Consider the following 55,684-nt stretch of genomic DNA (forward strand, 5'->3'; position numbering starts at 1 on the left):
CCTCTTTATGACACTCACTCAATGTTCAGTTTTCAAAGGGCAATTTCTTTCAACAAACGCTGCGTTGTTATGCTTTGCAGCTTTTGTTTTTTGTTGTCACCTCGTTTAGCGGCGACTTTTATAATATATCACATTCGCCTATCGAAAAGCAAGCTTTTTTTTATTTCTTTTTGTTTCCAGAGGTGAAGCTGCTTGCTTGCAAAAGGAGAACGAGTAATAAAATATCATATGATCGCACCTGAAGTCAAGTGATTTTTTCAATTTATTTTAATGGTACATCCGGTTTCTTGCGTATTTCGAGATTTCTTTGGGCGAGGCGAGGCGGGCATACATGCGGAAAATGACTTTGTACCGCGATTCAATTGCTGTTTTAATGTCCGCATCGATTCTCTTGTCATTTAAGTCGAAGAGCATTTCATCCAGTTCCTTGCGCAGGACGTAATCCAGTTCTCTGCATTCCCGTTCATTAAACAAAAAGCCAAGCATGCCGATGTGGCCCCTTTCCAAAATGAAGTGCGCAAATGCAAAAAAGATATGCAGCGTTAGCGTATCGAATCCAAACCAAGAAAGATCGGCGCTTTGTCTGCATACCTCTTTATATCGCCAAAACCGTCTTGTGTTTTACTGTTATGCACAGTTTTGGGCATTTTTATGAGTTTGCTTTTCATTTATTTTTATCCGCGGGCCAGCCATAAGGTTATTGTACTTTCGATTAACGCAGCTACGAACAGTACGGCTACAAGCATGACACTGACAGGCAGCAGCGCTTTGACAAACAGCAGAAACTGTTCTCTTGTCTTGACGGAACGGGTCGGACTAAGCGCGGAAAGCAGCATCTTCAGTACCATTACACCCAATCGCAACCCGAAGGCACAGGCCACGATAATCGCCGGAATCTCCAGGATCCCGTGGGGAAGGATTGTTTTGATCACATACAGCCAAGATTGCTTCTGGGCCGATACCATACATACGTAGCCAAGCAGCAAGCCGTTGGCAAGAAGAAAGAACAGCGGGAATACCCCGAAAAACAATCCTAAGGCAATGATCAATAACGATTTGGAAGCATTATTCCAAAAGATGAGCCAAAATAATGACCATTGCTGATTCGGCTTGCTTGCAATGGAATCCGAGATTTGTTTTAACGCATCGAGCTGGCCATTGATGAACGCATGAAACTGACTGGAATACAGAGCGCCCATTACGATACCCGCGATAAATACCAAGGTGGATGCAATAAAGTAATGTTTCATCAGCTTCATTTGCATAAATGCGTTTTTCCAATTCAAAGAGAAGTCCCTCCTTTTAAGCATAAGATAAGGGTACGAGCATACATATCTACTAATACAAGCCTTTCCGGACGAGATGGGCAAAGGAGGCCTAGCCAGTGAATTATTTTTATGTCATGAACGGCAAAAAGCTCAAACAAGCGCTAATTATTACCGTTGCTGTCCTGTTCGCCATCGGCATCATTTATTCGGAAAGGGAAAATGTTTCGGTCTTCTCCCAATACGAGCCCGCTGCGGTCTACAGCATTCCCACGGAAAGAAAGCTGATCGCTCTCACCTTCGATATCAGCTGGGGGGATACGCGAACAGAGCCGATCCTTCAAATTTTGGAAAATAAGGGGATTCGAAACGCAACTTTCTTCTTATCTTCCCCTTGGACCAAAAGCCATCCCGACATCGTGAGCAAAATTGTTAAAGGCGGGTGGGAAATCGGCAGTCACGGACATAAGCACGTGAACTACAGCAGCTTGAGCGACGAGGAAGTTCGCGCCCAAATTAAGACGGCTCACCAGATCATTCAAGAAGTTACCGGCACAAATCCGAACCTGCTGCGGCTTCCTAACGGCGATTTTGACAAACGCGTGCTGCGGATCGCGAACGAGCTGCGTTATACGGTCATTCAGTGGGATACGGATTCCCAGGATTGGATGAATAAAGGAGTCGACACGATCATCAACCGCGTCTTGGCAAAAGCGCATCCCGGCGACATCGTTCTATTTCATGCCAGCGACTCCGTTAAGCAAACTCACGAAGCGCTCCCCGTTATTATCGACAAATTACGCGAAAAAGGTTACGAGTTCGTGACCGTCAGTCAATTAATGAAGCAAACGAAGGTTGGCAATCAACCGCCTGTCGAAGATCAAACCATGAAGCCTGTACGTTAACCCGCTTCTTCATACGAAAAAACAGCAAGAGCCGTTACACCGGCTCTTTATTTGTGTTGAGCACTTTGCTGAGGATCAAAATTTGCCAAGCATTGCACAAGTACAGCGGAACCATCATAAAGATTGTAGAAGCCGCATTGTCGAGCCGCAGCGAAGGAATCGCCTCGATCGCCGTGACCGCGATCATAAAAAACAATGTCGGAATAGCGGCGCTTCGATTCGTCATTTTTACTTTCCACCAAGCTACGCCGATCGACACGATAATGAGCGAAAGCGGAAGGATCATATACACTCCCCAGCTCATTTGCTGCTCACTGCTCGCATATCGCAAATAGATCAGATCGAACAAAACGATCACCGTAATGATCACTTGAACGATATCCCAAGCCCATTTCCGAAGAATACCGCCTATGATATACCGGACAATCAAATAAGCGAAAAAGCCCATCTGGCTCAACACACTGATCGTAGCCCCGCCAAGGATCATCGTGATCATGCTGAAGCCGATTTGTTTTCCGCCGAGCTCAACCTGTTGGTCCGTCAATTGTAGTACAAGCCCGGCAATAACGGCCGTCACCGCACCGATCAGCAGCGTGGTCCAAAATAAATAAAACCATTTTCTTAACGTCACGACCGCTATACCCCCAATAAGTCATTTCAACAGTTAATTGTACCAACCTTCACAATAAAAAGCTAACAACAATTGTGTTAATCCCCGGGAGCGAAACAAATACTAACGGCAAAACAATGAAAGGAGCCCGAACTGATGATAGCGCGATGGATTCGTTTTTTACCCGCCGTCCTAATCCTCGGCTTCTTAACTTCCTGCGGTTCCGAATCTAAAGCTTCATCCGCCGGTGGCGGGAATACTTACAAAGACACCAAGTCGATGGTTCTCGATATTTTGAAGACCAAAGACGGGCGGAAAGCCATCCAAGAGGCTACCATACATGAGAACAGCAAGCTCCAATTATTATCTGCCGGCGATACGCAGCAGCTGCAGCTGGCGGTAAAAGATGTGCTTACCGATACGCAGAGCAACCAGTTTCTGCAGAAAATGATTAGCGACCCGAAATTCGCCGGCCAATTCGCAAAAGCCATTCAAAAAGACACCAAGCAGCTTCAAAAAGATTTATTAAAGGACCCGGAATATCAAAAAGCCATGATGGACGCGATGAAAAGCCCGGATTTTGAAATGATGCTGCTGGATACAATGAAAGGAAACGCCTACCGCACTCAAACGAAAGCTGTTATTCAGGAATCGCTCCAAAGTCCAATTTTCCGCTTGGAAATGATGGATCTAATGAAGAAGGTGCTGCAAGAAGAATCGATGCCGAAAGCGAAGGAAGAAGGACAAAAAGGAAAAGGCGGCGAAGGCAAGGGGCAGAAACAAGGAGGAGGAAAAGGAAAGCAAGGCGGCGGATCTAAGCAAGGTGGCGGAGGAGGCGGAGGTGGAGGTTAAGCATCCACCTTATAAAAAGAAGGATCGGCCTCATCAGGCCGATCCTTTTTCCTCTAGCTGTTGAATAACTTGCTCCGCCATATCGCGGTAAATGAGCCCTGTTTCGGTATCGGCTTTGTAAACCGAAGGAGAATAATCCGGTTCGGCCACATGGTTTTCCGGAACGCCCAGAGGAATTTGCGCCAGCAGCTTCGTATGCAGCTCCTCAGCCAGCTTGCCGCCTCCTCCGCGGCCGAACACATATTCCTTATTGCCGCATTTGCCACAGGCGTAGTACGACATATTTTCGACGACACCGATAATCTCATGCTCCGTATGGATGGCCATCGCTCCGGCCCGGGCCGCCACAAAAGCGGCTGTGGCATGAGGCGTGGTAACGATAATTTCTTTGCTGTGCGGAATCATCTGATGGACGTCAAGGGCCACATCTCCCGTCCCCGGGGGCAGATCCAGCAAAATGTAGTCAAGCTCGCCCCACTCCACTTCGTTGAAGAAGTTGCGGAGCATTTTCCCCAGCATCGGACCGCGCCAAATGACCGGCGTATTTTCTTCGACAAAAAAGCCCATGGAAATCACTTTAACGCCGAACCGCTCAACCGGAATAATACGGTTGTCCACGAGCTGCGGCCGTTCTTCGATTCCCATCATGTCGGGAACGCTAAATCCGTAAATGTCGGCATCGACCAAGCCGACTTTTTTCCCTAATCTTGCTAACGCTACGGCCAAGTTGACAGTGACTGTCGATTTCCCGACGCCGCCTTTTCCGCTCGCGATGGCAATGAAGCGCACTCCCGATTGGGGGTCAAGCACGTTGACGGAAGGCTCGGAAGGTTGTTCGCTTTTATCACGAACAGAAGCGGATTCTTGAGCCTTACGCGCCGCTTCGTTGCGCTCGAATTCGGATAGCAACCGAAAGCGCAGGTGAACGTCGGTCGCGCCCGCTTGCTTGAACGCCTCAGCAACCTGATTTTGCAGTTGCTGCTTGTACGATTCGTTATCACTGGACAGCAATACGGTAGCCGACACATGCTGTTCTTTGATCATGATATCGCGGATAAAATTTAAATCGGTTAAGCTTAAGCTGAATTCCAGATCCTTCAGCATGCTTACGGAAGCCAGCAATTGTTCTTTGGTTAGCACGATGTCACCTCGGCGATCCAAGTTTAAATTCTACTGCGGTATATTATACCACAAAATCATCAGAAGCCCACTTTTTCACCCGAGTAGTACCGGAGAATACCTTGATAAATGGAAGTCGCTATCTTTTTCTGATAAGACGGATCTCGAAGGAGCTGAGCTTCCCCCGGATTGGATAAAAATCCGACTTCGACGAGAGCGCTTGGAATCGTCATCGCTTTAAGCAAATAGATTTCTTTGTCGGCCTGCTTCGCGACCCGATCCGTATTTTTCAAATTTCTTTTTATTTCCTCCTGAATCAATGTTGCCAAGGTCGAATTGTCGGCATGATTCGGATAAAAAAACGTCTGTGCACCCGACCAGCGAGGGGACGGAATGCTGTTCAGATGGATGCTGACGAATAGATTGGACTTTTGCTTGGTAACAAACTCAGCCCGTTTCAGCAGATCTTCGGTCTTGCGTTTACTGTACCCTTTCGTTTCCGGAGAGGCTAGGTCCCGGTCGTCCTCCCGGGTCATAACCACCAATGCTCCCGACTGCTGCAAATAATCCCGAAGGTGCAAGGCAATCGCCAAATTGACATCCTTCTCCTCCAGCCCGTCCTTACTTCGAGCACCTCCGTCCGGCCCGCCATGCCCGGCATCCAATGCGATGATTTTACCGGACAACGGCATCGTCCAATATGTCCATGTTTTGGTGGATGGGAGCTCGTACGTGAACATAAACAGCATGAGCGCCACCAACAAGGCTGACATAACGATTTTGATCCCGCTATGCATGGTCAGCCAAACGACGACCCTCTTTCTTTTTCCGAACATGAAAAAATCCACCTCACATCCCTAGACTCTCTTTCATCTTATGGGACGAGGTGGACAAATATACCTTGCTTATACCTGATATTCAGGTTCTTTCATACCTTCGATCAACACTTCCGCCACTTCCGGCCGTGTGAACTGAGGCGGCGGACATTGGCCGTCACGCAGCAGCGCACGAACCTTTGTTCCGGACAGATGTAAATGGTCCTCTTTGCTATGTGGACACGTCTTGCTGGAGGCCATGTTACCGCATTTGGTGCAAAAGAAGCTGTGCTCGAAGAACAGCGGCGTGATCCCAAGCTCTTCGGGGGTGAAATTGCCGAAGATCTCCTGCGCTTCATACGTTCCGTAATAGTCGCCCACGCCCGCATGATCGCGCCCTACAATAAAATGCGTGCAGCCGTAATTTTTCCGGACCATGGCATGGAAGATCGCTTCACGCGGCCCGGCATAGCGCATCGCCGCTGGGAATACGCCCAAAAATACGCGTTCCTTCGGATAGTAATTTTCCAGCAAAACCAAGTAGCTGCGCATCCGGACGTCCGCTGAAATATCGTCCGACTTGGTCTCGCCCACGAGCGGATTCAAAAAGAGCGCATCGACGATCTCCATAGCACTTTTTTGAATATATTCGTGCGCCCGGTGAACCGGATTCCGCGTTTGAAAGCCGACTACGGTCTTCCAGCCCTTTTCGGAAAAAAGCCGCCGTGTAACGGCCGGGTCATAGTAAAACTCCTCGAATTTATCCGGCTTCGGACGGTTTAATACCTGGATCGGCCCGCCCACATAGGTAGATGGCCTAGAGAACAGCTTCTGGACGCCGGGATGCGCTTCGTCGTCGGTTTTAAACACGTTCAGCGCTTCTTTGTGCTGGTCGACATGATAAATGCTTTGGACCTCAATAATGCCGTAGACGATGCCATCTTGCGCCCCTATAAGCGCTACTTCCTGTCCGATGGCAAGCTCATTGGCGGTCTGCGGCTCGACGGCTAACGTAATCGGAATGCTCCAGACCGTTCCGTCTTTCAAGCGCATACGTTCCACAACCGAATGATAATCCTGTTCGCCCAAAAAACCAGTAAGCGGCGAAAAAGCGCCGACACCGATCAAATCGAGATCGGAGATCGTCCAGGCGTCAATCTTAAGCGGATATAACGTCGCGGCATGTTCCAGCAGACTTGTTCTTTTCTCGCCCTCAATCACCCGATTAATGAGCGTTCCGCCATGCGGTCGAATGGTTTCTCCCATCGCTATTGCTCCTCCTAATGCCCTCTTTGCTTATTTATGAAGTCCGCATTCCGTCTTCTCGAAGCCGGCCCAACGGCCCGCTCTCGGGTCCTCACCCGCCGCTACCTGACGAGTACAATGCTCACAGCCGATACTTGGGTAGTTTCGATCATGAAGCGGGTTGTAAATAATGTTGTTGCTTCGAATATAATTCCATACGTCTTCCGATGTCCAGTCGGCGAGCGGATTGAATTTGACAAGACCGAACTTGACGTCGTACTCGACCTTCTTGGAATTGGCGCGTGTCGGCGCTTGGTCACGGCGAATTCCTGTGATCCAAGCATCGTAATTCTTGAGAATATCCGTTAACGGATCGACTTTGCGGATGTTACAGCATTGGTTCGGAGCACTCTTCCACAGTTCTTCGCCAAACTGCTGTGTCTGCTCCTCCAGCGTCAGCTTCGGGAGCACTTGAACGAATTGGACTCCGTAGTGCTGCTGCAGGCGGTCGCGGGTTTCATAGGTTTCCTGAAAATGCACGTTCGTATCCAGATAAAAGATATCCGTTTTGGGACTAATTTTCTGAAGCAGATCGACCAATACGACGTCCTCTGCTCCAAAACTACAGGCTAAAGTGATATTGGGGAATCTTTCTACCGCCCAGGATAAAAGTGCCTCCGGGCTTTGAGCTTCAAAATCCTCCGCAGCTTGGCGGATTAACTCTTCTTTTTCGAATAAATTCATGATTTTACGCACCTCCGTCAGTTTAATTCCGAGTATAGTTATGTGTTTTATTTTATTTAGTTTTATTATAAACGATGGACCCTTTTTGTCAATTTAAAATTTTGTCTAGGCTTCTGCCTTATTTTATTGTTTTCCGGGCTGTTTGGTGAAAATAAAAAAACCTTTCCGACGTGAATCGGAAAGGTTCGTTGAGTCGATATTAACGTTTGGAGAATTGAGGAGCGCGACGAGCAGCTTTCAAGCCGTACTTTTTACGCTCTTTCATCCGCGGGTCACGAGTCAGGAAGCCCGCTTTTTTCAGGGCGCCGCGGAATTCCGGATCTGCTTTCAGCAGAGCGCGGGAAATCCCGTGACGGATCGCGCCGGCTTGTCCGGAGATCCCGCCGCCATGAGCCAGAACCAATACATCGTACTTGGACAATGTTTCAGTCAGGTTCAGCGGTTGTTTTACGATCAATTTCAGCGTTTCTAGACCAAAGTATTCGTCCAGCTCGCGTTTATTAATAACGATACGGCCTTCGCCCGGTACCAAACGTACACGTGCTACCGAATGCTTACGACGACCGGTGCCATAATATTGTACTTGTGCCACAAGACAATCCTCCCTTTATTAACCGCGAAGTTCCCAAACTTCAGGTTGTTGTGCTTGATGCGGATGTTCCGAACCTGCATACACTTTAAGCTTCGTTTTCAGGCGGTTGCCCAAGCGGTTTTTCGGAAGCATACCGTGAATCGCCAGTTCCAACATACGCTCAGGCTTGTTGTTCAGCATATCTTGAGCCGAAGTCACTTTCAGACCGCCCGGATGCAGGGAGTGACGATAGTACATTTTGTTTTGCAGTTTTTTACCTGTCAAAACAATTTTCTCAGCATTGATGACGACAACGAAATCGCCAGTGTCTACATGCGGAGTAAATTGAGGCTTATGTTTGCCGCGCAGAATGCTTGCCGCTTCGCTGGCCAGACGTCCGAGCGTCTTGTCGGTAGCATCGATGATGTACCATTTGCGTTCAACTTCATTAGGCTTCGCCATATATGTGGTACGCATGTTAATGTTCCTCCTAAATCTATCTTCATCACAGGTCATTCATAGTCATGGTTATAGGTTAAAACAAGTTGGTTGGCCGTTTCATTGACCCGGGGCCGTGGGGTAGCCAGTCATAAGAAACACCATTTGTTATTTTACTACATTGGCGTGCAGTAATCAAGCATTTAGCGCATCTTTTCCATAAAAAACTTCCCACAACATAAGCCCGTGCGCCATTGCCGTCGGGCCTGCCATAGCCCTGTCTTTCGCCGCCAAGACGTCGCGAATACTAGACGAGCTCCGCTTCCCTTCGCCAACCTCAATCAAGGTACCTACAATGATACGCACCATATTATATAAGAACCCGCTGCCAGTCAAATAAATGTGGATAGCATAGGACTGCAAGTGCGGCTCCATCGGTTCGCACTCCAAGCGAGCTTCGAAGATCGTCCGAACATGGCTATCCGCCGACGATCGGCTCGAACAAAACGAAGTGAAGTCGTGCTCGCCAACGAAGCAGCTCAGCGCGTCCTGCATGGCCGTTATATCAAGGGAAGTCGGATGGTGAAACTCCGTCTGCTGCTTAAACAGATCCGGATATTTCCCGCATCGCATCGTATATCGGTACGTCTTGCGCTTAGCAGACCTTCGGGCATGAAAATCATCCGGCACCACCATAGCATCCCATACCACAATATCATCCGGCAATCGTGAGTTCATCGCCATGCACCAGCGTTCGATGGGGATTTGGGAACCGGTCTGAAAATTGAAGACCTGTCCCCTCGCATGAACCCCCGCATCGGTCCGCCCCGAAGCCGTCACTTTGATCTCCTCGAGGGTGAGCTGACACAAAGCCTGCTCCAGCTGCTGCTGAATCGTAATCTTCTGAGGCTGCGTCTGGAAGCCATGGTAGCTCGCCCCGTTATAGGATACCGTCATGCAGATGTTTCTCACGGCAGTCCTCCGTGCTTGGAAAAACGAAATTTTCGATCCTACAAAAAAAAGGGTTTCATCAGAATCGTAAGATCCCGTCCACCCTTTCCCATCCTTTTTCTCTTAAGCCCGGTCTACAAGCTCCAAGTAAACCATTGGAGCAGCATCGCCGCGACGAGGTCCGAGCTTCAAAATGCGGGTATAGCCGCCTTGACGCTCAGCGTAGCGAGGAGCCAGATCGGAGAAAAGCTTTTGAATCGCATCTTGGTTTTCGTTTGCCGCTTCGCGACGAACGAAGGAAGCTACTTGCCGACGTGCATGCAAGTCACCACGTTTTGCCAAGGTGATCAATTTTTCTGCGATGGAACGAAGTTCTTTGGCTTTCGCTTCCGTCGTTTGAATGCGCTCATGTATGAACAAGTCGGTTACCAGATCGCGAAACAAAGCTTTACGCGCGCTGGAGTCACGACCCAACTTTTGGTATGCCATGTGAGCAACCTCCTTCTGCTTGATTGGTCAGAGGTGCGCGACTTAAGACTTAATCTTCCATTCTCAGGCCAAGACCAAGCTCTTCGAGCTTCTCTTGAACTTCCTCCAGAGATTTGCGACCCAAGTTGCGGACCTTCATCATGTCTTCTTCCGTTTTCGTAATCAATTCCTGCACCGTATTGATGCCGGCGCGCTTCAGGCAGTTGTAGGAACGAACCGAGAGATCGAGTTCTTCGATAGTCATCTCCAGAACTTTCTCCTTCTTGTCCTCTTCCTTCTCCACCATAATCTCGGCGTCCTTGGCTTCGTCGGTCAGACCGACGAACAGCATCAAATGCTCCGTCAAAATTTTGGCGCCCAAGCTTACGGCTTCTTCCGGGCGGATGCTTCCATCCGTCCAAACTTCAAGGGTCAACTTATCATAGTTGGTAACTTGACCGACGCGAGTGTTTTCTACGCTATAATTGACACGAGTAATCGGAGTGTAGATCGAATCGATCGGAATCACGCCGATCGGCTGATCCTCTTTTTTGTTCTTGTCTGCCGATACGTATCCCCGGCCGCGGCTCGCATGAATTCTCATATGCAGCCTTGCATCGGAGGACAGCGTAGCAATGTGCAAATCCGGGTTTAAGATTTCCACATCGCTATCGCCGCGAATATCGCCAGCCACAACAGCCCCTTCACCTTCGGCATCAATCTCGAGCACTTTCTCCTCATCGGAGTGAATCTTGAGCGATAGCCCTTTCAGGTTCAGGATAATCTCCGTAACATCTTCCATGACACCCGGAATGGTGGAGAACTCATGCAGCACGCCGTCGATTTGCACGGACGTCACAGCGGCGCCCGGCAAAGACGAAAGCAAAATTCTGCGAAGCGAGTTCCCAAGAGTCGTTCCGTAGCCTCGTTCCAATGGCTCTACGACAAACTTGCCGTAGGTGCCGTCTTCGCTCAATGATACGGTTTCTATTTTCGGCTTTTCGATTTCGATCATGGTTACACCCTCCTTCAAAACGTCGTTTCCCTTTGGATAACTTAAGACGTATAAACGCGCAGTATGCCTATCCAAATAGTATTCACAACTTTTGGAAATTTATACCGCCTGGCTTAGCAATCCTAATTAGACACGACGACGTTTCGGAGGACGGCAACCGTTGTGAGGAATCGGTGTAACGTCTTTAATCAGGTTAACTTCCAAACCTGCAGCTTGCAGCGAACGAATCGCAGCTTCGCGACCTGCACCCGGTCCTTTAACCATAACCTCAACTGCTCTCATGCCATGCTCCATAGCAGCTTTTGCCGCAGATTCGGCAGCCATTTGCGCAGCAAACGGAGTGCTTTTACGCGAGCCTTTGAAGCCGAGGTTACCGGCGCTTGCCCAGGAGATTGCATTCCCGTGCGGGTCGGTAATGGTTACGATAGTGTTGTTGAACGTAGAGCGGATATGAGCCACTCCGGAGTCGATATTTTTCCGATCACGACGTTTTGTACGAACGACTTTTTTAGGTTTAGCCATTTAAAGGTTACCCCCCTTTACTATTTTTTCTTATTAGCTACCGTACGACGAGGACCTTTGCGCGTACGAGCATTTGTTTTAGTACGTTGACCGCGAACAGGCAGGCCGCGGCGGTGACGAACGCCACGATAGCAGCCGATCTCGATCAGGCGCTTAATGTTCAGCGAGATTTCACGACGCAGGTCGCCTTCCACTTTCAGCGTTTTGTCGATGACGTCGCGGATTTTGCTCACTTCGTCTTCCGTCAAATCGCGAACGCGAGTATCGGCATTGATACCGGTTTGAGCGACGATTTTCTGAGCAGTCGTGTTACCGATCCCGAAAATGTAGGTCAGCGCGATTACTACTCGTTTGTCACGAGGCAAGTCTACACCAGCAATACGTGCCATTTAACACAGCACCTCCTTAACCTTGTTTTTGTTTGTGTTTCGGATTTTCGCAGATTACCATAACGTTCCCTTTGCGGCGAATGACTTTGCATTTTTCGCAAATCGGCTTGACCGACGGTCTAACCTTCATGGTGTTAACCTCCTAAGAGTTTTCGATAGAAAACTTTCTTCGTAAGCGTTGCTTAGTTTTCAAGAGAAAACTTACTTCGTAAGCGTTAGCTGAGCTTTGTGAGAAAACTGACTTCGTACATTTATTTAAAACGATAGGTTATACGGCCTCTGGTCAAATCATAGGGCGAGAGCTCGACCGTCACTTTATCGCCGGGCAGGATCCGGATAAAGTGCATTCTGATTTTACCGGATACGTGAGCAAGTATCTTATGACCGTTCTCCAGTTCAACCTTAAACATTGCATTCGGAAGAGGTTCAATCACTGTACCTTCAACTTCAATCACATCTTCTTTGGCCACAGTCATTCTCCTTTCTCTTGCGCTTTCGCTGATTCATGGTCCGCATACTTCGTCAATGCAAACCGCAGCTTTCCGTTGGTGACTCGACCGGTAGTCATAATACTATCAGCCACTTCGCTGCTGATCGCCGGCAGAAGCTCAAGATGAATCACGTTTTTCTTTTTGGGTGCGTCTGATTTCCGTTTTCCGCCGTCTGCAATCCACACGTACCGTTGGTCTACGACGCCGATTATGACAGCGTACGATCCGGATTCCCGTCCCCGATTCACCCTTACGATTTGTCCGATCTGGGGCATGTTCGATGTTGCCATCGTGCTTTACTTACCGGGCAGCGTAAAAATCTCGTAGCCGTCCGGCGTAATCGCTATGGTATGCTCAAAATGCGCGCACAGTGTGCCATCCACCGTCACAACCGTCCAATTGTCTGCGAGGGTCTTCACATAACTTTCCCCCACGTTGACCATCGGCTCGATTGCAAGTACCATACCGGGCTTCAGCCGCGGACCGCGCCCTGGAATGCCGTAGTTCGGAATCTGCGGCTCCTCGTGGAGCTTCGTTCCGATGCCATGTCCTACGTATTCCCGAACAACCGAAAAACCTTCATCTTCAATCACTTTTTGAATGGCGTGGGATATCGTGTACAGTCTGGCGTCCGGCTTGGCTTCGGCAAGTCCTGCATAAAGCGACCTTTCGGTTACTTCGAGCAGCTTGCGGGCCGTATCGGAAATCTCGCCAACACCGTAGGTCCATGCGGAATCTCCATGATATCCTTTGTACTCTGCACCGATGTCGATACTGATGATGTCACCGTCTTTAAGCTTTCGTTGACTGGGTATGCCGTGAACCAGTTCGTCGTTGACCGAAGCGCAAATACTGCCAGGAAAACCATTGTAGCCTTTAAAAGACGGAATTGCGCCCTGACTGCGAATAAAATCTTCTGCGATCTGGTCGAGCTGTTTCGTTGTAATATCGGGCTGAATGGCTTGCCGCAGCACCCGATGCGTTTCGGCGACAATCCGTCCCGCCTCCCGCATCAATTCCAATTCAGCAGCTGACTTACAGATGATCATTACGCAAGCCCCCGCAATTGTGAACTGATTTGTGCAGTAACCGTATTAATCTCTTGCTCACCGTTAACCTCACGCAATATTCCCTTGTTACGATAATACTCCAAAAGCGGAGCGGTTTTATTGGTATACTCGTCCAAACGAGTCCCTACTTTTTCTTCGGTGTCATCCGAACGTTGATACAACTCACCAGAACATTTGTCGCAAACATGCTCACGTGCAGGAGGGTTAAACAAGACATGATACGTAGCACCGCAGGATTTACAGATCCGGCGACCTGTCAAACGGGCAAGCAGCAAATCCCGATCTACTTTCAGATTGATCACGTGCTCGATGGTTTTACCCAGCGATGCCGCAATCTCATCCAAAGCTTCGGCTTGGGAGATGGTTCTTGGAAAACCGTCCAGCAAAAAGCCTTTGCTGCAGTCCGGCTGCTGAAGGCGTTCGCGAACGATCCCGATCGTAATTTCATCCGGTACGAGCAAACCTTGATCCACATACTTCTTCGCTTCGAGCCCGAGCGGCGTTTCCTGCTTCATCGCCAGCCGAAAGGCGTCTCCCGTAGAAATATGCGGAATTTGAAACTCATCAACGATTCGTTCCGCCTGAGTACCTTTTCCTGCACCCGGGGGCCCCATAAAGATGACGTTCATCAGACTTCCTCCCCACTGGCATCTATCGATACTAACAGCACAATAGGTGCCGATAGCTAAAAGCTCACTATCAGTACCTATTTGCTATTTATTAATGAAGCCTTTGTAGTGGCGTTTGATCAGTTGGCTCTCGATTTGTTTCATCGTCTCAAGTCCTACACCGATAACGATCAGCAAAGACGTTCCGCCAATGGTAACCGAGTTCGGCAGTCCAGCTACAGAACCGATAATCATAGGAAGGATCGAGATGGCAGCCAAGAAGAACGCACCGGACAATGTAATTCGGCTCATGACTCGCGTCAGGTAGACCGAAGTCGTTTTGCCGGGACGGATGCCTGGAACATATCCACCGTTTTTCTTCATCTGATCCGCCATTTGCACAGGATTCATCTGTACAAACGTGTAGAAATACGTGAAGCCGATGATCAACAAAACGTACAGCACCATACCGAGCGGATGCGTGTAGTTCAAGTTGGTGATAATCCACTCCGCCACCGCGTTGCCTCTCCAGAAGCTAGCGATCGTCGGAGGAAACATCAACAACGAAAGCGAGAAGATGACCGGAATGACGCCCGCCGCATTCACTTTAAGCGGAATGTGCGTCGACTGTCCTCCGAACATTTTACGGCCTACCACTCGTTTTGCATACTGCACCGGAATTTTACGAACGCCCTGCTGGACGAAAATCACACCGGCGATCAAAGCAATGACCACGACGGCAATAATAACGACCTTCAAGATGTTAAGGAAGAGCGCGCCGCCTGCATCTGCAAATTGCGTTTGGTATATTTGTCTGATGCCAGTCGGGATTGCCGCGACAATCCCTGCGAAGATGATAATGGAAATACCATTTCCAATGCCATTTTCGGTGATTTGTTCCCCTAACCACATCAGAAAAGCAGTCCCAGCCGTAAGCACGATCGCGATCAACGCATACGTCGTAAAGTTCGGATTGATCACAAGACCGGCATATAGACGGTTAAATCCGATCGCCAGACCAAAGGCTTGCACAATTCCCAGCACAATGGTCCCGTAACGGGTAATCTGGCTTAACTTCTTTCTGCCGACTTCTCCTTCTTTAGCCCATTGCGTGAATGTCGGAATGACATCCATGGAAAGAAGCTGCACGATGATGGATGCCGTGATATACGGCATAATCCCCATCGCGAAGATGGAGAATTGGAACAACGCGCCGCCGGAGAATGTATTCAGCAAGCCGAATACACCACCTGCGTTAGCTTGGTCTTGAAGCTTGAGAATGTCTGTGTTGATGTTAGGTACCGGAATAAAAGCACCAATTCTGTAGACGATCAGCACCAGAAGGGTGAAAAGGATCCGTCTCCTCAGATCGTCTACTTTCATAATATTGGATATGGTACGAAACATTAAATCACCTCGGTTTTACCGCCGGCAGCCTGGATTTTCTCTACCGCAGATTGGGAGAACTTGCTAGCCTTAACGTTCAGCTGAACCGTGATTTCACCGTTACCCAAGATTTTGATGCCGTCTTTAGGGTTTTTCACGATGCCGGATTCCAAAAGAACTTCAGGAGTTACTTCCGTACCTGCTGCAAACTTGTTCAAATCCTCTACGTTGATAACCGCATATTCCGTACGGAATCTGTTGTTAAATCCACGTTTTGGCAAGCGACGATAAAGCGGGTTCTGACCGCCTTCGAAGCCCGGACGGACACCGCCGCCGGAACGGGCGTTTTGACCTTTGTGACCGCGAGTAGCTGTTTTACCCATCCCACTACCGATACCACGACCTACACGCTTGCGCGTATCGCGGGAACCTGGAGCGGAAGAAAGCTCATGCAATTTCATCGTTTGCACCTCCTCTAGCTATATGTTAAAACCTTAAGCTTCAATTTCTTTAACTTCGACCAAGTGGCTTACTTGGTTAACCATGCCGCGGATTGCAGCATTGTCTTGTTGTGTAACGGATTGATGCAATTTGCGAAGTCCGAGAGCCGTAACCGTACGACGCTGAGTTTCAGGACGACCGATCAGGCTGCGCTTGAGGGTAATTTGCAGTTGCTTAGCCATGGTATCCCTCCTAACCTAAGAGTTCTTCTACGGTTTTACCGCGAAGCTTAGCAACCTCTTCCGCACGCTTCAGGCGCTGTAAGCCTTCCAGAGTAGCGTTAACCATGTTGATGGAGTTCGAAGACCCGAGGGACTTCGTCAGAATGTCGCCTACGCCTGCCAGTTCAAGAACCGCACGAACCGGGCCGCCGGCGATAACTCCGGTACCTTTCGAAGCAGGCTTAAGCAGTACGCGTCCTGCGCCGAAATGTCCGATCACCATGTGAGGAATTGTCGTTCCGACGATAGGAACGTGAATCAGGTTTTTCTTCGCATCTTCGATACCTTTGCGAATCGCATCTGGTACCTCGGAAGCTTTACCGATTCCCGCGCCTACCCAACCTTTGCCGTCGCCCACAACCACGAGCGCGCTAAAGCTGAAACGGCGACCGCCCTTTACGACTTTAGCTACGCGGTTAATATGAACGACTTTTTCAGTCAGTTCTAATGTATTGGGATCAATACGCAAGTCCTTTACCTCCTTATTGATGATTTGGATTAGAATTCAAGACCTGCTTCACGAGCAGCGTCTGCAAGTGCTTTAACACGTCCATGGTACAGGTAACCGCCGCGGTCGAAAACGACTTTCACGACACCTGCTTTTTTCGCACGCTCAGCGATCAGAGCGCCTACTTTCGAAGCTGCTTCTGCGTTACCACCGTTTCCGAGCCCTTCTTTGAGCTCTTTGTCCTGCGTAGAAGCCGCTGCGATCGTTACGCCTTTAACGTCGTCGATCAGTTGTGCGTACATATGCTTAGCGGAACGGAAAATGTTCAGACGAGGACGTTCTGCCGTTCCTTGAATTTTCTTACGAACGCGAAGATGTCTTTTCAAACGCGCTTTGTTTTTATCGCCTTTGGTAATCATTCGAGGTTCACTCCTTTCGAGTTGGATCATCCGAAGTTCGGATTATGCGATCAGCTTAAGCAGCCTTATTTCTTCTTACCGGCTTTACCTTCTTTGCGAAGGATACGCTCGCCTTCGTATTTAATACCTTTGCCTTTGTACGGCTCAGGCTCACGAACGGAACGAACTTTTGCTGCTGTTGCTCCAACCAACTCTTTGTCGATCCCTTTAACGATGATCTTAGTGTTGGAAGGAACTTCGAACTCGATACCGTTCTCCGGCTCGATTTCAACCGGGTGGGAGTAACCGACGTTCAGAACCAGCTTGTTGCCGGATTTGTTCGCACGGTAACCTACGCCGACGAGATCGAGAGATTTAGCAAAACCATCAGTTACTCCGCTAACCATGTTTTGTACGACACTGCGGGTCGTACCATGCAGAGAGCGGTGCAATTTATTGTCGGAAGGACGTTCTACGGTCAGAACATTGTCCTCAACGCTGATCTTCATATCTCTATGCAATTCACGGCTCAAAGTGCCTTTCGGACCTTTTACCGTAATGAGTGTATTGTCAATAGTCACGTTTACTCCGCTTGGGATCGTGATCGGTTTGCGACCAATACGGGACATGTTGTGCACCTCCGTTCATTCAAAATCTAGATTACCAAACGTAGCAGATTACCTCTCCGCCAGCTTTGGATTGACGAGCTTCTTTATCCGTCATCACGCCTTTGGACGTGGACAGAATTGCGATTCCCAAACCGCCAAGTACGCGAGGCACTTCTTGGCTTTTCGCGTAAACGCGAAGGCCCGGTTTGCTGATTCTTTTGAGTCCTGTAATAACGCGCTCATTGTTAGGGCCGTATTTCAGGAACAAGCGGATGATGCCTTGCTTGCTGTCTTCGATATATTCAGCGTCACGAATGAAGCCTTCCTTCTTGAGGATCTCAGCGATTTCTCTTTTGACCTTCGAAGCCGGAATTTCGACAGTTTCATGACGAACGACGTTAGCGTTGCGGATGCGTGTAAGCATATCTGCAATTGGATCGGACATAACCATGTGTTGTGAACCTCCTTCCCGAGAGCTTAAAGTTTACCAGCTTGCTTTCTTCACGCCAGGAATCTGGCCTTTGTATGCCAATTCGCGGAAGCAAATTCTGCAAATTTTGAATTTCCGTAGTACGGAATGCGGGCGACCGCAGCGTTCGCAGCGTGTGTAAGCCTGCACCTTGAATTTCGGAGGACGCTGCTGCTTAATCTTCATCGAAGTTTTTGCCACTTCAGTTTACACCTCCAAAGTCTCCATTAGGAAAACTTGCTTCGTAAGCATGTTATTTGGAAAACGGCATGCCCAATTGAGCCAACAATTCGCGGGACTCTTCGTCCGTTTTAGCCGTTGTGACGATAACGATATCCATACCGCGCACTTTATCCACTTTATCGTACTCAACCTCTGGGAAGATGAGTTGTTCTTTCAAACCGAGCGTGTAGTTACCGCGGCCGTCAAAAGCCTTGGTGGAAACGCCGCGGAAGTCGCGTACGCGAGGAAGAGCAACGTTGAACAATTTATCCAAGAAGTGATACATACGCTCGCCGCGAAGCGTAACTTTCACACCGATCGGCATATTTTCACGCAGCTTGAAGCCTGCGATCGATTTTTTCGCTCTGGTGATAACCGGCTTTTGTCCGGAGATCAACTGCAGATCGTTAACAGCGGTATCGAGCACTTTGGAGTTAGCAACTGCCTCACCAACACCCATGTTGATAACCACTTTTTCAATTTTCGGAACCTGCATCACCGTGGTGTAGTTGAATTTCTGCATCAGGCCAGGCGTAATTTCGTTCAAAAAGCGATCTTTCATTCTTGCAGCCATGAATCCGTGTACCTCCTTTCTTACTTATACGATTAGTCGATAACTTCGCCGGATTTTTTCGCAACGCGAACTTTCTTGCCGTTGTCCAGCACTTTGTAACCTACGCGAGTAGGTTGGCCGCTCTTCGGATCTACCAGCATCACGTTGGATGCGTGGATCGGAGCTTCTTGCGTGATAATGCCGCCTTGCGGATTTTGTTGGGAAGGCTTCGAATGCTTCTTGATCATGTTCACGCCTTCGACCAACACACGGTTTTCACGAGGGAAAGCTGCGATAACGCGGCCTTTCTTCCCTTTGTCTTTACCCGTGATAACAAAAACCGTATCGTCTTTTTTCACGTGCAATTTATTGTTGTGAGACTCGAGTTTCTTCGGTTGTTTTGGCACTGTGTACACCTCCTACAAACTTTCCTATGAAAGCCGACTTCGTAAGCAGCTGGTTTATTAGATAACTTCCGGAGCCAGAGAAACGATCTTCATGAAGTCTCTGTCGCGAAGTTCGCGAGCAACCGGTCCGAAGATACGTGTGCCGCGCGGGCTCTTATCTTCTTTTACAACTACGGCTGCGTTCTCGTCAAAGCTGATGTAGGATCCGTCCTTACGGCGAGCACCGCGTCTCGTACGCACGACTACTGCTTTAACAACGTCGCCCTTTTTGACAACGCCACCTGGTGTTGCTTCTTTCACGGAGCAAATGATCAGATCACCGATGTTAGCCGTACGACGACCCGTACCACCCAACACGCGGATACACATCAGTTGCTTCGCACCAGAGTTGTCAGCTACGTTCAAACGAGTAAAAGGTTGAATCATTGTGTATTCCCTCCTTCCGGAATTGATGCCCGATGCTTATATTAAACGATAACCGCTTTTTCTACGACTTCGACCAGTCTCCAACGCTTGTCTTTGGAAAGCGGACGAGTTTCCATGATTTTCACAACATCGCCGATTTTCGCTTCGTTGTTTTCGTCATGAGCTTTGAATTTCTTCGTATATTTAATGCGTTTGTGGTACAAGTCGTGTTTTTTGTAGGTTTCTACAGCCACAACGATGGTTTTGTCCATTTTGTCGCTTACGACTTTACCCAGCTGCGTTTTACGCTCGTTGCGTTCAGCCATTCTGAGATCCTCCTCTCTCATTCATTAACTAGTGATTCCCAATTCTCTTTCACGCAAAACAGTCTTTGCCCGGGCAATCTCTTTGCGGACTTTTTGAATTTGTACGGGATTATCCAGTTGACCTGTAGCCAGTTGAAAACGGAGGTTAAAGAGCTGCTCTTTAAATCCGGCAATCTTTTGTTCGATCTCAGCAGTGGTTAAGTTGCGAAATTCACTAGCTTTCATTTGCTTCACCACCTACTTCTTCTCTTTTCACAAACTTCGTTTTGATCGGCAGCTTGTGAGAGGCGAGACGCATAGCTTCACGGGCGATTTCTTCGCTTACGCCGGCAAGTTCGAACATAACTTTGCCTGGCTTAACGACAGCAACCCATTTTTCTACGTTACCTTTACCGCTACCCATCCGAACTTCAAGCGGCTTTTGGGTGATCGGTTTGGAAGGGAAAATCTTGATCCAAACTTTACCGCCCCGCTTGATGTAACGAGTCATTGCAATACGGGCAGCTTCGATTTGACGGTTGGTTACCCAAGCCGGCTCCATCGCTTGCAAGCCGTATTCACCGAAATGAACTTCCGTACCGCCTTTAGCGCGACCGCGCATATTGCCGCGGTGCTCTTTGCGGTGTTTCACACGTTTAGGAACTAACATGATTAGTTGCCTCCTTCCGTAGCAGCCTTTTTCTTAGCCGTTGGAAGAACTTCGCCACGATAGATCCATACTTTTACGCCGATCCGACCGTAAGTGGTGTGAGCTTCTGCCGTACCGTAGTCGATGTCCGCACGCAATGTATGAAGAGGAACCGTACCCTCGCTGTAACCTTCCGTTCTGGCGATTTCCGCTCCGCCCAGACGACCGCTAACCGATGTCTTAATCCCTTTTGCACCGGATCTCATCGTTCTTTGAATCGATTGTTTCAATGCACGACGGAACGATACGCGACGCTCCAATTGTTGTGCAATGCTTTCTGCAACCAAGATTGCGTCCAGCTCTGGATGTTTCACTTCAGAGATGTTGATGTGTACTTTTTTGCCGTTCGTCAGCTTAGTCAGGTAACCGCGAATCACTTCAACCTCGGAACCGCCTTTACCGATAACCATGCCTGGCTTCGCCGTATGAATCGTCACGTTCACGCGATTAGCGGCACGTTCGATTTCAATGCGGGAAACGGCAGACTCTTTCAACTTTTGTTTCAAATATTCACGGATTTTTACGTCTTCCATCAGCAAGTCGCCGAAATCTTTGCCGGCGTACCATTTGGATTCCCAATCACGGATAATACCGATGCGAAGTCCTACCGGGTTTACTTTTTGACCCACACGTTGTCCCTCCTTATTTCTCAGATACCACTAATGTAATGTGGCTGGTACGTTTATTGATGCGGCTCGCGCGACCCATCGCACGAGGGCGGAATCTTTTCAAAGTCGGGCCTTGGTCCACAAATACTTGCGAAACCACCAGACTGTTAGGATCCATGGAGTAGTTATGCTCCGCGTTGGCAATAGCCGAATTGAGCAATTTCTCAACGATCGGGGAAGCTGCCTTCGGCGTGTGACGCAGGATTGCGATCGCTTCGCCCACTTGCTTGCCGCGAATCAAGTCAACAACGAGTTGCGCTTTGCGCGGAGCAATGCGAACGTATCTTACAATAGCTTTAGCTTGTTGCATGGATGTACCTCCTCTCATTCACAAACTGATCTGTAGGTTCCGAACCTAGCGTTTACCCGTCTTCTTGTCGTCATCGTGTCCTTTGTAAGTACGGGTTGGTGCAAACTCACCGAGTTTATGTCCGACCATATCTTCCGTTACGTATACCGGAACATGCTTTCTGCCGTCATACACACCGAACGTGTGACCGATGAATTGCGGGAAAATCGTGGAGCGGCGAGACCAAGTTTTGATCACTTGCCTCTTCGCGCCCTCAACGTTCATGCCTTCGACTTTCTTCAAAAGGTAGCCATCTACGAAAGGCCCTTTTTTCAAACTGCGACCCATGTTTCGTTCCTCCCTTCTTTAACCGAACCGAAAAAGTAATTACTTCGTGCGGCGACGTACAATATATTGATTGGAAGCTTTGTTCTTCTTCCGCGTTTTGTATCCGAGCGTCGGTTTGCCCCAAGGAGACATCGGGGATTTGCGTCCGATCGGGGAGCGACCTTCACCACCACCGTGCGGGTGATCGTTCGGGTTCATTACGGAACCGCGAACTTCCGGTCTTTGACCCAACCAACGGGAACGGCCGGCTTTACCGATCTTCACGAGTTCGTAATCTTCGTTACCTACGGATCCGATTGTCGCGCGGCAAACTTTGAGGATTTTTCTCATTTCGCCGGAAGACAAACGAACCGTTACATATTGCTCTTCTTTACCGAGCAATTGAGCTTCCGTACCGGCTGCGCGAACCAATTGTCCGCCTTTGCCAGGCTTCAGCTCGATATTGTGGATAACCGTACCCACCGGAATGTTTTCCAGAGGAAGTGCGTTACCGATTTTGATGTCGGCATTCGGACCGGATACGATTTGATCGCCCACTTTCAAGCCTTTCGGAGCGATGATGTAGCGCTTCTCGCCATCCACGTAGTGGATCAATGCGATGTTAGCGGAACGGTTCGGGTCGTACTCGATTGTAGCAACGCGACCAGGTATTCCATCTTTGTTCCGTTTAAAATCGATGATGCGGTATTTACGTTTGTGTCCGCCGCCTTGATGACGAACCGTAATTTTACCTTGGTTGTTCCGACCCGCTTTTTTGCTCAAAGGAGCCAAAAGCGATTTCTCCGGTGTGGATGTTGTGATTTCTTCAAAAGTAGAAACCGACATCGCACGTCTTGCAGGAGAGGTTGGTTTATATTTTTTAATTGGCACGTGGATTCCCTCCTTACTTCAAAAAATTAAACTTGCGAGTTTTCAAAGAACTCCAGTTCTTTGCTGTCTGCGCTTAAAGTGACGATCGCTTTTTTCCATTCGGACGTATATCCGGAATAGCGGCCATAACGCTTCGGCTTCGCCGGCATTCTGAGCGTATTCACGTTCGTTACTTTTACTTTGAAGATTTGCTCGATCGCTTGTTTGACTTCCGTTTTATTCGAACGGATGTCCACTTCGAACACATATTTCTTTTCCGCCATCATTTCGCTGGAACGTTCGGTAATGACCGGGCGCTTAATAATATCGCGAGGGTTTTTCATTACGCAAACACCTCCTCTACCTTTTGCACGGCATCCTTCGTAATGATCAGCTTGTCGTAAACCATAACATCAAGGACGTTGATTCCTTCGGCAGCAACAAACTTCACGCCAGGGATGTTACGTGCAGACAATGCTACGTTCTCGTCATACGCAGCCGTCACAACCAAAGCTTTACGATCCACTTTGAGGTTATTCAAAATCGCTGCAAATTCTTTTGTTTTCGGTTGAGCCAATTGCAATTGGTCAAGCACGATAATTTCGCTCGCCTTCACCTTGGAAGACAACGCGGATTTGATCGCCAGACGACGAACTTTCTTAGGCAGTTTGTAGGCATAGCTGCGAGGTGTCGGACCAAAAACGGTACCGCCGCCTTTCCATTGCGGAGAGCGAATACTACCTTGACGAGCACGGCCTGTGCCTTTTTGTTTCCACGGTTTACGGCCACCGCCACGAACTTCGGAACGACCTTTCGTTTTATGCGTACCTGCACGAAGGGACGCACGCTGCATCAATACCGCTTCATTCAATACATGAACGTGCGGCTCGATTCCGAACACGCTATCCGCGAGTTCCACTTCGCCTACTTGGGCACCACTAACGTTAAACACTGCTACTTTTGGCATTTGTTATCCTCCTTTCCGTCTTTCTTACTTCTTCACCGAAGACTTTATCGAAACGAAGCTGTTTTTAGGACCCGGAATGGAGCCTTTGATCAGAAGAACGTTGCGTTCAACGTCTACTTTCACAACTTCGAGCTTTTGAATCGTAACGGTTTCCGTACCCATGTGACCCGGCAATTTCTTACCTTTAGGAACACGGTTAGCTTGGATGGAACCCATCGAACCCGGACCGCGGTGGTAACGGGAACCGTGAGCCATCGGACCAGTAGATTGGTTATGTCTTTTGATAACGCCTTGGAATCCTTTACCCTTGGAAGTTCCTGTTACATCAACGAATTCACCTTCGGAGAATACGTCGGCTTTGATTTCTTGGCCAACTTCATACTCGGAAATCTGAACGCCGCGAAACTCCTTAACGTAGCGCTTAGGCGTTGCGCCTGCTTTTTTCGCATGGCCCAACTCAGGTTTGTTCGCGTTCTTTTCTTTCTTATCGGCAAAACCGATTTGGATGGCTTCGTAACCGTCGTTCTCCGAATCCTTCTTCTGCAGCACTGTGCAAGGACCTGCTTGGATTACAGTTACCGGTACAACCAATCCTTCTGGCGTAAATACTTGAGTCATCCCAAGCTTTTTACCTAAGATACCTTTTGTCATCGTTGACACCTCTTTTCCTCTCTTGCTTGTCGCTTATTTATCCACAACCGTATATTACAGTTTGATTTCGATATCCACACCGGACGGCAGATCCAGACGCATCAGCGCATCAACGGTTTGCGGCGTCGGATTAACGATATCGATCAAACGCTTATGTGTGCGCATTTCGAATTGCTCACGCGAATCTTTGTACTTGTGAACCGCACGCAGAATCGTGATGATTTGCTTCTCAGTTGGAAGCGGAATCGGACCAGACACTCCTGCACCGGAACGTTTGGCTGTTTCCACGATCTTCTCTGCGGATTGATCCAGCACTCTGTGATCATAAGCCTTCAAACGAATACGAATCTTTTGCTTTGCCATAGTATTCCCTCCTTCTATCGCCCAATTTAGTATCGGACATACTCCGTGAAAATCTCCTGACGCCGTCCCTATGGCAAAGGGGCCGGGTGTGTCAGCAACCTCTCACATCATCGCAACGTCACAGACCAACGTTCACTATTATATTAAATGCGGAACCAAAAAGCAAGAAAAAATTCGACATTTGCCTAAAAAAATTAAAAACCCTTCATCTCATAGAGATGAAGGGCAAAGTCCGGAGACTAAAATTACTTCGTGATGGAAGCAACGGCACCGGCACCAACGGTACGGCCGCCTTCGCGGATAGCGAAGCGAGTACCTTCTTCGATAGCGATCGGAGCGATCAGCTCAACCGTTACCGTGATGTTGTCGCCAGGCATAACCATCTCTGTGCCTTCCGGCAGGTTGATGATACCCGTAACATCCGTTGTACGGAAGTAGAATTGCGGACGGTAGCCAGTGAAGAACGGCTTATGACGTCCACCCTCTTCTTTAGTCAAAACGTAGATTTGAGCGGAGAAGTTCGTGTGCGGTTTAACCGAACCCGGTTTAGCCAAAACTTGTCCACGCTCGATGTCTTTACGGTCTACACCGCGAAGCAGTGCGCCGATGTTGTCGCCCGCTTGAGCGGAATCCAGAAGCTTACGGAACATTTCTACGCCCGTAACAACGGATTTGCGAGTTTCTTCAACCAGACCGATGATTTCGATCTCGTCGCCGACTTTAACTACACCGCGCTCTACACGACCTGTAGCAACGGTACCACGACCAGTGATCGTGAACACGTCCTCTACCGGCATCAAGAAAGGCTTGTCAGTGTCGCGCTCAGGCGTCGGGATGTAGGAATCGATGTGCTCGAACAGCTCAACGATTTTGTCAGCCCAAGGACCGTCTGGGTTTTGCAGTGCTTCACGAGCTGCGCCGCGAACGATCGGAGTGTCGTCGCCCGGGAACTCGTACTCGTTGAGCAGGTCGCGAACTTCCATTTCAACCAGTTCAAGAAGCTCTTCGTCTTCAACCATGTCGCATTTGTTGAGGAATACGACGATGTAAGGTACGCCTACCTGACGGGACAACAGGATGTGCTCGCGAGTTTGCGGCATTGGGCCGTCAGCTGCGGATACAACCAGGATTGCGCCGTCCATTTGAGCTGCGCCAGTGATCATGTTTTTAACGTAGTCGGCGTGGCCTGGGCAGTCAACGTGTGCGTAGTGACGGTTAGGAGTTTCATATTCAACGTGCGCAGTGGAGATCGTGATACCGCGCTCGCGCTCTTCCGGAGCTTTGTCGATTTGGTCGAATGCTACAGCAGCACCGCCGTATTTTTTGGACAATACTGTAGTGATTGCCGCTGTCAAAGTTGTTTTACCATGGTCAACGTGACCGATGGTACCAATGTTAACGTGCGGTTTATTACGCTCAAATTTCGCTTTTGCCATGAGTAGATTGCCTCCTTAAATAATCTAAATATATTAGGCGCCTTTGTTCTTTGCGACGATTTCGTCAGCAATGGACTTAGGCACTTCTTCATAATGGGAAATTTCCATCGAGTATACGCCGCGACCTTGCGTACGGGAACGCAGTGTCGTGGAGTAACCGAACATTTCGGAGAGAGGCACTTTCGCACGAATAACTTGAGCTCCGTGACGAGTATCCATACCCTCGATCCGTCCGCGGCGGGAGTTCAGGTCGCCCATAACGTCGCCCATGTACTCTTCCGGTACGGTAACTTCCACTTTCATGATTGGCTCAAGCAGAACCGGGCGGCATTTTTCCGCAGCGGCTTTGAGGGCCATGGAACCTGCGATTTTAAACGCCATCTCGGAGGAGTCAACATCATGGTAAGATCCGTCGACTACGGTAGCTTTGATGTCTACAAGCGGGAAGCCTGCATACACGCCGTTTTTCATCGACTCTTCGATACCAGCTTGGATCGGAGCAATGTATTCTCTCGGAATCGCACCGCCGACGATCTTGCTTTCGAATTGGAAGCCTGTTCCCGGCTCAAGCGGTGCGAACTCCACCCAACAGTGTCCGTATTGACCACGGCCACCGGATTGGCGAACGAATTTACCTTCGACTTTAGCCGCTTGACGGAACGTTTCGCGGTAAGCAACCTGCGGTTTACCCACGTTGGTTTCTACCTTGAACTCGCGAAGCATACGGTCAACGAGGATCTCCAGATGAAGCTCACCCATACCGGCGATGATCGTTTGGCCTGTTTCTTCGTTCGTTTTTGCGCGGAACGTAGGATCTTCTTCAGCCAATTTAGCCAAAGCGATACCCATTTTGTCTTGGTCGGCTTTCGTTTTCGGCTCAACCGCGAGTTCGATAACCGGCTCAGGGAAGTTCATCGACTCCAGAATTACCGGGTTTTTCTCGTCGCAAAGCGTATCGCCGGTCGTTGTATCTTTCAAGCCTACGGCAGCAGCGATATCACCAGCATATACGATGCTGATTTCTTGACGGCTGTTCGCGTGCATTTGAAGAATACGGCCGATCCGTTCACGCTTGCCTTTCGTTGCATTGACCACGTAGGAACCGGAGTTCAGGATACCGGAGTATACGCGGAAGAATGTCAACTTACCGACAAACGGGTCTGTCATGATTTTGAACGCAAGCGCCGCGAACGGCTCGTCGTCAGACGATTTGCGTACAACTTCCGATCCGTCTTCCAGCGTACCTTTAATATCCGGTACGTCGAGCGGGGATGGAAGGTAAGCAACAACGGCATCCAACATAGGCTGTACACCTTTGTTTCTGTAGGAAGAACCGCAAATAACCGGGAAGATTTTCACTTCGCACACGCCTTTACGGAGTGCGGCTTTGATTTCCTCGACGGTAATCTCTTCGCCTTCGAGGTATTTCATCGTGAGCTCTTCGTCCAGCTCGGCAACTTTCTCGATAAGCTCTGTACGGAGCTCCTCGACTCTTCCCTTGTATTCTTCCGGGATTTCGCTTTGCTCAACGTCTTTGCCAAGGTCGTCTTTATAGATATAGGCGACTTGTTCAACCAGATCGATAATGCCTCTGAAATCACTTTCAGCACCGATCGGCAGTTGAATGGCAACGGCATTTGCGCCCAATTTGTCGCGCATTTGCTGTACGGCACCCAGGAAATCTGCACCAATGATATCCATCTTGTTAACGTAAGCAATCCGAGGAACGCCGTAACGGTCCGCTTGACGCCAAACGGTTTCGGACTGAGGCTCAACGCCTTCCTTGGCACTGAATACGCCAACTGCTCCGTCCAATACGCGCAGGGAACGTTCAACTTCAACGGTGAAGTCAACGTGACCCGGGGTGTCGATAATATTGATGCGGTGACCTTTCCATTGAGCGGTCGTAGCGGCGGACGTGATCGTGATTCCGCGCTCCTGTTCCTGCTCCATCCAGTCCATCGTTGCGCCACCTTCGTGAACTTCACCGATTTTGTGCACGCGGCCTGTGTAGAACAGAATACGCTCGGTCGTGGTCGTCTTACCGGCATCGATATGCGCCATGATCCCGATGTTACGCGTATCTTTTAAGGAGAACTCTCTTGCCATCAGGTTGTCTCCTTCCTATTGATAGGAATAAAATTTTACCAACGATAGTGAGCGAATGCTCTGTTGGCTTCAGCCATTTTGTGCGTATCTTCACGTTTTTTAACAGAAGCGCCCGTGTTGTTGCTTGCATCGATGATCTCTTGCGCCAATCTTTCTTCCATCGTCTTCTCACCGCGCAGGCGGGAGTAGTTGACGAGCCAGCGAAGTCCGAGCGTCGTGCGACGTTCAGGTCTAACTTCAATCGGTACTTGGTAGTTAGCTCCCCCCACACGGCGGGCTTTGACTTCGAGAACAGGCATAATGTTTTTGATGGCTTGTTCGAAAACTTCCATCGGCTCTTTACCTGTACGCTCTTGGATCAGATTGAAAGCATTGTAAAGCAGCTGTTGAGCTACTCCTCTTTTACCATCAATCATGATGCGGTTGATCAAACGGGTAACAAGCTTGCTGTTATACACCGGATCTGGCAATACGTCTCTGCGAGTAACTGGACCTTTACGAGGCATAGTTATCCCCCTTTCTCAAAAAGTTCATTAGATTCCTACTCATTATTTCTTCACTTTCGGGCGTTTCGCGCCGTACTTGGAACGAGCTTGTTTACGGTTGTTCACGCCTGCAGTATCAAGCGCACCGCGAACGATATGGTAACGTACCCCCGGAAGGTCTTTTACCCGACCTCCGCGGATCAGCACCACGCTGTGCTCTTGCAGGTTGTGTCCGATACCCGGGATGTAAGCTGTAACCTCGACACGGTTGGTCAAACGAACACGCGCATATTTACGAAGTGCGGAGTTCGGTTTCTTCGGCGTCATCGTACCTACACGAGTACACACACCGCGTTTTTGAGGGGAGCTCAGATCCGTTGCTTCTCTTTTCAGAGCGTTGAAGCCTCTTTGAAGAGCAGGGGATTTGGATTTTACAACTTTAGCTTGACGTCCTTTACGAACGAGCTGGTTAATTGTTGGCATATTGGCCACCTCCTTCATCGTAATTGATGTTGCAATTTTCAAGCCCACAGATCCAGGCGAGTCGTAAATGAACAAAGGAAAAGTTTTTGCCTTCGATCCATCGCTGTTTCTCAGACAAAAACGTCTATTCATTCACCACCGCAGCCACAGCTGCGCCTACATCGATTCCACACGCTTTACCTAACATTTTCATGGAGTCCACGTATGTCACTTTAACCCCGCATTTCTTGCAGAGGTTAACTATTTTTATCGTAATTCGCGGATCTGCATCTTTCGCAATGAACACTTCCGTGGCTTGGCTTTGCTCCACCGTCTTCATCGCTTGCTTCGTGCCGATAGTCAGTTTCGCAGCCTGCTTCACTCTATCATAAGACATGTGACAACCCCTCCAAGGGACAGGTGACGAGCCTCTAAAATGGCACACTTTGATATATTAGCACTTCAATTATACCCTGTCAAGAATAAAGACTTGCCTTTAAACAAGATTTTTCAATCCAAATTTTAAAGGCAAGTCTATGACATGCTCTATTCTACCGTTACGGCTTCCGCCTCGGTCATTTCTTCATCCAGCGGAACGGCATTCGGGTCGGTGATACGGATGTTGCGGTATCTCGACATTCCCGTACCGGCCGGAATCAGCTTCCCGATGATGACATTCTCTTTCAGGCCGAGCAATTGGTCGACTTTTCCTTTGATCGCCGCATCGGTAAGAACTCGGGTGGTTTCTTGGAACGATGCCGCAGACAGGAACGAATCGGTTTCCAGCGACGCTTTGGTGATCCCGAGGAGCACCGGCTTCGCTACCGCAGGTTCTTCGCCCGCGAAGAGAGCCACTTTGTTCGCTTCCTCGTATTCGTGGATATCCACGAACGAGCCTGGAAGCAGCGTCGTATTACCCGCATCGACGATACGGATTTTACGCAGCATCTGGCGGATCATAACCTCAACGTGCTTGTCGTTGATTTCTACCCCTTGGTTCCGGTATACGCGCTGAACCTCTTGCAAAATATAGTTCTGCACGCCGCGGATCCCTTTGATGCGCAGCATTTCTTTCGGGTCGATCGAACCCTCGGTCAGCTCGTCGCCAGCCTCTACGGTCTGGTTGACGGAGACCCGGATACGGGAACCGTAAGAGATGGAGTACACCTTGGATTCCGCTTCGCCTTGAACCTCGATCTCCCGGCGGTCTTTGGCTTCGCGAATTTCTTTTACCACGCCGTCGATCTCGGAAATCGTCGCTTGCCCTTTCGGATTCCGCGCTTCGAAAAGCTCCTGAATCCGCGGCAAACCTTGGGTAATATCGTCGCCCGCAACGCCCCCGGTATGGAACGTACGCATCGTCAGCTGCGTTCCCGGTTCCCCGATGGATTGCGCCGCGATAATACCTACGGCTTCACCGATCTCAACATGTTGGCCTGTAGCCAAGTTACGTCCGTAACATTTTTTACATACGCCGTGTCTGGAGCGGCAGCTGAGTACGGAACGAATCTGTACCTTTTCAATGCCGGCTTCAATAATCCGGTCGGCTTTCCCAGCTTCAATGAGATCGTTACGGGAAACAATAACTTCACCGGTCTGCGGATCGCGGATCGTTTCAAAGGAATAACGGCCTTCGATCCGATCGTACAGATCTTCGATAACCTCTTTACCGTCTTGAATGCGGCTGACCAAGAAGCCTTTGTCCGTACCGCAATCCTCATCGCGTACGATGACGTCCTGCGCCACGTCGACAAGACGACGGGTCAAGTAACCGGAGTCGGCGGTACGAAGCGCCGTATCGGCCAAACCTTTCCGCGCACCGTGCGTGGAGATAAAGTACTCCAAGACCGTCAGGCCTTCGCGGAAGTTCGATTTGATCGGCAATTCGTAGATCCGGCCTGTCGGCGTCGCCATCAGACCGCGCATCCCGCCAAGCTGGGTGATCTGCGATTTGTTACCGCGCGCCTTGGACTCGACCATCATGTTGATGGAGTTGTATTTATCAAGCGACTTCATCAAAATGTCGGTAATTTCATCCTTCGCCTTACTCCAGATCGCAATGACGCGTTCATACCGCTCGTCGTCCGTAATCAAGCCGCGGCGGTATTGGTTCGTCACGACCCGAACTTTTTCGTCGGACTCGTGAAGAATCTCGTCCTTCTCCTGTGGAACGGTAACGTCTGCCACCGCGATCGTGATCCCTGCCCGCGTGGAATAAGTAAAGCCAAGCTGCTTAATGTTATCTAGCGTAATCGATGTTTGCGTCGTATGGTACCGGCGGAAGCATTCGGCGATGATTGTACCCAGGTAGTCTTTACCTACGGCCTTCGTCTCCGGCAGCTCTTCCATCGCTTTGCGGATGTCTCCGCCTTTTTCGAATACGAAATAGTTATCTGACGCACCGTTCAACAAGTTCGCTTTGGTCGCTTCGTTGATGTACGGGAAGTCAACGGGATAAATCTCATTAAAGATGATTTTTCCGATCGTTGTAATAAGCATGGCTTCTTGCTGCTCCGGCGTAAAGCTCGTTTTCCCAAGCGCTTTGGTCGGAATGGCTACACGGGCATGAAGCGAAGCGTCTCCGCGATGATACAGGGACACGGCTTCGGCAACGGTACGAAGAATCGTCATCGAGCCTTTCGCTTGCTTATTCTCGGTCGTCAAGTAGAAGCTGCCGAGAACCATATCCTGCGAAGGCGTAACGACAGGCTTGCCGTCTTTCGGGTTCAAGATGTTCCCTGAAGCCAGCATCAAAACGCGAGCTTCCGCTTGCGCTTCTGCGGACAGCGGCACGTGAACGGCCATCTGGTCACCGTCGAAGTCGGCGTTATAAGCCGTACATACGAGCGGATGCAGCTTGATCGCGCGCCCTTCGACCAGGATCGGCTCGAACGCCTGAATCCCGAGACGGTGAAGCGTGGGGGCGCGGTTAAGCAGGACCGGATGCTCCTTGATCACTTCTTCGAGCACGTCCCATACTTCCGGGCTGACGCGTTCCACTTTGCGCTTCGCGCTCTTGATGTTGTGTGCAAGACCTTTATTGACAAGCTCCTTCATGACGAAAGGCTTAAACAGCTCAAGCGCCATTTCTTTCGGGAGCCCGCATTGGTACATCTTCAGGCTCGGTCCTACAACGATAACGGAACGGCCGGAATAGTCAACCCGCTTACCGAGCAGGTTTTGACGGAAACGGCCTTGCTTCCCTTTCAGCATATGGCTGAGCGATTTGAGCGGCCTGTTGCCCGGACCCGTTACCGGACGGCCACGGCGACCGTTGTCGATCAAGGCGTCAACGGCTTCCTGCAGCATCCGTTTCTCGTTCTGCACGATAATGTCGGGAGCGCCCAAGTCGAGCAGTCTTTTCAGACGGTTGTTCCGGTTAATTACCCGGCGGTACAGGTCGTTCAAGTCGGAGGTCGCAAAACGTCCGCCGTCCAACTGTACCATCGGACGGAGCTCCGGAGGAATGACCGGCAGTACGTCCAGCACCATCCACTCCGGCATATTTTTCGAGTTACGGAAAGCTTCCATGACCTCCAACCGCTTGATTGCGCGGTTGCGGCGTTGGCCCTGTGCGGTTTTCAGCTCTTCCTTCAGCATATCGACTTCTTTCTCGATGTCGATGTCCTGCAGAAGCTTCTTCACCGCTTCGGCACCCATGCCGGCTTGGAACGCATAGCCGTACTTTTCGCGATAGCTGCGGTATTCCTTCTCCGACAGCAGCTGTTTTTTCTCCAGCGGCGTGTCTCCCGGATCCGTTACGACATAGGATGCGAAATAGATGATCTCCTCCAGCGAACGGGGAGACATGTCAAGCGCAAGGCCCATGCGGCTCGGAATGCCTTTGAAATACCAAATATGCGAAACCGGCGCAGCCAGTTCGATATGACCCATACGCTCGCGGCGCACTTTTTGGCGAGTAACCTCTACGCCGCATCGGTCACAGACGACGCCTTTGTAACGGACGCGTTTATATTTACCGCAATGACATTCCCAGTCTTTGGTCGGCCCGAAGATTTTCTCACAGAACAAGCCTTCCTTTTCCGGCTTCAACGTTCGATAGTTGATCGTTTCCGGTTTCTTCACTTCGCCTCTGGACCACGAACGTATCTTATCGGGGGAAGCCAATCCGATTTTCATGTACTCAAAATTATTGACGTCGATCAAGGAGCAACCCTCCTCCATGTTTTGTGCAGCAAAATCTGTGTGCGGGCATATGCCCATGACTTACGTCCGTAAAGCATTCCATCACAGCCTTACTCTACACCTAGCTCCGCGCCTTCGAGATTCAGGTTCAGCTTGTCGCTGGTCACCTCATCCTCATCGTCCATTTCCTTCATTTCGATCTCTTCTTCGTTCTCAGACAAGATTTTCACATCCATACCCAAGCTTTGAAGCTCTTTGATCAATACTTTGAAGGATTCCGGAACGCCTGGCTCCGGAACGTTCTCGCCCTTGACGATCGATTCGTACGTCTTCACGCGGCCGACGACATCGTCGGACTTGACCGTCAAGATTTCCTGCAGCGTATAAGCTGCGCCGTACGCCTCAAGCGCCCAAACCTCCATCTCCCCGAAGCGCTGACCGCCGAACTGCGCTTTACCACCGAGCGGCTGCTGCGTAACGAGTGAGTATGGTCCTGTGGAACGGGCATGGATTTTATCGTCAACCATGTGCGCCAGCTTGATCATGTACATGACGCCAACGGTAACTTCACGTTCAAACGGGTCTCCCGTCCGGCCGTCATACAGCATCGTTTTACCGTTGCGCTGCATACCGGCTTCTTCCATCGTATCGAAAACGTCGTATTCCCGGGCGCCGTCGAATACCGGCGTAGCTGTGTGAATACCGAGATATTTCGCAGCCATCCCCAAGTGAACTTCCAGCACCTGTCCGATGTTCATCCGGGAAGGAACCCCCAGCGGGTTCAATACGACTTCAACCGGCGTCCCGTCCGGCATGAACGGCATGTCCTCTTCCGGCAAAATGCGCGCGATAACCCCTTTGTTACCGTGACGTCCCGCCATTTTGTCGCCTTCGGAAATTTTCCGTTTTTGGGCAATATAGACGCGTACCAATTGATTGACGCCTGGAGGAAGCTCGTCGCCATTCTCGCGAGTGAACACCTTCACGTCGACTACGATTCCGTCCGTACCGTGAGGCACGCGAAGCGAAGTGTCGCGGACTTCGCGGGCTTTCTCCCCGAAGATCGCGTGCAGAAGACGCTCTTCGGCCGTAAGCTCGGTTACCCCTTTAGGCGTAACTTTTCCGACCAGAATGTCGCCGGCGGCGATTTCCGCACCGACGCGGATAATGCCGCGTTCGTCCAAGTTCTTCAGCGCGTCTTCGCCCACGTTCGGAATATCGCGGGTGATTTCTTCCGGTCCGAGCTTGGTGTCACGCGCTTCGGATTCGTATTCTTCAATGTGAATGGAAGTATAGACGTCTTCCTTCACTAATTTTTCGCTAAGCAGAATCGCATCCTCGTAGTTGTAGCCTTCCCAAGTCATGAAAGCAACGACGACGTTGCGGCCAAGCGCCAGCTCACCCTGCTCGGTCGAAGGACCGTCGGCCAAAATGTCGCCGACGCGAACCTGTTCGCCCTTATGGCAAATCGGACGCTGGTTGATGCAAGTCCCTTGGTTGGAACGCAAAAACTTGTGCAGCTTATGCTTGATAATGTCTCCGTTGACCAAGCGGCCATCCACCATCTCTTGGCGACGTACCCAGATCTCGTTAGCCGAAACTCGTTCGACGATGCCGTTCACTTTGGAAACGATACATACGCCGGAATCTTTGGCCGATTTGTGCTCCATCCCCGTACCGACAAGCGGCGACTTCGGAATAAGAAGCGGTACCGCCTGACGTTGCATGTTCGAACCCATCAGGGCGCGGTTGGAGTCGTCATTTTCAAGGAACGGAATCAATGCCGTCGCCACGGACACGACCTGTTTCGGAGAAACGTCCATGTAATCGACGCGGTCTTTAGGCAAGGTCAAAATATCGTCTTTGTAACGCACGATGACGGAGTCGTTGGCAAACTTGCCATCCTCGGTCAGTTCGGCGTTCGCCTGTGCGACAACATAGTTGTCCTCTTCATCGGCTGTCAAATAGGCGATTTCATCCGTCACCATACCCGTATTCGGGTCGACGCGCCGATACGGAGCTTCGATAAAGCCGAACTCATTGACACGCGCAAAGGTCGACAAGGAGTTGATCAACCCGATGTTCGGTCCCTCAGGCGTCTCGATCGGACACATCCGGCCATAGTGAGAGTGGTGAACGTCCCGGACTTCAAAACCTGCGCGCTCCCGCGTCAAACCGCCGGGTCCTAATGCGGACAAACGACGTTTGTGCGTAAGCTCGGCAAGCGGGTTCGTTTGGTCCATGAACTGCGAAAGCTGGGAGCTTCCGAAAAACTCTTTGATGGACGCAATGACCGGACGAATGTTGATCAGCTGCTGCGGAGTGATGGTGTTCACGTCTTGAATCGACATCCGCTCGCGCACAACGCGCTCCATACGGGACAAACCGATCCGGAACTGGTTCTGCAGAAGCTCGCCGACGGAGCGCAGACGACGGTTCCCCAAGTGGTCGATGTCGTCCGTGCTGCCAATACCGTGCAGCAGGTTAATGAAATAGTTAATGGATGAGATAATATCGGCCGGGGTAATGTTTTTGACCGTTTTATCGATCTTGCCGTTGGCAATAACCTTAACGACCTTCCCATCCTCAAGCGGAGAATATACGCTGACGCACTGCAGCGGAATTTTATCCGACTCGGTCACACCGTTGATTACGCTGTATTCCGTAAAGCCGACGCTTTCTTCCAGATAAGGAATGATCGTGTCGAGCAGACGGCGGTCGAGCAACTGGCCGGCCTCGGCAACGATTTCTCCGGTATTCGTATCAACAAGCGTCTCTGCCAGCCGCTGATTGAACAGACGGTTTTTGATGTGCAGCTTCTTGTTGATTTTGTACCGGCCGACGTTAGCCAGATCGTACCGCTTCGGATCGAAAAAGCGCGCAACAAGCAAGCTTCTCGCGTTATCCAACGTAGGCGGCTCGCCCGGACGCAGACGCTCGTAGATTTCGATCAAGGCCTTGTCCGTCGAATCGGTATTATCCTTGTCCAGCGTGTTGCGGATATACTCGTTGTCGCCGAGCAAGTCTATGATTTCCGCATCGGTACCGAAACCGAGGGCGCGAAGCAGCACCGTAACCGGAATTTTCCGCGTACGGTCGATCCGCACGTAGATAATGTCCTTCGCGTCGGTCTCCAGCTCCAGCCAAGCTCCGCGGTTCGGAATCACGGTTGCGGTATATGTTTTCTTTCCGTTCTTATCGACTTTCGTGCTAAAATAAACGCTAGGGGAACGAACCAGCTGGCTGACGATAACCCGTTCAGCGCCGTTGATAATAAAGGTACCCGTTTCGGTCATCAAAGGGAAGTCGCCCATAAACACTTCCTGCTCTTTAACCTCGCCGGTTTCTTTATTGATCAAGCGTACTTTCACACGAAGCGGTGCAGCAAAGGTGACGTCGCGTTCCTTGGATTCGTCGACCGAATACTTAGGCTCTCCCAAGCTGTAGTCGATAAATTCCAACACCAAATTCCCCGTAAAGTCTTGGATCGGGGAAATATCTTGAAACATTTCACGCAATCCCTCATCCAAAAACCATTGATATGATTTTTGTTGGATTTCAATCAGGTTCGGAACCTCCAAAACCTCATGAATCCGAGCGTATGACCTGCGTTTACGTCTACCTAATTGAACAAGATGTCCCGCCAACTTAGATTCACCCCTCATGTCTACTCAATAGAACAAAATAAAAGCCTCTTTGGGAAGCCTTCTCGAGTAAATAACTGCGCGAAGTGTCACTTCTTCAGGAAGCTTCTAAATGACTAAATACAAATAGTAATATGTGTGCCTACCCCTTCAGCTTTCCACAAATTTCCTTATACCTTGTATGGTTTACCTAAAATTTTAACATTATACGTCAAATGGAAAAATTTTATTCATACCTGTATAAAAAAATCTTGACATTTTAGTCGACTAAAGAGATTTCACCCTATCTTAATGCTGACATTTTATAATAATATCACAAAGCGAAAGTCAAGTCAACATATTTCCAACTCCAGAGTATAACCATTTACCTAACCTCAAACACGTTTTGCAAGCTTCCTTTTAATTACACCAATAGGTCTGGAAGCTTGCAAAAAAACTCGCGGTAAATGGTCATACTCCTCCGTGCTACTGGCTCAACCTCGCCGCCAACCGATATATTCCTTCGCCTAACGCAGGAATATCACTTCACGGCCTTGATAATCCAATAGCCCTTGTCGCGCTCGACTTCTTCCACTTGGGAGTAAAGGGACTCAAGCTTGGCGTAAGCGGAAGGAGCCCCCTGCTTTTTCTGGATGACTACCCAAAGCGCCCCGCCGGGAACCAATACATGGTGAGCCTGCTCAAACACGCGGTGTACCGTTTCTTTGCCGGCGCGAATGGGCGGATTGGTCAGCACCACATCAAAAGTCTGGTCCATCACCTCTGCCAGCAAATCGCTTTGCAGGATCCGGACATTTGCGATCCGGTTGCGTTCGGCGTTTCGTTTCGCGAGTTCAATGGCACGCTCGTTGATATCCACCATAGTAACAGTTCCCTGCTCCGCTACCACCGCGGCCGTCAATCCAATCGGGCCGTACCCGCAGCCCACATCCAGCACTCTGGCTTGCTTCGCCAATTCCATTGTCTGCACAAGCAGCTTCGATCCGTAATCGACCCCCTTTTTGGAGAAGACCCCGGCATCCGTCCAAAAAACAAAGCTGCGGCCGCGCAGCGTCTCCTCGATCGTATGCAAGTCGTGCTCTACGCTGGGTCTCGGGGTATAGTAATGCTCGGACACGTATCCACCGCCTCCCGGTTCGAATTAAAAAGGAAAACCCCTTGAAGAGGATCGCCTCTGCAAGGGGTGCTGTAGCTCGAATTACTTCACTTCTACGGAAGCGCCTGCTTCTTCCAATTTTGCTTTAACGGATTCAGCATCTTCTTTGGATACTTTCTCTTTAAGCGGCTTCGGTGCGTTGTCTACGAGATCTTTTGCTTCTTTCAGGCCGAGACCCGTGATTTCGCGAACAACTTTGATTACGTTGATTTTGGACGCGCCAGCGTTGGTCAGAATTACGTCGAATTCTGTTTGCTCTGCAGCTTCTGCCGCAGCGCCGCCTGCTACAACAGCTACCGGAGCTGCTGCCGTTACGCCGAACTCTTCTTCGATTGCTTTAACCAGATCGTTCAGTTCCAAAACAGTCATGCCTTTAATGGCTTCCAAGATTTGCTCTTTGCTCATGGTTAAACCTCCATTATCTTCAATTAAGAATGTTTTTTAATCATTTCAAGCAGCACAATTACGCTTGTGCGCCGCCTTCTTGCTTCTCGGACACAGCTTTAACCGCAAGGGCGAAGTTGCGAACCGGAGCTTGAAGCACGCTGAGCAACATGGACAGAAGACCTTCTCTGGAAGGCAGTTCCGCCAGCGCTTTGATTTGGTTGAAATCAACTACTTTACCTTCAACGACACCCGCTTTTACGCTGAGCTGGTCGTTTTTCTTGGCGAACTCGGTCAAGATTTTGGCCGGAGTTATAATGTCGTCTTTGCTGAATGCAATCGCGGTAGGACCGGTCAAGTACTCATCCAGATCAGACAATTCCGCAGTAGCTGTCGCGCGACGAATCAGCGTGTTTTTCAACACTTGGAATTCTACGCCCGCTTCACGCAGTTGTTTGCGAAGCTCGGTTACTTGCTTCACGTTCAAACCGCGGTAGTCAGCTACGATGGAGCAAGAGTTCTCTTTCAGCTTTTCAGATACTACCGTAACTTGCTGAGCTTTTTGCTCGATAATTTTTACGTTTGCCATTTTGCACCTCCTACAAGTTTTCGTAAGAAAACTATTTCGTAAGCATCAGCTCTCGTGAGAAAACTGCTTCTTAAGCGTCCGAAACCTTACTTCGTAAACACTTCTCGAGGTCGTTCCCTTTCTTCGCCGCCACTCTCCGCCGGCATTCCCGCTAAAAGCGAAAATGCCTTCGCAGACACGGCGAAGGCATGACGATTCATATATTCCATACAGAATATCGAATTTATATCACAACACCTCGGCAGGAAATTAAGCTCGTACGAGCACCTGCTGTCTACGGTAAGCATATTCGTTTGTCAACCTAAAACAGGTTAGCATGGATGACTTCAAAAGTCAACTACCAAGCTTTACCTTATCTCAGGGCTGTTGCATTGACGCGAGCGCTTGGCCCCATCGTCGAGGATACCGCGATGTTTTTCAGGTATACCCCTTTGGCTGCAGCCGGTTTTGCTCTGTTGAGCGCATCGATCAAAGCTTTGAAGTTCTCAGCAAGCTTCTCGGCGTCGAAGGATACTTTACCGATCGGCGCATGGATTTGTCCGGCTTTGTCCAGACGGTATTCGATTTTACCTGCCTTAATCTCCTGAACGGCTTTTGCTACGTCGAACGTAACAGTGCCCGCTTTCGGGTTCGGCATCAAACCTTTACCACCCAAGATACGACCGAGTTTACCCACTTCGCTCATCATGTCCGGCGTAGCTACGCAGACATCGAAGTCGAACCAGCCTTGCTGAATTTTGTTGATCATGTCTTGATCGCCTACGAAATCGGCTCCTGCCGCTTCCGCTTCTTTGGCTTTGTCGCCTTTGGCAAATACAAGAACGCGTTTCGTTTTACCTGTGCCGTGAGGCAGTACAACCACACCGCGAACGGCTTGGTCTTGTTTTCTAGGGTCTACGCCCAGACGCACAGCCACTTCAACGGTTTCGTCGAATTTGGCGCGTGCCGTTTTCTTAACGAGTTCGATGGCTTCGAGCGGTTCGTAGAACGTCTCAGCATCGATTTGCTTAGCAACTTCAAGGTATTTCTTACCGTGTTTAGCCACTTTTATGTCCTCCTATGTGGTATTAGCGGAATATCCTCCCACTGAGTGCAGCAAGCGATTAGTCTTCGATGACTACGCCCATGCTGCGAGCCGTACCTTCAACCATGCGCATAGCAGCCTCAACGGATGCAGCGTTCAGGTCAGGCATTTTTTGCTCGGCGATTTCACGCACTTTCGCGCGTTTTACAGTTGCAACCTTCTTCTTGTTCGGTTCGCCGGATCCTTTTTCGATCCCAGCAGCTACGCGCAGCAATACGGCAGCCGGCGGAGTTTTTGTGATGAACGTGAAAGAACGGTCTTCGAAAACGGAGATCTCAACCGGAATGATAAGACCTGCTTGATCGGCAGTACGAGCGTTGAACTCTTTGCAGAATGCCATGATGTTAACGCCTGCTTGACCGAGAGCCGGACCGATCGGCGGAGCCGGATTCGCTTTCCCTGCAGGAACCTGCAGTTTCACAACTTTAATAACCTTTTTTGCCATTGTGTGACACCTCCTCGCCCGTAGTATGGCAGTGTTTCACGCTACAGCTTTTCCACCTGGTGGTAGTCGAGCTCAAGCGGTGTTTCTCTGCCGAACATGTTGACATGGACCTTCAGCTTGCTTTTGTCGAGCAAAATTTCTTCCACGGAACCGACAAAGTTGGCGAACGGTCCGACTTTCACGCGCACGGTCTCTTTGAGTTCGAAGTCGATTTTCGGCTTCGGCTCTTCGATACCCATATGCTTGAGAATAGAATCGACTTCCTCCGGAAGCAAAGCCGTCGGCTTCGATCCCGAACCGGTTGAACCCACGAACCCGGTAACGCCAGGCGTGTTGCGCACCACATACCACGAGTCGTCCGTCTGGATCATCTCCACAAGAACGTACCCCGGATACACTTTACGCATAACCGTTTTTTTCTTGCCATCCTTATTCACAAGCTCCTCCTCCATGGGAACGAGCACACGAAAGATCTTGTCCTTCATATCCATGGATTCGACGCGTTTCTCCAAATTGGCCTTTACCTTGTTTTCATACCCGGAGTAGGTATGAACGACGTACCATCTTTTTTCCATTTCCATAGCGCCACCCTATAGCCTAAATTTATTTAAACACGAGGCGAAGCAGCTCAGAAATTCCTAAGTCCAAAACGTAGAAGTACACCGTCACGAAGGCAACCGTAAACAACACGACCAGCGTATAGCTAATCAATTCTTTACGGGTAGGCCATTTCACTTTTTTCAGCTCAGACCAGCTGTCGCCGAAAAAGGAAAATGTGTTGCCGAATCCCTGCTTCATTTTAGCCAAAAAGGACACAACTACACCTCCAAAAACTAGCGAGTCTCGCGATGAGCAGTTTGTTCATTGCAAAACTTGCAATATTTCTTGAGCTCCATGCGGTCAGGATGGTTGCGCTTATTTTTGGTGGATGTATAGTTTCTTTGCTTGCAGTTTGTGCACGCTAACGTGATGATCACCCGCATGATGTACACCTCCTACGGACCAGCCTCGAAATTTACAACCTTACACGACCAGCAAAAAAAACGCCTTTTCGTCTAAGGCTACCCGATATACTTTAGCATACGGCCTATCTTCTGTCAAGGAAAAAGGAGTAACATAGCGCTTGTCCCGTCTCATCCATTATTGACCAGGCGGCTCGTTCCTAAACGAAAACTTGATCATTTTTTTATAATTGGACATCTTGCCATGCACGAACATTCGTTCTATAATAATCTCTAAACCTAATAAAACAAAAAAAGCACCTTGCTTCGCAGCAATAAAGGCGCTTATCTACGTTTTATGCGTCACGCACTTCCAAATACCTCTCCAGCTTGCGCTTCACGCGTTGCAATGCATTGTCAATCGACTTTACGTGCCTGTCCAAATCGACGGCGATTTCCTGATAGGACCGCCCGTCCAAATACAGCATCAACACCCTGCGTTCCAGGTCGCTTAATATCTCTCCCATTTTATCTTCCAGCCCGCTGAACTCCTCTTGATTAATGATCAATTCCTCGGGATCGGATACGCGGGAGCCGCAAATGACATCGAGCAGCGTCCTGTCGGAATCTTCATCATAGATGGGCTTGTCCAACGAAACGTAGGAATTTAGGGGGATATGCTTCTGGCGAGTGGCGGTTTTGATGGCCGTAATGATTTGGCGGGTAATGCAAAGCTCGGCAAACGCTTTGAAGGAGGCTAGCTTATCGCCGCGGAAGTCGCGGATCGATTTATACAGGCCGATCATTCCCTCTTGTACGATATCCTCTCTATCAGCGCCGATAAGAAAATAAGAGCGCGCTTTGGCGCGAACGAAGTTCTTGTACTTGTTGATCAAGTACTCCAGGGCGTCGCTATCCCCTTCACGGACTGCTTCGACCACATCTTCGTCTGCCTTGAGGTCGTATTCGTACATTCTCAACTCTTTGAGGTCGACACTCACTACAATCCCTCCGGCCCAACGCTTGAAAGATAGGACTAGTATACATTATGTAATCTAGCGCCGTCAACCGGATTCCCGCTACAAAAGCTAGATTGTTGCTTGATTTACAGGCATCGCCTTCAAAGTCCCTAATTCCCCCTGCGCCATTTCTCCAGCTGATCGCGTATATCTCCACTAAGTCTGCTGTCAAACGAATTGCGCTTCGGCGCTGCTTCGGTGTCGATCGTCCGGCGGATTTCCTGGCGGACCTGCCTTACCTTGACCAAAAGCTCGCTTGCCGGAATCCGGAAAGCCCCTTTGCCGAAAATTACATGCTGCTCCGTCATATCGGAGGTCGCGACATATACCTGCTTGCGCCGTCCGATATGGGCGGTAACGAGCCTTTCGATCAGCTCGTCCGCCGTTTCCTTTTCCTTGGTGTAATAAACCGGGAGCTTATTTTGCAAATATTTGCCGCCAAGCCCCGGAACGTAGTAAGCGTCAAACACCACGATAACCTTCATCCCGGAGAACGACTGGTACTCGGCCATCGTTTCGATTAGCCGGTCGCGCGCTTCCTCCAGCCGGATCTCCTTCAGCCTTTGCAATTCCGGCCATGATCCGATGATGTTGTAACCGTCTACGATGAGGATCTCCTGAATCATGCCGCATCGCCCCGCAGCATGACGTTATTCCGCAGCCATTCGCTGCCGGACGACTTCATACATGAATACCGACGCCGCGACCGAGGCGTTAAGCGAGTTGATTTGACCGAACATCGGCAGCTTCAACAAAAAGTCGCATTTTTCGCGAATGAGCCGCCCAATGCCTTTGTTCTCATTGCCGATCACGATAGCCAGAGGCAGATTCAGGTTCGTCTGATAGACCGGCTGCTGCGCCCCCACATCGGCTCCGGCGATCCAAACGCCCTGCTCTTTAAGCTGTTCGATCGTCTGGGCGAGGTTGGTGACGCGGGCCACGGGCACGTATTCGACCGCGCCTGCGGAGGTTTTGGACACCGTTGCGGTCAGCCCTACGGAACGCCGCTTCGGAATGATGACCCCGTGGACGCCGGTACAGTCCGCCGACCGCAGGATGGACCCCAAGTTATGCGGGTCCTCGATTTCGTCGAGAATGAGCAGGAACGGCATTTCGTTGCGTTCCGCGGCTAGAGCCAGCAGATCCTCCACTTCGACATAGGCATACGCCGCTACTTGGGCAACGACGCCTTGATGCTGCACGCCGCCGGCCATTTGGTCCAGCTTGCGCTTGTCCGCAAATTGTACGATGACGCCGTTCTGCTTCGCTTCCGCGAGGATGGGTTGAGTAAGTTGTTTTTGAGTTTGCTCGGCGATCCAAATCTTATTGATGGTCCGCCCGGAACGCAGCGCTTCGAGTACGGAATGCTTACCTCCGATAAATTCTTCCACGTCAGGCGTCCCCCTTTCCTGTTGTCGTTGATGTTTCGTCCCGCTCCAAGGAGAGCATCAGCAGCTGCTGAAGTCTCTCCCACCGCTGCGTATAATACAAGTAGCCGATCAGGCACTCGAACGCCGTGCTGTGGCGGTATTCGAGCACATCGGCATTTTTGGCCGTTGTGCCCGATTTGGCGTTTCTTCCCCGCTTGACGATATCCGTCTCCTCTTCGGTCAGAATCGGTAGCCAGCGCTGCAGCGCCTTCGCCTGTGCCTTGGCCGAGACATAGCGGGTAGACAGCCGGTGAAGATGGTTCGGCTTGTGGTTCGTCTGTGAGACGACATATTGCCGGATAAAGACCTCATAGACGGCATCGCCCACATAGGCCAGCACGAGTGGGCTCAACAGCCTCGGCTCGCGCGAAGGCGGAAAAGAAAACAAATTCGCTTGCAAATAAGGCAGCGCCTGTTCATCTCGTTCCATCGCTCTAACTCCGCCGCCAACGAATGCCCTGGGCCGTATCCTCAAGCACGATGCCGCGCTCGGTCAACAGATTACGGATTTCATCGGCACGTGCCCAATTTTTCGCTTTGCGGGCTTCCGTCCGCTCGACGATCAATTGTTCGATTTCTTCATCCAGCAGGTCCTCGGCTTCAGGTGCTAGTATGCCCAGCACTTGATCCATCGCTTCAAACTGCTTCTGCAGCAGCTCCAAGGTGGGTGCCGTCACTTGCTCGCGGTTGATGTACGGATTCGCCGCATTGACAAGCTCGAATACCGCCGTGATTGCATCCGGCGTATTGAAATCGTCGTTCATCTTGCTTTCGAATTGCTGCTGAGCGTTACGCACCGCCGCCGCGATTTCAGGATCGATCTCCCCTGCTTCCGCCGTCTTAAGACGGTGCTTCAGCGCGGAAAGGCAGTTCTCAATCCGGGCCAAGCTTCCTCGCGCCTGCTCTACAGCTTCGTCGCTGAAGTTGAGCGGATTGCGGTAATGACCGGACAGCATAAAGTACCGGATCACCTCGCCCGGAATCGTCTTCAGCAGCTCGTGTACATTGATTCCATTCCCGAGCGATTTCGACATTTTTTCATCATTGACGTTCACGAACCCGTTATGCATCCAGTAGTTCGCCATCCGCTGTCCCGTCAAGCCTTCGGATTGGGCAATTTCGCATTCATGGTGCGGGAAGGTCAGGTCCAGTCCGCCTCCGTGAATGTCGATGGAATCGCCCAAATATTTGCGGATCATCGCGGAGCATTCGATGTGCCAGCCCGGACGGCCTTCGCCCCACGGGCTCGACCAGCTGATTTCGCCCGGCTTCGCCGCCTTCCAGAGCACGAAATCTTGCGGGCTTTCCTTCCGCTCGTCGACATCTACACGAATGCCATATTGCAATTCTTCCAAATTCTGGTGCGATAATTTGCCGTATTCCGGAAATTTGGCCGTCCGGAAAAAGACGTCCCCGCCGGCCTCATAAGCATAATCCTTCTCCACCAGTCCGGAGATGAAATCGATGATCTCGGCCATGTTTTGAGTGACGCGCGGATGAAGCGTCGCTTTCCGCACCCCGAGCCCTTTGGTGTCTTCGTAATATTTTTGCACGAACAAGTCGGCAACCTCCGGTACGGTGACGCCCATTTCGGCTGCTTTTTTAATCAACTTGTCGTCCACATCTGTAAAGTTCGCAGCATACGTCACTTCGTAGCCGATTGATTCCAAATAACGTCGCACGACGTCGAAAAAGATGACCGGACGCGCGTTTCCGATGTGAATGTAGCTGTACACGGTGGGACCGCAGACGTACATTTTCACTTTACCCGGCTCCAGCGGTTTGAACTCTTCTTTGGTCCGAGTCAACGTATTATAAATCTTAAGACTCATGTTTCACGGCTCCTCCAATTCTGGTCTTTTCTTTATGAGCCTCAACTTTCAGCTCGTCGATTTGTTGTTGCATTTGGCGAATCATATCGAGAACAGGGTCCGAAAGCTTGTCGTGCTCCAGCCGTCCGACACGCACACCGTCCCGCTTGACGATTTTGCCCGGGATTCCGACGACGGTGCTGTTGGCCGGAACTTCGCTTAATACGACAGAGTTCGACCCGATCCGCGAGTTATCCCCGACCGTGAAGGACCCGAGCACCTTCGCCCCGGCCGAGATGACCACGTTGTTGCCGATGGTCGGATGCCGCTTCCCCCGCTCCTTGCCGGTGCCCCCGAGCGTTACGCCGTGATAGAGCAGCACGTCGTCGCCGATCTCGCACGTTTCTCCAATGACGACACCCATACCGTGGTCGATGAAAAAGCGTCTCCCGATCACGGCGCCGGGGTGGATTTCTATCCCGGTCATAAAGCGACTGGCTTGCGAAATGATGCGCGCGATGGTGAACCAGCTTTTTTTATAAAACCAGTGGGCCACGCGATGCGCCCAGAGGGCGTGCAAACCGGAATAGGTGAACACGACCTCAAACCAGCCTCTCGCCGCCGGATCGTTCTCAAAGATCGTTTCGATGTCTTCTTTCATTCTGGCAAACACGTATCATCCCCCCATTCCTGTGCGTACGCCTTCGTCTACGCATCACGCAAAAAAAACGCCTTCTACAGCCATTCGGCTGCAGAGGCGTCTTCTTTCGCGGTTCCACTCTGCTTGGATAAACAAATGGGGCAACTGCACGGCCCAACGTTTTATCCGTCTCTATCGTTCGTATCGTGAACGTCACGGTAAAGACTACCCTGCCGCTGCACCGGAGCGCTCGCGTCAGATCGTCTTTACGGCTCCCGGGTGCACTTCCGCAAAAGGGGAATTGGACGACTCGCAGCCGGTTCGTTTCCGAACCGATCGTCCTCTCTGGGAATCCCGACTTTTCCGTACTTTCCCGTTCGTCGCCGTAGATGTATGTTATCGAAGAAATGATCTTATTTTTTTCTAAGTATATAAGAAATTCATAGGTATTACAATAACTTCTTAATGCGTGCGGATACCGTTTCTTTTCCCAGCAAATGCAGCGCCATGTTCAGGTCAGGCCCGTGCATTTGTCCCGTCAGCGCCACACGAATCGTCATGAACAGCTGCTTTCCTTTATAGCCGGTCTCCGTCTGCACCGCCTTGATCATCGCTTTCAGCGCATCCACGCTAAACTCGGTTCCGGCCTCAACCTGCTTCAAGAAGCTGCCAAGGACGACCGGCGCGTGCTCTTCGGCAAGCATCGCTTTAGCTTCGTCTTCGTAGCTGACGTCCTCACGGAAGAACAGCTCGGACAACGGCACGATTTCGGCGGCGTACCGCAGCTGCTCTTGATAAAGCCCGACGAGCTCGTGAGCCCACTGCTCCTGCTCGGGACTGAGCGTTTCCGGTAGCTTCCCGGCTTGTTGCAGATGAGGCAGCGCCAGCTTTGCAATCCGGGCCGTATCCGCTTTTTTAATATAAAGATTGTTCATCCAGTTGAGCTTATCCATATCGAATACGGCCGGGCTCTTGGACACCCGGTCCAGATCGAACTGCTCGATCAGCTCTTCTTTGGTGAAAATCTCTTCCTCGCCCTTTGGCGACCAGCCGAGCAGCGCGATAAAGTTCATCACCGCTTCCGGCAAATACCCGAGTTCTTTATACTGCTCGATGAATTGGATGATGGACTCGTCCCGCTTGCTCATCTTCTTGCGGTCCGGGTTCAAGATGAGCGCCAGGTGGGCAAATTCCGGCACAGGCAGCCCAAGCGCCTCATACATCATGATTTGCCGCGGCGTATTGGTCAGGTGCTCTTCCCCGCGGATAACCAACGAAATTTTCATCAGATGGTCGTCCAAAATAACGGCAAAATTATACGTCGGAATCCCGTCCGGACGCACGATGATGAAGTCGCCGATCCCGTTGCTCTCAAACTCGACATGCTCGCGGATGCGGTCCTCGAAGGCGATCACCCGGTTTTCCGGTACGCGAAAACGAATCGACGGCTTGCGGCCCTCGGCCACAAACGCTTCGACTTGCTCCCCCGTCAAATGACGGCATCTGCCGGAGTACATCGGCATCTGTCCTGCCGCTTCCTGCTCTGCGCGCTCCTTCTCCAGATCCGCTTCCGAGCAATAGCAGCGGTACGCATCGCCGCTTTCCAGCAGCTGATCGACAAACGGCTGATACAAGTGCAGCCGCTCTGTTTGCCGATACGGTCCGTACGGGCCGCCAATGTCCACGCTCTCGTCCCAATCCACGCCAAGCCACTTGAGACCGTTAAGCTGGCTGTCGACGCCGGATTCCACATGTCTCGTCTGATCCGTGTCCTCGAAGCGGACAATAAATTTCCCGCCTTGCTTGCGGGCAATCAAATAATCGAACAATGCTGTCCGTGCTCCGCCGATGTGCAAATGCCCCGTCGGACTCGGCGCGTATCTTACGCGAAACTCTGCCATAATGCCCTCTCCTCCCGTACTCCCGCGCCAATCGCTCGCCGGAAGCCATTTACGATCCGTAAAAAGATTATTTGTTATGATAGCACATCTTTCACAAGACAAACAACCGCCTGTGAGGCAATTCCTTCGCCCCGCCCGGTGAAGCCGAGCTGCTCCGTCGTCGTCGCTTTTACATTAATCTGCGACGTCTCCGCTTCGAGGGCGGTTGCAATCCGCTCGACCATGGCGGGAATGTACGGCGCCATCTTCGGCTTCTGTGCGATGATTGTGCAGTCCGCATTGCCCAGACGGTATCCCGCTTGCTTGGCGCTCTCCCATACCTGCACAAGCAGCTTATAGCTGTCCGCATCCTTATACGCGGCATCCGTGTCGGGAAAATGCTTCCCGATATCCCCAAGCCCCAGTGCGCCAAGAATCGCGTCGGTCAGCGCATGCAGCAGCACGTCCGCATCGGAATGCCCAAGCAGCCCTTTTTCAAAAGGAATGTCCACACCGCCGATAATGCACTTGCGTCCTTCCACCAGCTGATGCACGTCGAACCCTTGTCCCACTCGTATCATGACTCTCGCTCTCCCCTGACATGTCGAATGATCCACTCGGCCCAAGGCAAGTCCTCGGGCGTCGTGATTTTGATATTGTAATAATCGGCTTCGACGACGGCGACCCGGACGCCGAGCCGCTCGACCAGCATGGCGTCGTCCGTCCCAACAAAGCCTTCCTCCTGTGCCCGCTCGTGTGCTTCGCGCAGCAATGAAAAACGAAAAGCCTGCGGGGTCTGAATCGCCCACAAGCTGCGTCGGTCCGGGGTCGCTTGGATCAACCCTTCGCCGTCCACGATTTTAATCGTATCTTTTACGGGTACGGCCAGAACAGCCGCTTCGGTCTCTCTCGCTTTACCTAGGCATGCCGCGATATGCTCCCGGGCGGCAAACGGCCGGACGCCGTCGTGTACCATCACCCAACGGGTGCTGCCGTCCAAGGCCAACAGTCCTTGGTACACGGAGTCTTGACGTTCCTTCCCCCCGGGAATGACCCGCTTCACCTTTCTTAGCCCGTAAGCCTCGATATAGCCCTGACACCGCTCTACATCGTCCGCCCCCGTAACCAACACCACGTCGCTCACGGCTTCGAGCCGATCAAACAGTTCCAGCGTATGTACCAGAATCGGTTTGCCGTCCAGCAGCAAATATTGCTTGCTTTCTTGCGTTCGCATACGAGAGCCTCGGCCCGCCGCTACGATTACGACCCCCAGTTTATCCGTCAACTTGTCCACCTGCCACTATGGTTCGGCACCGAATGAAGCAAACCCGTTTGCCTTATTCTAAGCGCATCTCTCTTATCATACCGTGTTAGAGCGCTTTTTCCAATAGCTTCGGCTTGGCAAATATCATTCGACCGGCTGACGTTTGAAGAACGCTCGTCACCAGCACATCGAGCGTCATGCCGATAAAGTCCCGGCCGCCTTCCACGACAATCATCGTGCCGTCATCCAAATAGGCGACGCCTTGCCCATGCTCCTTGCCATCCTTGATGACCTGCACCAGGATTTCCTCTCCGGGCAGTACGACCGGCTTCACCGCATTCGCTAGATCGTTGATGTTCAGCACCGATACGCCCTGCAGCTCGCACACTTTGTTGAGATTGAAATCGTTCGTAATCACTTTCCCCTGCAAAGCTTTGGCCAGACGTACAAGCTTGCTGTCCACCTCGGAAATTTCTTCGAAATCCCCTTCGTAGATGAGTACTTTGACATCAAGCTCCTTCTGGATTTTGTTCAAAATGTCCAGCCCCCGACGGCCGCGGTTGCGCTTGAGCAAGTCCGACGAATCGGCAATATGCTGCAGCTCCTCCAGCACAAATTCGGGAATGACGAGGGTACCCTCGATAAATCCGGTTTTGCAAATATCCGCAATTCGCCCGTCAATAATCACGCTCGTATCGAGAATTTTGTGCTCCTCGAACCCTTTGGGCTCCCCGGACGCTCCCTTCCCGCGATCCGAACGTCGTGCATCTAGCACGGTGAACAGCTCCTCCTGCTTCACTGCGCCAAGCCGATAGCCCGCATACGAAAACGCCGCGATCAGCAGCATATGCAGCAGGGGGCTGAACACGCCTGCCTGGCTGAACGGATGGAGCAACACCGACGAAAAGAGCAAGCCGACGACCATTCCGATCGAGCCCGCAAGCAGATCGGTCACCGGTACGTTGGCAATGCGCTCCTCTCCCCGCTGCACCACTTTCAGCAGATACGTTAATGCCCAAGAACTGATCGAATAGAAGAGCAGCGCGCCGGCCCCCAGCATCCAGAGGGCTTGTCCTTGAATTTCTTCCCGTCCCAAAACCGATGCTATGAATTCAAAACATGGTTTCCCTATCGTATCAGTCCACCGTACTCCAAGCGCACCGCCGATAACTGCAAATAGAAGCTGGAACCATTTTTTCATCATAGACTTTCACCTCCATAAAAATAACAAATTCTGCCTTCCGTTACAATTATGATCCAAATTACTCAAGCCTAATCGTATCAGTTGAAGAAAATGAAAAAAAGCATTCATTTTCCTTGCGGAAAACAAATGCTTTTCATTTTCATAGCCTTGTGCGACTTATGCGGTTTTAGAGGCTCGTTGTTTTGGACTCCGGTTCTTCCATGGACGAACGTTTTCTTCGTTTCCAGAAGAACAGCCGATCAACGTTTTTTTTTAAGCCGTACAGCGCATAAAGAAGCAGCGGTACGAAGATGAGTTTGGACAACAGCCCCGGATACATGACAGCCAGCACAACGGCAGCCACGACGACAACAGGCGTAATCCAGATGGCGGCTTTCGGGATGCCGACCTTTTTGAAGTTCGGGTATTTGACGGTGCTGACCATCAGGTAGGACAGCAGAAGCGTCGACAAGACGAGTACGACGGTGTTCAATTCTTTATGGAACAGCGCGAGTGTACACAATACGCCGCCGGCTGCAGGGATCGGCAAGCCGATAAAATACCCCGGTGTCCCGGCAACGACATTGAAGCGAGCCAGACGAAGCGCGCCGCAGATCGGGAAGATCGCTGTCACGATCCACGCTGCCGCTGCATTCATCTCAGTGAACGCCACCACATACATGATGAACGCCGGCGCTACACCGAACGAGATGACATCGGACAGCGAATCCAGCTCTTTGCCGAATTCGCTCTGCGCATTGAGCGCACGGGCAACGCGCCCGTCCAATCCGTCCAGAAGCATCGCGACGATGACCATGATCGCAGCAAGCTCGGGTTTGCTATTAAACACGGAAATAATTGCAATAATACCTAAGAACAAGTTCCCAATCGTAAACAAGTTCGGAAGGGATTTTGTTATCATGTTTTAGTCCACCTCTGGTTTTACTGTACCCTAATATTCCAAATAATATTTGGCTACCCTCTGATTGTATGCAAGTTAAATATGTCTGTCAATGAGCACCTGATCTTGGATTCTCTTTAAACCTTCTTTAATCGTACGTGCGCGCACTTCCCCGATGCCGTCTACTTCGTCCAATTCTTCAATCGTCGCCATCATCAAATGCGGGAGCTGACAAAACCGTTCCACCAGGTTATGTATTATAACGGAGGGAAGACGCGGTATTTTGTTCAGTACCCGATAGCCTCTTGGCGAGATCGTCTCCTCCGCACTGCCAGGTGTATGCGGATAGCCGAGCGCCCGTGCAATGTGCGAATGATCGAGCATTTCGTCGGTCGGATGCTTCTTGAGGGTCGCTTGGACTTCTTTTACTTTCTCTTCAGTCAACTCTTTGACGTAATCCTTAATCAGCAAGTATGCCTCGTTCTCGGTGTTACCAACCAATTCCTCCAACTGCATGCTGATCAACCGACCTTCGTTACCGAGCTCGTTAATGTAGCGCTTGATCTCTGCTTTAATACGTAAAACCATCTCAATACGTTGCATTACACCGGTCACATCGTGCAAAGTGACTAGCTCCTCAAATTCGGAAGCGCCTAGATTGGTCATATCCTGGTCCAATACGGACTTGTATTTCTCCAGCGTTTGAATCGCCTGATTCGCTTTCGTCAAAATGACGCCGATATCTTTCAGCGAATACCGTAAGCTGCCTTGATACAAGGTTATGACGTTGCGCCGCTGCGAAATGGACACCACAAGCTTGGAGGTCTGCTTCGCGACGCGCTCCGCCGTCCGGTGCCGGATGCCCGTTTCGGTGGACGTAATCGAAGAGTCCGGAATCAGCTGCGTATTCGCATACAAAATACGCTTCAAATCCTCGCTGAGGATGATCGCGCCGTCCATTTTGGCCAGCTCATATAAGTAGTTCGGGGAAAAATCGCAGTTGATCGAAAAGCCGCCGTCTACAATCTCCATCACTTCCGGGCTGTAGCCGACGACGATTAAGCCGCCCGTTTTGGCGCGCAGCACGTTCTCCAGCCCTTCCCGGAACGGCGTGCCTGGCGCAACGAGCTGCAGCAGCTGGCTCATGACGTCGCGTTTTGCTTCTTCCTTGCTCAATGGTGTCCCTCCTGACGAATTTTGGTTATCAAGTTCGAACGTTCCGAGACAGCTGCAACTGCCTGCGACCGCTCTTGAATTCGGAAAACTTAATATAACTATAGCGTTATTTTTCCGAATTCAAAGGCGGCACGTAAACTCTCCGGCAGTTGCACTGTTCTCCACTGAAGCTTGATAACCAAAAGAATTATACTAAAGCAGCCGATAGCGCCTCGGCTACGGTATTGACGCCGATAATTTGAATGCCTGCCGGTGGCGTCCAGCCTTTCAGGCTTTTTTGCGGGAGAATGACGCGGCGGAACCCGAGCTTTTCCGCCTCACGCACCCGCTGGTCGACACGCGACACACCGCGCACCTCGCCCGTCAGGCCGACCTCGCCAAAGATGACGTCGAACGGCTGCGTCGGCTGTTCGCGGAAGCTGGAGGCAATGCTGACCGCTACCGCAAGGTCGACTGCAGGCTCATCCAGCTTCACACCGCCCGCAACGTTAAGGTAAGCGTCCTGATTTTGCAAAAACATGCCCATCCGCTTCTCCAGCACCGCGATAATGAGGGATAGTCGATTATGGTCGAAACCGGTCGCCATCCGTCGGGGGGACGGGAAGTTGGTAGATGAGACGAGAGCTTGAAGCTCTACGAGCACCGGACGCGTCCCCTCCATACTGGCGACAACGGTCGAACCGGCAACGCCCAGCGGGCGCTCGGACAAAAACAGTTCCGACGGGTTGTTGACCTCGACCAAGCCGCTTTCCCGCATCTCGAAGATCCCGATTTCGTTGGTCGAACCGAACCGATTTTTAACGGCGCGAAGCACCCGGTACGAATGATGCCGCTCCCCTTCGAAATATAGCACGCAATCGACCATATGTTCGAGTAATCGCGGTCCTGCAATGGCGCCCTCTTTAGTAACATGACCAACGAGGACGGTTGCGATTCCTTTCATTTTGGCGATCCGCATAAAATGCCCCGTGCATTCCCGCACCTGAGAGACCGAGCCGGGAGCTGAAGCCACGGCGCCGTGGTATACCGTTTGGATCGAGTCGATAACGATGAAATCCGGTTCGATCTCGTCAATCGCCGCTTCGATATGCTCCACATTCGTTTCGCACAGTACGAACAACAGCGGGGAAACGGCTTGCAGCCGATCAGCCCTCAGCTTCGTCTGGCGGACGGATTCCTCTCCGGAAATATACAGCACTTTCAAGTCCAGCTGTGTCAGCAAATGCGACGTTTGCAGAAGCAGCGTCGACTTCCCGATCCCCGGGTCGCCGCCGACCAGAATCAAGGAGCCGGGCACGATACCGCCGCCAAGCACGCGGTTCAACTCCCGATTTTCCGTCACGATCCGCTCTTCTTGACTGCTTTCTATGTTTATGATAGAAACCGCTTTTTCTTTCTTGTTCAAAAAATTTGTGTGTAGCCCTTTGCTCTTAACAACGGTCTCCACTTCTTCCACAAATGTATTCCAAGCTTCGCAGCCCGGACATTTGCCGAGCCATTTCGGCGATTCGTAGCCGCATGACTGGCAGAAGAACTTTGTTTTTGTTTTCGCCATCATTTAACCCTGCTTTCTTATCCCAACTCAAAGTTTACCATTTTGACCCTGTCTTGAAAACCCTTGCCGCCGCCGAAAAGAAAAAAAGCTTTAATAGTAAATAAAAAAAGCATCCCTCCGGCCCAACTTGCAGCCGTGGGATGCTATGGAAGGAGCCTGCGCTCCTAAAACTTTTTGACTTAAGCCTGGGTACCGACGCCTTGGTTGCGGTGAACGATCAATTCGCCGTCCTTTTCGTCGATCGTAAGCGAGTCGCCTTTGGCGATGTTGCCGCGCAGCAATTCTTCGGATAACCGGTCTTCGATGTGTTTCTGAATCGCTCTGCGCAGAGGTCTGGCGCCGAAGGTCGGATCGTAGCCTTCTTTGGCCAGGAACGCTTTGGCCGAATCGGTTAGGAAGAATTCGACTTCCTGCTCTTTCAACCGCTTGCGAAGCTCTTCGGCCATCAAAGTCACGATTTCGGCGATATGCTGCTCTTCCAAGGAGTGGAACACGATAATCTCGTCGATCCGGTTCAAGAACTCCGGACGGAAGCTTTTCTTCAGCTCGCCCATTACTTTTTCTTTCATATTGTTATAGTCTTTGCCTGCATCATGTGCAGCGGTGAAGCCGAGCGTCGAGTTTTTCTTGATCGTATCGGCACCAACGTTCGATGTCATGATGATCAGCGTATTGCGGAAGTCAACCGTACGGCCTTTGGAATCCGTCAGGCGGCCGTCTTCAAGTACCTGTAGCAAAATGTTGAATACTTCCGGGTGCGCCTTTTCGATTTCGTCCAGCAGGACAACGGAATACGGCTTACGGCGTACTTTTTCGGTCAATTGACCGCCTTCTTCGTATCCGACGTATCCCGGAGGCGCTCCGACCAAACGAGAAGTAGAGTGTTTCTCCATATACTCGGACATGTCGATCCGAACGACGGCATTCTCGTCACCGAAGAGAGACTCGGCAAGCGCACGGGCCAACTCGGTTTTCCCGACACCGGTCGGACCAAGGAAGATGAACGAGCCCATTGGACGTTTCGGGTCTTTCAGACCTGCTCTAGCGCGGCGAATTGCGCGGCTGACCGCCTTGACCGCTTCGTCTTGGCCGATCACCC

72 protein-coding genes and 1 other annotated feature (1 of these 73 cut by a window edge) are annotated in these 55,684 nt (G+C 50.7%); of the genes, 2 read left to right on the plus strand and 70 right to left on the minus strand.

Features of this window, described 5'->3' with window-relative positions; genetic code table 11:
* Positions 1–267: 267 nt before the first annotated feature.
* Together QMG93_RS31865 and QMG93_RS31870 are read right to left on the minus strand one after the other, a co-directional pair.
* The gene (locus tag QMG93_RS31865) at positions 268–486 is read right to left on the minus strand and encodes a hypothetical protein (protein ID WP_025851086.1); all 219 of its coding nucleotides are present in this window, start codon (positions 484–486) and stop codon (positions 268–270) included.
* Between the two features lie 188 nt (positions 487–674).
* Complete coding sequence (locus QMG93_RS31870; protein ID WP_281943773.1) at positions 675–1,286, minus strand: stage II sporulation protein M; 612 nt, start codon at positions 1,284–1,286, stop codon at positions 675–677.
* Positions 1,287–1,384: 98 nt separating this feature from the next.
* Here QMG93_RS31870 and pdaB point away from each other — a divergent pair, with 98 nt between their 5' ends.
* Complete coding sequence (pdaB, locus tag QMG93_RS31875; RefSeq protein ID WP_281943775.1) at positions 1,385–2,170, plus strand: polysaccharide deacetylase family sporulation protein PdaB; 786 nt, start codon at positions 1,385–1,387, stop codon at positions 2,168–2,170.
* A gap of 34 nt (positions 2,171–2,204) precedes the next feature.
* Here the strand turns inward: pdaB and QMG93_RS31880 are convergent, their stop codons facing one another.
* The gene (locus QMG93_RS31880) at positions 2,205–2,801 is read right to left on the minus strand and encodes a KinB-signaling pathway activation protein (protein ID WP_281943776.1); all 597 of its coding nucleotides are present in this window, start codon (positions 2,799–2,801) and stop codon (positions 2,205–2,207) included.
* Between the two features lie 135 nt (positions 2,802–2,936).
* On the opposite strand from QMG93_RS31880, the gene gerD reads away from it, so the two are divergent.
* Complete coding sequence (gerD, locus tag QMG93_RS31885) at positions 2,937–3,632, plus strand: spore germination lipoprotein GerD (RefSeq protein WP_281943778.1); 696 nt, start codon at positions 2,937–2,939, stop codon at positions 3,630–3,632.
* 33 nt (positions 3,633–3,665) lie between these two features.
* Here gerD and QMG93_RS31890 read toward each other — a convergent pair whose 3' ends face one another.
* The 67 genes from QMG93_RS31890 to clpC all read right to left on the minus strand — a co-directional run.
* Positions 3,666–4,772: an Mrp/NBP35 family ATP-binding protein gene (locus QMG93_RS31890; protein ID WP_281943780.1), complete on the minus strand. Its 1,107-nt coding sequence runs from the start codon at positions 4,770–4,772 to the stop codon at positions 3,666–3,668.
* Between the two features lie 59 nt (positions 4,773–4,831).
* A complete protein-coding gene (gene cwlD, locus QMG93_RS31895; RefSeq protein WP_281943782.1) occupies positions 4,832–5,587 on the minus strand; it encodes an N-acetylmuramoyl-L-alanine amidase CwlD in 756 nt (251 codons plus the stop codon).
* A gap of 69 nt (positions 5,588–5,656) precedes the next feature.
* A complete protein-coding gene (gene sat, locus QMG93_RS31900; RefSeq protein WP_281943784.1) occupies positions 5,657–6,832 on the minus strand; it encodes a sulfate adenylyltransferase in 1,176 nt (391 codons plus the stop codon).
* 30 nt (positions 6,833–6,862) lie between these two features.
* Positions 6,863–7,555: a phosphoadenylyl-sulfate reductase gene (locus QMG93_RS31905; RefSeq protein ID WP_281943786.1), complete on the minus strand. Its 693-nt coding sequence runs from the start codon at positions 7,553–7,555 to the stop codon at positions 6,863–6,865.
* Positions 7,556–7,754: 199 nt separating this feature from the next.
* Positions 7,755–8,147, minus strand: a complete 393-nt coding sequence (gene rpsI / locus QMG93_RS31910; protein ID WP_010498826.1) for a 30S ribosomal protein S9 — start codon at positions 8,145–8,147, stop codon at positions 7,755–7,757.
* A gap of 18 nt (positions 8,148–8,165) precedes the next feature.
* The gene (gene rplM / locus QMG93_RS31915) at positions 8,166–8,603 is read right to left on the minus strand and encodes a 50S ribosomal protein L13 (protein WP_025851074.1); all 438 of its coding nucleotides are present in this window, start codon (positions 8,601–8,603) and stop codon (positions 8,166–8,168) included.
* A gap of 156 nt (positions 8,604–8,759) precedes the next feature.
* Positions 8,760–9,536: a tRNA pseudouridine(38-40) synthase TruA gene (truA, locus tag QMG93_RS31920; RefSeq protein WP_281943789.1), complete on the minus strand. Its 777-nt coding sequence runs from the start codon at positions 9,534–9,536 to the stop codon at positions 8,760–8,762.
* Between the two features lie 102 nt (positions 9,537–9,638).
* The gene (gene rplQ, locus QMG93_RS31925) at positions 9,639–10,004 is read right to left on the minus strand and encodes a 50S ribosomal protein L17 (RefSeq protein ID WP_010498832.1); all 366 of its coding nucleotides are present in this window, start codon (positions 10,002–10,004) and stop codon (positions 9,639–9,641) included.
* A gap of 49 nt (positions 10,005–10,053) precedes the next feature.
* Positions 10,054–10,998: a DNA-directed RNA polymerase subunit alpha gene (locus QMG93_RS31930; RefSeq protein ID WP_036691383.1), complete on the minus strand. Its 945-nt coding sequence runs from the start codon at positions 10,996–10,998 to the stop codon at positions 10,054–10,056.
* Positions 10,999–11,124: 126 nt separating this feature from the next.
* A complete protein-coding gene (gene rpsK / locus QMG93_RS31935; RefSeq protein ID WP_010498836.1) occupies positions 11,125–11,520 on the minus strand; it encodes a 30S ribosomal protein S11 in 396 nt (131 codons plus the stop codon).
* A gap of 20 nt (positions 11,521–11,540) precedes the next feature.
* On the minus strand, positions 11,541–11,909 hold the full coding sequence (gene rpsM, locus QMG93_RS31940) for a 30S ribosomal protein S13 (protein WP_036691386.1): 369 nt from the start codon (positions 11,907–11,909) through the stop codon (positions 11,541–11,543).
* 16 nt (positions 11,910–11,925) lie between these two features.
* A complete protein-coding gene (rpmJ, locus tag QMG93_RS31945) occupies positions 11,926–12,039 on the minus strand; it encodes a 50S ribosomal protein L36 (RefSeq protein WP_003333770.1) in 114 nt (37 codons plus the stop codon).
* Between the two features lie 121 nt (positions 12,040–12,160).
* Positions 12,161–12,379 (minus strand): translation initiation factor IF-1, encoded by a 219-nt coding sequence (gene infA, locus QMG93_RS31950; RefSeq protein WP_009676800.1) that lies wholly within the window; start codon positions 12,377–12,379, stop codon positions 12,161–12,163.
* Positions 12,380–12,381: 2 nt separating this feature from the next.
* Complete coding sequence (locus tag QMG93_RS31955) at positions 12,382–12,690, minus strand: KOW domain-containing RNA-binding protein (protein ID WP_025851050.1); 309 nt, start codon at positions 12,688–12,690, stop codon at positions 12,382–12,384.
* 6 nt (positions 12,691–12,696) lie between these two features.
* Entirely contained in the window at positions 12,697–13,449 is a 753-nt protein-coding gene (map, locus tag QMG93_RS31960; protein ID WP_281943803.1) for a type I methionyl aminopeptidase, read from the minus strand.
* A complete protein-coding gene (locus QMG93_RS31965; protein ID WP_010498847.1) occupies positions 13,449–14,099 on the minus strand; it encodes an adenylate kinase in 651 nt (216 codons plus the stop codon). Before QMG93_RS31965 ends, map begins: the two co-directional genes overlap by 1 nt.
* A gap of 84 nt (positions 14,100–14,183) precedes the next feature.
* Positions 14,184–15,485: a preprotein translocase subunit SecY gene (gene secY, locus QMG93_RS31970; RefSeq protein ID WP_281943805.1), complete on the minus strand. Its 1,302-nt coding sequence runs from the start codon at positions 15,483–15,485 to the stop codon at positions 14,184–14,186.
* Complete coding sequence (rplO, locus tag QMG93_RS31975; protein WP_010498851.1) at positions 15,485–15,925, minus strand: 50S ribosomal protein L15; 441 nt, start codon at positions 15,923–15,925, stop codon at positions 15,485–15,487. Before rplO ends, secY begins: the two co-directional genes overlap by 1 nt.
* Positions 15,926–15,958: 33 nt before the next feature.
* The gene (gene rpmD / locus QMG93_RS31980) at positions 15,959–16,147 is read right to left on the minus strand and encodes a 50S ribosomal protein L30 (protein ID WP_010498853.1); all 189 of its coding nucleotides are present in this window, start codon (positions 16,145–16,147) and stop codon (positions 15,959–15,961) included.
* 10 nt (positions 16,148–16,157) lie between these two features.
* A complete protein-coding gene (gene rpsE, locus QMG93_RS31985) occupies positions 16,158–16,655 on the minus strand; it encodes a 30S ribosomal protein S5 (protein WP_010498854.1) in 498 nt (165 codons plus the stop codon).
* A gap of 29 nt (positions 16,656–16,684) precedes the next feature.
* Entirely contained in the window at positions 16,685–17,053 is a 369-nt protein-coding gene (gene rplR / locus QMG93_RS31990) for a 50S ribosomal protein L18 (RefSeq protein WP_281943809.1), read from the minus strand.
* Positions 17,054–17,118: 65 nt separating this feature from the next.
* A complete protein-coding gene (gene rplF / locus QMG93_RS31995; protein ID WP_010498859.1) occupies positions 17,119–17,661 on the minus strand; it encodes a 50S ribosomal protein L6 in 543 nt (180 codons plus the stop codon).
* A gap of 31 nt (positions 17,662–17,692) precedes the next feature.
* Complete coding sequence (gene rpsH, locus QMG93_RS32000) at positions 17,693–18,091, minus strand: 30S ribosomal protein S8 (protein ID WP_010498862.1); 399 nt, start codon at positions 18,089–18,091, stop codon at positions 17,693–17,695.
* Positions 18,092–18,124: 33 nt separating this feature from the next.
* Positions 18,125–18,310, minus strand: coding sequence for a type Z 30S ribosomal protein S14 (locus tag QMG93_RS32005; protein WP_010498863.1), 186 nt, complete (start codon positions 18,308–18,310; stop codon positions 18,125–18,127).
* A 52-nt stretch (positions 18,311–18,362) separates the two neighbouring features.
* Positions 18,363–18,905, minus strand: coding sequence for a 50S ribosomal protein L5 (gene rplE, locus QMG93_RS32010; RefSeq protein WP_281943813.1), 543 nt, complete (start codon positions 18,903–18,905; stop codon positions 18,363–18,365).
* Between the two features lie 32 nt (positions 18,906–18,937).
* Entirely contained in the window at positions 18,938–19,291 is a 354-nt protein-coding gene (gene rplX, locus QMG93_RS32015; protein ID WP_081481723.1) for a 50S ribosomal protein L24, read from the minus strand.
* Between the two features lie 57 nt (positions 19,292–19,348).
* Positions 19,349–19,717, minus strand: a complete 369-nt coding sequence (gene rplN / locus QMG93_RS32020; protein WP_010498867.1) for a 50S ribosomal protein L14 — start codon at positions 19,715–19,717, stop codon at positions 19,349–19,351.
* Between the two features lie 41 nt (positions 19,718–19,758).
* The gene (rpsQ, locus tag QMG93_RS32025; protein ID WP_013921152.1) at positions 19,759–20,022 is read right to left on the minus strand and encodes a 30S ribosomal protein S17; all 264 of its coding nucleotides are present in this window, start codon (positions 20,020–20,022) and stop codon (positions 19,759–19,761) included.
* Positions 20,023–20,046: 24 nt separating this feature from the next.
* Entirely contained in the window at positions 20,047–20,247 is a 201-nt protein-coding gene (gene rpmC, locus QMG93_RS32030) for a 50S ribosomal protein L29 (protein ID WP_013921153.1), read from the minus strand.
* The gene (rplP, locus tag QMG93_RS32035) at positions 20,237–20,671 is read right to left on the minus strand and encodes a 50S ribosomal protein L16 (protein WP_054976000.1); all 435 of its coding nucleotides are present in this window, start codon (positions 20,669–20,671) and stop codon (positions 20,237–20,239) included. The genes rpmC and rplP overlap by 11 nt, the downstream gene beginning before the upstream one ends.
* Positions 20,672–20,673: 2 nt before the next feature.
* On the minus strand, positions 20,674–21,339 hold the full coding sequence (gene rpsC / locus QMG93_RS32040) for a 30S ribosomal protein S3 (protein WP_010498871.1): 666 nt from the start codon (positions 21,337–21,339) through the stop codon (positions 20,674–20,676).
* Between the two features lie 13 nt (positions 21,340–21,352).
* Positions 21,353–21,688 carry a 50S ribosomal protein L22 gene (gene rplV, locus QMG93_RS32045; RefSeq protein ID WP_010498872.1) on the minus strand — a complete coding sequence of 112 codons (336 nt, stop codon included), beginning with the start codon at positions 21,686–21,688 and terminating at the stop codon, positions 21,353–21,355.
* Between the two features lie 45 nt (positions 21,689–21,733).
* Positions 21,734–22,015 (minus strand): 30S ribosomal protein S19, encoded by a 282-nt coding sequence (gene rpsS / locus QMG93_RS32050; RefSeq protein ID WP_010498873.1) that lies wholly within the window; start codon positions 22,013–22,015, stop codon positions 21,734–21,736.
* A gap of 39 nt (positions 22,016–22,054) precedes the next feature.
* A complete protein-coding gene (gene rplB / locus QMG93_RS32055; RefSeq protein ID WP_010498874.1) occupies positions 22,055–22,885 on the minus strand; it encodes a 50S ribosomal protein L2 in 831 nt (276 codons plus the stop codon).
* 26 nt (positions 22,886–22,911) lie between these two features.
* On the minus strand, positions 22,912–23,208 hold the full coding sequence (gene rplW, locus QMG93_RS32060; RefSeq protein ID WP_010498877.1) for a 50S ribosomal protein L23: 297 nt from the start codon (positions 23,206–23,208) through the stop codon (positions 22,912–22,914).
* Positions 23,208–23,831, minus strand: coding sequence for a 50S ribosomal protein L4 (gene rplD / locus QMG93_RS32065; RefSeq protein ID WP_036691415.1), 624 nt, complete (start codon positions 23,829–23,831; stop codon positions 23,208–23,210). The genes rplW and rplD overlap by 1 nt, the downstream gene beginning before the upstream one ends.
* Before the next feature lie 24 nt (positions 23,832–23,855).
* Positions 23,856–24,482 carry a 50S ribosomal protein L3 gene (gene rplC / locus QMG93_RS32070; protein ID WP_036691417.1) on the minus strand — a complete coding sequence of 209 codons (627 nt, stop codon included), beginning with the start codon at positions 24,480–24,482 and terminating at the stop codon, positions 23,856–23,858.
* A 54-nt stretch (positions 24,483–24,536) separates the two neighbouring features.
* Positions 24,537–24,845: a 30S ribosomal protein S10 gene (rpsJ, locus tag QMG93_RS32075; RefSeq protein ID WP_006212922.1), complete on the minus strand. Its 309-nt coding sequence runs from the start codon at positions 24,843–24,845 to the stop codon at positions 24,537–24,539.
* Positions 24,846–25,090: 245 nt separating this feature from the next.
* Positions 25,091–26,281: an elongation factor Tu gene (tuf, locus tag QMG93_RS32080; RefSeq protein ID WP_054975995.1), complete on the minus strand. Its 1,191-nt coding sequence runs from the start codon at positions 26,279–26,281 to the stop codon at positions 25,091–25,093.
* Positions 26,282–26,314: 33 nt separating this feature from the next.
* Positions 26,315–28,390, minus strand: a complete 2,076-nt coding sequence (gene fusA / locus QMG93_RS32085) for an elongation factor G (protein ID WP_281943825.1) — start codon at positions 28,388–28,390, stop codon at positions 26,315–26,317.
* A 35-nt stretch (positions 28,391–28,425) separates the two neighbouring features.
* Entirely contained in the window at positions 28,426–28,896 is a 471-nt protein-coding gene (rpsG, locus tag QMG93_RS32090) for a 30S ribosomal protein S7 (protein ID WP_010498883.1), read from the minus strand.
* 42 nt (positions 28,897–28,938) lie between these two features.
* A complete protein-coding gene (gene rpsL / locus QMG93_RS32095) occupies positions 28,939–29,358 on the minus strand; it encodes a 30S ribosomal protein S12 (protein ID WP_010498884.1) in 420 nt (139 codons plus the stop codon).
* A 124-nt stretch (positions 29,359–29,482) separates the two neighbouring features.
* On the minus strand, positions 29,483–29,734 hold the full coding sequence (locus tag QMG93_RS32100) for a ribosomal L7Ae/L30e/S12e/Gadd45 family protein (RefSeq protein WP_281943826.1): 252 nt from the start codon (positions 29,732–29,734) through the stop codon (positions 29,483–29,485).
* A 149-nt stretch (positions 29,735–29,883) separates the two neighbouring features.
* A complete protein-coding gene (rpoC, locus tag QMG93_RS32105) occupies positions 29,884–33,504 on the minus strand; it encodes a DNA-directed RNA polymerase subunit beta' (RefSeq protein ID WP_281943827.1) in 3,621 nt (1,206 codons plus the stop codon).
* An 89-nt stretch (positions 33,505–33,593) separates the two neighbouring features.
* Complete coding sequence (rpoB, locus tag QMG93_RS32110; protein ID WP_281943828.1) at positions 33,594–37,148, minus strand: DNA-directed RNA polymerase subunit beta; 3,555 nt, start codon at positions 37,146–37,148, stop codon at positions 33,594–33,596.
* 499 nt (positions 37,149–37,647) lie between these two features.
* Positions 37,648–38,244, minus strand: a complete 597-nt coding sequence (locus QMG93_RS32115; protein WP_281943830.1) for a class I SAM-dependent methyltransferase — start codon at positions 38,242–38,244, stop codon at positions 37,648–37,650.
* An 81-nt stretch (positions 38,245–38,325) separates the two neighbouring features.
* On the minus strand, positions 38,326–38,688 hold the full coding sequence (rplL, locus tag QMG93_RS32120; RefSeq protein ID WP_063187728.1) for a 50S ribosomal protein L7/L12: 363 nt from the start codon (positions 38,686–38,688) through the stop codon (positions 38,326–38,328).
* 58 nt (positions 38,689–38,746) lie between these two features.
* The gene (rplJ, locus tag QMG93_RS32125) at positions 38,747–39,256 is read right to left on the minus strand and encodes a 50S ribosomal protein L10 (protein ID WP_251605470.1); all 510 of its coding nucleotides are present in this window, start codon (positions 39,254–39,256) and stop codon (positions 38,747–38,749) included.
* A 150-nt stretch (positions 39,257–39,406) separates the two neighbouring features.
* Positions 39,407–39,554 (minus strand) — a sequence feature (ribosomal protein L10 leader region).
* A gap of 54 nt (positions 39,555–39,608) precedes the next feature.
* Positions 39,609–40,301: a 50S ribosomal protein L1 gene (gene rplA, locus QMG93_RS32130; protein WP_010498897.1), complete on the minus strand. Its 693-nt coding sequence runs from the start codon at positions 40,299–40,301 to the stop codon at positions 39,609–39,611.
* A 58-nt stretch (positions 40,302–40,359) separates the two neighbouring features.
* A complete protein-coding gene (rplK, locus tag QMG93_RS32135) occupies positions 40,360–40,785 on the minus strand; it encodes a 50S ribosomal protein L11 (RefSeq protein WP_010498899.1) in 426 nt (141 codons plus the stop codon).
* Positions 40,786–40,826: 41 nt separating this feature from the next.
* Positions 40,827–41,360 carry a transcription termination/antitermination protein NusG gene (gene nusG, locus QMG93_RS32140; RefSeq protein ID WP_010498900.1) on the minus strand — a complete coding sequence of 178 codons (534 nt, stop codon included), beginning with the start codon at positions 41,358–41,360 and terminating at the stop codon, positions 40,827–40,829.
* Between the two features lie 28 nt (positions 41,361–41,388).
* Positions 41,389–41,601: a preprotein translocase subunit SecE gene (gene secE, locus QMG93_RS32145; RefSeq protein ID WP_010498901.1), complete on the minus strand. Its 213-nt coding sequence runs from the start codon at positions 41,599–41,601 to the stop codon at positions 41,389–41,391.
* A 17-nt stretch (positions 41,602–41,618) separates the two neighbouring features.
* Positions 41,619–41,768, minus strand: a complete 150-nt coding sequence (gene rpmG / locus QMG93_RS32150) for a 50S ribosomal protein L33 (RefSeq protein WP_025851018.1) — start codon at positions 41,766–41,768, stop codon at positions 41,619–41,621.
* A 314-nt stretch (positions 41,769–42,082) separates the two neighbouring features.
* The gene (gene sigH / locus QMG93_RS32155) at positions 42,083–42,727 is read right to left on the minus strand and encodes an RNA polymerase sporulation sigma factor SigH (protein WP_025851016.1); all 645 of its coding nucleotides are present in this window, start codon (positions 42,725–42,727) and stop codon (positions 42,083–42,085) included.
* A gap of 128 nt (positions 42,728–42,855) precedes the next feature.
* The gene (locus tag QMG93_RS32160) at positions 42,856–43,371 is read right to left on the minus strand and encodes an NYN domain-containing protein (RefSeq protein WP_253415862.1); all 516 of its coding nucleotides are present in this window, start codon (positions 43,369–43,371) and stop codon (positions 42,856–42,858) included.
* A 24-nt stretch (positions 43,372–43,395) separates the two neighbouring features.
* Positions 43,396–44,136, minus strand: a complete 741-nt coding sequence (rlmB, locus tag QMG93_RS32165; RefSeq protein ID WP_281943841.1) for a 23S rRNA (guanosine(2251)-2'-O)-methyltransferase RlmB — start codon at positions 44,134–44,136, stop codon at positions 43,396–43,398.
* A 1-nt stretch (position 44,137) separates the two neighbouring features.
* Positions 44,138–44,605 (minus strand): Mini-ribonuclease 3, encoded by a 468-nt coding sequence (locus QMG93_RS32170; RefSeq protein ID WP_281943843.1) that lies wholly within the window; start codon positions 44,603–44,605, stop codon positions 44,138–44,140.
* Positions 44,606–44,609: 4 nt separating this feature from the next.
* Complete coding sequence (gene cysS / locus QMG93_RS32175) at positions 44,610–46,007, minus strand: cysteine--tRNA ligase (RefSeq protein WP_281943845.1); 1,398 nt, start codon at positions 46,005–46,007, stop codon at positions 44,610–44,612.
* The gene (gene cysE / locus QMG93_RS32180; protein WP_281943847.1) at positions 45,997–46,659 is read right to left on the minus strand and encodes a serine O-acetyltransferase; all 663 of its coding nucleotides are present in this window, start codon (positions 46,657–46,659) and stop codon (positions 45,997–45,999) included. The genes cysS and cysE overlap by 11 nt, the downstream gene beginning before the upstream one ends.
* 416 nt (positions 46,660–47,075) lie before the next feature.
* Positions 47,076–48,527: a glutamate--tRNA ligase gene (gltX, locus tag QMG93_RS32185; RefSeq protein ID WP_281943849.1), complete on the minus strand. Its 1,452-nt coding sequence runs from the start codon at positions 48,525–48,527 to the stop codon at positions 47,076–47,078.
* A gap of 74 nt (positions 48,528–48,601) precedes the next feature.
* On the minus strand, positions 48,602–49,087 hold the full coding sequence (ispF, locus tag QMG93_RS32190; RefSeq protein WP_281943851.1) for a 2-C-methyl-D-erythritol 2,4-cyclodiphosphate synthase: 486 nt from the start codon (positions 49,085–49,087) through the stop codon (positions 48,602–48,604).
* Positions 49,084–49,791 (minus strand): 2-C-methyl-D-erythritol 4-phosphate cytidylyltransferase, encoded by a 708-nt coding sequence (ispD, locus tag QMG93_RS32195; protein WP_281943854.1) that lies wholly within the window; start codon positions 49,789–49,791, stop codon positions 49,084–49,086. The genes ispF and ispD overlap by 4 nt, the downstream gene beginning before the upstream one ends.
* 85 nt (positions 49,792–49,876) lie before the next feature.
* Positions 49,877–50,974 (minus strand): PIN/TRAM domain-containing protein, encoded by a 1,098-nt coding sequence (locus tag QMG93_RS32200; RefSeq protein ID WP_281943857.1) that lies wholly within the window; start codon positions 50,972–50,974, stop codon positions 49,877–49,879.
* Positions 50,975–51,140: 166 nt separating this feature from the next.
* Entirely contained in the window at positions 51,141–51,875 is a 735-nt protein-coding gene (gene pssA, locus QMG93_RS32205) for a CDP-diacylglycerol--serine O-phosphatidyltransferase (RefSeq protein ID WP_281943859.1), read from the minus strand.
* Between the two features lie 75 nt (positions 51,876–51,950).
* On the minus strand, positions 51,951–53,030 hold the full coding sequence (gene disA / locus QMG93_RS32210) for a DNA integrity scanning diadenylate cyclase DisA (RefSeq protein WP_281943861.1): 1,080 nt from the start codon (positions 53,028–53,030) through the stop codon (positions 51,951–51,953).
* Positions 53,031–53,217: 187 nt separating this feature from the next.
* Entirely contained in the window at positions 53,218–54,585 is a 1,368-nt protein-coding gene (radA, locus tag QMG93_RS32215; RefSeq protein ID WP_281943870.1) for a DNA repair protein RadA, read from the minus strand.
* Between the two features lie 179 nt (positions 54,586–54,764).
* Positions 54,765–55,684: the final stretch of an ATP-dependent protease ATP-binding subunit ClpC gene (clpC, locus tag QMG93_RS32220; RefSeq protein WP_281943863.1), read on the minus strand. The gene runs 1,525 nt beyond the window's last position; only the last 920 of its 2,445 coding nucleotides appear in the window; the start codon falls outside the window, past its right edge; its stop codon occupies positions 54,765–54,767.

The organism is Paenibacillus tyrphae, assembly GCF_027925525.1.
In the GTDB taxonomy this organism is placed as follows: Bacteria; Bacillota; Bacilli; order Paenibacillales; family NBRC-103111; genus Paenibacillus_G; species Paenibacillus_G tyrfis_B.

Excerpts from the sequence above, each read along its gene's own strand:
- QMG93_RS31865 (WP_025851086.1), bottom strand. The coding sequence starts at position 486 with ATGCTTGGCTTTTTGTTTAATGAACGGGAATGCAGAGAACTGGATTAC.
- gerD (WP_281943778.1), top strand. The coding sequence starts at position 2,937 with ATGATAGCGCGATGGATTCGTTTTTTACCCGCCGTCCTAATCCTCGGC.
- cwlD (WP_281943782.1), bottom strand. The coding sequence starts at position 5,587 with ATGTTCGGAAAAAGAAAGAGGGTCGTCGTTTGGCTGACCATGCATAGC.
- sat (WP_281943784.1), bottom strand. The coding sequence starts at position 6,832 with ATGGGAGAAACCATTCGACCGCATGGCGGAACGCTCATTAATCGGGTG.
- QMG93_RS31905 (WP_281943786.1), bottom strand. The coding sequence starts at position 7,555 with ATGAATTTATTCGAAAAAGAAGAGTTAATCCGCCAAGCTGCGGAGGAT.
- rplM (WP_025851074.1), bottom strand. The coding sequence starts at position 8,603 with ATGCGTACCACATATATGGCGAAGCCTAATGAAGTTGAACGCAAATGG.
- rplQ (WP_010498832.1), bottom strand. The coding sequence starts at position 10,004 with ATGGCATACCAAAAGTTGGGTCGTGACTCCAGCGCGCGTAAAGCTTTG.
- QMG93_RS31930 (WP_036691383.1), bottom strand. The coding sequence starts at position 10,998 with ATGATCGAAATCGAAAAGCCGAAAATAGAAACCGTATCATTGAGCGAA.
- rpsK (WP_010498836.1), bottom strand. The coding sequence starts at position 11,520 with ATGGCTAAACCTAAAAAAGTCGTTCGTACAAAACGTCGTGATCGGAAA.
- rpsM (WP_036691386.1), bottom strand. The coding sequence starts at position 11,909 with ATGGCACGTATTGCTGGTGTAGACTTGCCTCGTGACAAACGAGTAGTA.
- rpmJ (WP_003333770.1), bottom strand. The coding sequence starts at position 12,039 with ATGAAGGTTAGACCGTCGGTCAAGCCGATTTGCGAAAAATGCAAAGTC.
- QMG93_RS31955 (WP_025851050.1), bottom strand. The coding sequence starts at position 12,690 with ATGGCAACATCGAACATGCCCCAGATCGGACAAATCGTAAGGGTGAAT.
- map (WP_281943803.1), bottom strand. The coding sequence starts at position 13,449 with ATGATCATCTGTAAGTCAGCTGCTGAATTGGAATTGATGCGGGAGGCG.
- QMG93_RS31965 (WP_010498847.1), bottom strand. The coding sequence starts at position 14,099 with ATGAACGTCATCTTTATGGGGCCCCCGGGTGCAGGAAAAGGTACTCAG.
- secY (WP_281943805.1), bottom strand. The coding sequence starts at position 15,485 with ATGTTTCGTACCATATCCAATATTATGAAAGTAGACGATCTGAGGAGA.
- rplO (WP_010498851.1), bottom strand. The coding sequence starts at position 15,925 with ATGAAATTGCATGAGCTTTCTTCCGCTCCAGGTTCCCGCGATACGCGC.
- rpmD (WP_010498853.1), bottom strand. The coding sequence starts at position 16,147 with ATGGCTAAGCAACTGCAAATTACCCTCAAGCGCAGCCTGATCGGTCGT.
- rplR (WP_281943809.1), bottom strand. The coding sequence starts at position 17,053 with ATGATTACCAAAGGCGATAAAAACAAAGCGCGTTTGAAAAGACATCTT.
- rplF (WP_010498859.1), bottom strand. The coding sequence starts at position 17,661 with ATGTCCCGTATTGGTCGCAAACCGATCACGATCCCAAGCGGAGTAAAC.
- rpsH (WP_010498862.1), bottom strand. The coding sequence starts at position 18,091 with ATGGTTATGTCCGATCCAATTGCAGATATGCTTACACGCATCCGCAAC.
- rplE (WP_281943813.1), bottom strand. The coding sequence starts at position 18,905 with ATGGCTGCAAGAATGAAAGATCGCTTTTTGAACGAAATTACGCCTGGC.
- rplN (WP_010498867.1), bottom strand. The coding sequence starts at position 19,717 with ATGATTCAACCTTTTACTCGTTTGAACGTAGCTGACAACTCTGGTGCG.
- rpsQ (WP_013921152.1), bottom strand. The coding sequence starts at position 20,022 with ATGGCTGAACGCAACGAGCGTAAAACGCAGCTGGGTAAAGTCGTAAGC.
- rpmC (WP_013921153.1), bottom strand. The coding sequence starts at position 20,247 with ATGAAAGCTAGTGAATTTCGCAACTTAACCACTGCTGAGATCGAACAA.
- rplP (WP_054976000.1), bottom strand. The coding sequence starts at position 20,671 with ATGTTAGTTCCTAAACGTGTGAAACACCGCAAAGAGCACCGCGGCAAT.
- rplV (WP_010498872.1), bottom strand. The coding sequence starts at position 21,688 with ATGCAACAAGCTAAAGCTATTGTAAGATACGTTCGCATTGCTCCGCGC.
- rpsS (WP_010498873.1), bottom strand. The coding sequence starts at position 22,015 with ATGGGTCGCAGTTTGAAAAAAGGGCCTTTCGTAGATGGCTACCTTTTG.
- rplW (WP_010498877.1), bottom strand. The coding sequence starts at position 23,208 with ATGAAAAACCCTCGCGATATTATTAAGCGCCCGGTCATTACCGAACGT.
- rplD (WP_036691415.1), bottom strand. The coding sequence starts at position 23,831 with ATGCCAAAAGTAGCAGTGTTTAACGTTAGTGGTGCCCAAGTAGGCGAA.
- rplC (WP_036691417.1), bottom strand. The coding sequence starts at position 24,482 with ATGACAAAAGGTATCTTAGGTAAAAAGCTTGGGATGACTCAAGTATTT.
- rpsJ (WP_006212922.1), bottom strand. The coding sequence starts at position 24,845 with ATGGCAAAGCAAAAGATTCGTATTCGTTTGAAGGCTTATGATCACAGA.
- tuf (WP_054975995.1), bottom strand. The coding sequence starts at position 26,281 with ATGGCAAAAGCGAAATTTGAGCGTAATAAACCGCACGTTAACATTGGT.
- fusA (WP_281943825.1), bottom strand. The coding sequence starts at position 28,390 with ATGGCAAGAGAGTTCTCCTTAAAAGATACGCGTAACATCGGGATCATG.
- rpsG (WP_010498883.1), bottom strand. The coding sequence starts at position 28,896 with ATGCCTCGTAAAGGTCCAGTTACTCGCAGAGACGTATTGCCAGATCCG.
- rpsL (WP_010498884.1), bottom strand. The coding sequence starts at position 29,358 with ATGCCAACAATTAACCAGCTCGTTCGTAAAGGACGTCAAGCTAAAGTT.
- QMG93_RS32100 (WP_281943826.1), bottom strand. The coding sequence starts at position 29,734 with ATGTCTTATGATAGAGTGAAGCAGGCTGCGAAACTGACTATCGGCACG.
- rpoB (WP_281943828.1), bottom strand. The coding sequence starts at position 37,148 with ATGAGGGGTGAATCTAAGTTGGCGGGACATCTTGTTCAATTAGGTAGA.
- rplL (WP_063187728.1), bottom strand. The coding sequence starts at position 38,688 with ATGAGCAAAGAGCAAATCTTGGAAGCCATTAAAGGCATGACTGTTTTG.
- rplJ (WP_251605470.1), bottom strand. The coding sequence starts at position 39,256 with ATGGCAAACGTAAAAATTATCGAGCAAAAAGCTCAGCAAGTTACGGTA.
- rplK (WP_010498899.1), bottom strand. The coding sequence starts at position 40,785 with ATGGCAAAAAAGGTTATTAAAGTTGTGAAACTGCAGGTTCCTGCAGGG.
- nusG (WP_010498900.1), bottom strand. The coding sequence starts at position 41,360 with ATGGAAAAAAGATGGTACGTCGTTCATACCTACTCCGGGTATGAAAAC.
- rpmG (WP_025851018.1), bottom strand. The coding sequence starts at position 41,768 with ATGCGGGTGATCATCACGTTAGCGTGCACAAACTGCAAGCAAAGAAAC.
- QMG93_RS32160 (WP_253415862.1), bottom strand. The coding sequence starts at position 43,371 with ATGATTCAGGAGATCCTCATCGTAGACGGTTACAACATCATCGGATCA.
- QMG93_RS32170 (WP_281943843.1), bottom strand. The coding sequence starts at position 44,605 with ATGGAACGAGATGAACAGGCGCTGCCTTATTTGCAAGCGAATTTGTTT.
- cysS (WP_281943845.1), bottom strand. The coding sequence starts at position 46,007 with ATGAGTCTTAAGATTTATAATACGTTGACTCGGACCAAAGAAGAGTTC.
- gltX (WP_281943849.1), bottom strand. The coding sequence starts at position 48,527 with ATGGCAGAGTTTCGCGTAAGATACGCGCCGAGTCCGACGGGGCATTTG.
- ispF (WP_281943851.1), bottom strand. The coding sequence starts at position 49,087 with ATGATACGAGTGGGACAAGGGTTCGACGTGCATCAGCTGGTGGAAGGA.
- QMG93_RS32200 (WP_281943857.1), bottom strand. The coding sequence starts at position 50,974 with ATGATGAAAAAATGGTTCCAGCTTCTATTTGCAGTTATCGGCGGTGCG.
- pssA (WP_281943859.1), bottom strand. The coding sequence starts at position 51,875 with ATGATAACAAAATCCCTTCCGAACTTGTTTACGATTGGGAACTTGTTC.
- radA (WP_281943870.1), bottom strand. The coding sequence starts at position 54,585 with ATGGCGAAAACAAAAACAAAGTTCTTCTGCCAGTCATGCGGCTACGAA.